At 67.8% G+C, this 57,671-nt stretch carries 50 protein-coding genes (2 of these 50 only partly in view); 24 read left to right on the forward strand and 26 right to left on the reverse strand.

Going from position 1 to position 57,671, the window contains the following annotated elements; genetic code table 11:
- A protein-coding gene (locus ASE79_RS10070; RefSeq protein WP_235516843.1) for an MFS transporter crosses the window boundary here: on the reverse strand, positions 1 to 359 show its beginning. The gene continues 850 nt to the left of window position 1, outside the view; 359 of the gene's 1,209 nt are visible here — the first part of the coding sequence; it begins with the start codon at positions 357 to 359; its stop codon lies beyond the left edge, outside the window.
- 155 nt (positions 360 to 514) lie between these two features.
- On the opposite strand from ASE79_RS10070, the gene ASE79_RS10075 reads away from it, so the two are divergent.
- The 6 genes from ASE79_RS10075 (at position 515) to ASE79_RS10100 (ending at position 9,254) form a co-directional block, all read left to right on the forward strand.
- Positions 515 to 1,516 carry a LacI family DNA-binding transcriptional regulator gene (locus tag ASE79_RS10075; RefSeq protein WP_056415447.1) on the forward strand — a complete coding sequence of 334 codons (1,002 nt, stop codon included), beginning with the start codon at positions 515 to 517 and terminating at the stop codon, positions 1,514 to 1,516.
- Positions 1,517 to 1,736: 220 nt separating this feature from the next.
- Complete coding sequence (locus tag ASE79_RS10080; protein ID WP_200910350.1) at positions 1,737 to 2,747, forward strand: galactosyltransferase-related protein; 1,011 nt, start codon at positions 1,737 to 1,739, stop codon at positions 2,745 to 2,747.
- Complete coding sequence (locus tag ASE79_RS10085) at positions 2,744 to 3,811, forward strand: glycosyltransferase (RefSeq protein ID WP_056415449.1); 1,068 nt, start codon at positions 2,744 to 2,746, stop codon at positions 3,809 to 3,811. Before ASE79_RS10080 ends, ASE79_RS10085 begins: the two co-directional genes overlap by 4 nt.
- Positions 3,808 to 4,281 carry a DUF1348 family protein gene (locus ASE79_RS10090; RefSeq protein ID WP_056415452.1) on the forward strand — a complete coding sequence of 158 codons (474 nt, stop codon included), beginning with the start codon at positions 3,808 to 3,810 and terminating at the stop codon, positions 4,279 to 4,281. Before ASE79_RS10085 ends, ASE79_RS10090 begins: the two co-directional genes overlap by 4 nt.
- Positions 4,282 to 4,409: 128 nt before the next feature.
- Entirely contained in the window at positions 4,410 to 5,846 is a 1,437-nt protein-coding gene (locus ASE79_RS10095; RefSeq protein WP_056415456.1) for an NAD-dependent succinate-semialdehyde dehydrogenase, read from the forward strand.
- 705 nt (positions 5,847 to 6,551) lie between these two features.
- The gene (locus tag ASE79_RS10100; RefSeq protein WP_056415459.1) at positions 6,552 to 9,254 is read left to right on the forward strand and encodes a TonB-dependent receptor plug domain-containing protein; all 2,703 of its coding nucleotides are present in this window, start codon (positions 6,552 to 6,554) and stop codon (positions 9,252 to 9,254) included.
- A 150-nt stretch (positions 9,255 to 9,404) separates the two neighbouring features.
- On the opposite strand, the gene ASE79_RS10105 is transcribed toward ASE79_RS10100, so the two are convergent.
- From ASE79_RS10105 to ASE79_RS10150, 10 genes are all read right to left on the reverse strand, one after another.
- Positions 9,405 to 9,962 carry an ankyrin repeat domain-containing protein gene (locus ASE79_RS10105; RefSeq protein ID WP_056415462.1) on the reverse strand — a complete coding sequence of 186 codons (558 nt, stop codon included), beginning with the start codon at positions 9,960 to 9,962 and terminating at the stop codon, positions 9,405 to 9,407.
- A gap of 65 nt (positions 9,963 to 10,027) precedes the next feature.
- Positions 10,028 to 11,731, reverse strand: a complete 1,704-nt coding sequence (locus tag ASE79_RS10110) for a catalase (RefSeq protein ID WP_321163329.1) — start codon at positions 11,729 to 11,731, stop codon at positions 10,028 to 10,030.
- A 176-nt stretch (positions 11,732 to 11,907) separates the two neighbouring features.
- A complete protein-coding gene (locus ASE79_RS10115) occupies positions 11,908 to 12,228 on the reverse strand; it encodes a hypothetical protein (RefSeq protein ID WP_056415468.1) in 321 nt (106 codons plus the stop codon).
- A 60-nt stretch (positions 12,229 to 12,288) separates the two neighbouring features.
- The gene (locus tag ASE79_RS10120) at positions 12,289 to 13,554 is read right to left on the reverse strand and encodes a histidine-type phosphatase (RefSeq protein WP_056415471.1); all 1,266 of its coding nucleotides are present in this window, start codon (positions 13,552 to 13,554) and stop codon (positions 12,289 to 12,291) included.
- Positions 13,554 to 16,466 carry a TonB-dependent receptor gene (locus ASE79_RS10125; protein ID WP_235516844.1) on the reverse strand — a complete coding sequence of 971 codons (2,913 nt, stop codon included), beginning with the start codon at positions 16,464 to 16,466 and terminating at the stop codon, positions 13,554 to 13,556. Before ASE79_RS10125 ends, ASE79_RS10120 begins: the two co-directional genes overlap by 1 nt.
- An 87-nt stretch (positions 16,467 to 16,553) precedes the next feature.
- Positions 16,554 to 17,471, reverse strand: coding sequence for a FecR family protein (locus ASE79_RS10130; protein WP_235516845.1), 918 nt, complete (start codon positions 17,469 to 17,471; stop codon positions 16,554 to 16,556).
- Positions 17,468 to 17,974 carry an RNA polymerase sigma factor gene (locus ASE79_RS10135; RefSeq protein WP_056415478.1) on the reverse strand — a complete coding sequence of 169 codons (507 nt, stop codon included), beginning with the start codon at positions 17,972 to 17,974 and terminating at the stop codon, positions 17,468 to 17,470. Before ASE79_RS10135 ends, ASE79_RS10130 begins: the two co-directional genes overlap by 4 nt.
- Before the next feature lie 92 nt (positions 17,975 to 18,066).
- Positions 18,067 to 18,984, reverse strand: coding sequence for a hypothetical protein (locus ASE79_RS10140; RefSeq protein ID WP_056415481.1), 918 nt, complete (start codon positions 18,982 to 18,984; stop codon positions 18,067 to 18,069).
- A gap of 27 nt (positions 18,985 to 19,011) precedes the next feature.
- The gene (locus ASE79_RS10145; protein ID WP_056415483.1) at positions 19,012 to 19,992 is read right to left on the reverse strand and encodes a TIGR03571 family LLM class oxidoreductase; all 981 of its coding nucleotides are present in this window, start codon (positions 19,990 to 19,992) and stop codon (positions 19,012 to 19,014) included.
- The gene (locus tag ASE79_RS10150; RefSeq protein WP_056415486.1) at positions 19,992 to 21,197 is read right to left on the reverse strand and encodes an MFS transporter; all 1,206 of its coding nucleotides are present in this window, start codon (positions 21,195 to 21,197) and stop codon (positions 19,992 to 19,994) included. Before ASE79_RS10150 ends, ASE79_RS10145 begins: the two co-directional genes overlap by 1 nt.
- Before the next feature lie 106 nt (positions 21,198 to 21,303).
- On the opposite strand from ASE79_RS10150, the gene ASE79_RS10155 reads away from it, so the two are divergent.
- The 8 genes from ASE79_RS10155 to ASE79_RS10190 all read left to right on the forward strand — a co-directional run bounded on the left by ASE79_RS10155 (position 21,304) and on the right by ASE79_RS10190 (position 32,426).
- Complete coding sequence (locus ASE79_RS10155; RefSeq protein ID WP_056415491.1) at positions 21,304 to 22,212, forward strand: LysR family transcriptional regulator; 909 nt, start codon at positions 21,304 to 21,306, stop codon at positions 22,210 to 22,212.
- Positions 22,213 to 22,365: 153 nt separating this feature from the next.
- Positions 22,366 to 22,734, forward strand: coding sequence for a phosphonate transporter (locus tag ASE79_RS10160; protein ID WP_234422671.1), 369 nt, complete (start codon positions 22,366 to 22,368; stop codon positions 22,732 to 22,734).
- A 10-nt stretch (positions 22,735 to 22,744) separates the two neighbouring features.
- A complete protein-coding gene (locus tag ASE79_RS10165) occupies positions 22,745 to 24,037 on the forward strand; it encodes a sensor domain-containing diguanylate cyclase (protein ID WP_056415497.1) in 1,293 nt (430 codons plus the stop codon).
- Positions 24,034 to 25,206, forward strand: a complete 1,173-nt coding sequence (locus ASE79_RS10170; protein ID WP_056415499.1) for an AMP-binding protein — start codon at positions 24,034 to 24,036, stop codon at positions 25,204 to 25,206. The genes ASE79_RS10165 and ASE79_RS10170 overlap by 4 nt, the downstream gene beginning before the upstream one ends.
- Before the next feature lie 61 nt (positions 25,207 to 25,267).
- Complete coding sequence (locus ASE79_RS10175) at positions 25,268 to 26,833, forward strand: tetratricopeptide repeat-containing sulfotransferase family protein (protein ID WP_235516846.1); 1,566 nt, start codon at positions 25,268 to 25,270, stop codon at positions 26,831 to 26,833.
- A gap of 117 nt (positions 26,834 to 26,950) precedes the next feature.
- Positions 26,951 to 29,509 carry a TonB-dependent receptor gene (locus ASE79_RS10180; protein ID WP_056415505.1) on the forward strand — a complete coding sequence of 853 codons (2,559 nt, stop codon included), beginning with the start codon at positions 26,951 to 26,953 and terminating at the stop codon, positions 29,507 to 29,509.
- Positions 29,510 to 29,574: 65 nt separating this feature from the next.
- Positions 29,575 to 30,954: a M20/M25/M40 family metallo-hydrolase gene (locus tag ASE79_RS10185; protein ID WP_235516847.1), complete on the forward strand. Its 1,380-nt coding sequence runs from the start codon at positions 29,575 to 29,577 to the stop codon at positions 30,952 to 30,954.
- A gap of 188 nt (positions 30,955 to 31,142) precedes the next feature.
- Complete coding sequence (locus ASE79_RS10190) at positions 31,143 to 32,426, forward strand: DEAD/DEAH box helicase (protein ID WP_056415895.1); 1,284 nt, start codon at positions 31,143 to 31,145, stop codon at positions 32,424 to 32,426.
- A 20-nt stretch (positions 32,427 to 32,446) separates the two neighbouring features.
- Here ASE79_RS10190 and ASE79_RS10195 read toward each other — a convergent pair whose 3' ends face one another.
- From ASE79_RS10195 to mdcA, 7 genes are read right to left on the reverse strand one after another with little or no spacing between them, the layout of a single operon-like run.
- On the reverse strand, positions 32,447 to 33,358 hold the full coding sequence (locus ASE79_RS10195) for an acyltransferase domain-containing protein (RefSeq protein ID WP_056415511.1): 912 nt from the start codon (positions 33,356 to 33,358) through the stop codon (positions 32,447 to 32,449).
- Entirely contained in the window at positions 33,355 to 34,194 is an 840-nt protein-coding gene (gene mdcB, locus ASE79_RS10200) for a triphosphoribosyl-dephospho-CoA synthase MdcB (RefSeq protein ID WP_235516848.1), read from the reverse strand. Before mdcB ends, ASE79_RS10195 begins: the two co-directional genes overlap by 4 nt.
- Positions 34,191 to 34,820: a malonate decarboxylase holo-[acyl-carrier-protein] synthase gene (gene mdcG, locus ASE79_RS10205; protein ID WP_056415514.1), complete on the reverse strand. Its 630-nt coding sequence runs from the start codon at positions 34,818 to 34,820 to the stop codon at positions 34,191 to 34,193. The genes mdcB and mdcG overlap by 4 nt, the downstream gene beginning before the upstream one ends.
- Complete coding sequence (gene mdcE / locus ASE79_RS10210; protein ID WP_056415516.1) at positions 34,820 to 35,533, reverse strand: biotin-independent malonate decarboxylase subunit gamma; 714 nt, start codon at positions 35,531 to 35,533, stop codon at positions 34,820 to 34,822. The genes mdcG and mdcE overlap by 1 nt, the downstream gene beginning before the upstream one ends.
- Complete coding sequence (locus ASE79_RS10215) at positions 35,520 to 36,422, reverse strand: biotin-independent malonate decarboxylase subunit beta (RefSeq protein ID WP_056415519.1); 903 nt, start codon at positions 36,420 to 36,422, stop codon at positions 35,520 to 35,522. The genes mdcE and ASE79_RS10215 overlap by 14 nt, the downstream gene beginning before the upstream one ends.
- Positions 36,419 to 36,736 carry a malonate decarboxylase acyl carrier protein gene (mdcC, locus tag ASE79_RS10220; protein ID WP_056415522.1) on the reverse strand — a complete coding sequence of 106 codons (318 nt, stop codon included), beginning with the start codon at positions 36,734 to 36,736 and terminating at the stop codon, positions 36,419 to 36,421. Before mdcC ends, ASE79_RS10215 begins: the two co-directional genes overlap by 4 nt.
- Before the next feature lie 10 nt (positions 36,737 to 36,746).
- Positions 36,747 to 38,393 carry a malonate decarboxylase subunit alpha gene (gene mdcA, locus ASE79_RS10225; protein WP_082445220.1) on the reverse strand — a complete coding sequence of 549 codons (1,647 nt, stop codon included), beginning with the start codon at positions 38,391 to 38,393 and terminating at the stop codon, positions 36,747 to 36,749.
- 165 nt (positions 38,394 to 38,558) lie between these two features.
- On the opposite strand from mdcA, the gene madL reads away from it, so the two are divergent.
- Genes madL through ASE79_RS10240 form a run of 3 tightly spaced genes read left to right on the forward strand, consistent with a single transcriptional unit; the run spans position 38,559 to position 40,476 of the window.
- The gene (gene madL / locus ASE79_RS10230; RefSeq protein ID WP_056415525.1) at positions 38,559 to 38,996 is read left to right on the forward strand and encodes a malonate transporter subunit MadL; all 438 of its coding nucleotides are present in this window, start codon (positions 38,559 to 38,561) and stop codon (positions 38,994 to 38,996) included.
- Positions 38,997 to 39,012: 16 nt separating this feature from the next.
- The gene (gene madM / locus ASE79_RS10235; RefSeq protein WP_235516849.1) at positions 39,013 to 39,771 is read left to right on the forward strand and encodes a malonate transporter subunit MadM; all 759 of its coding nucleotides are present in this window, start codon (positions 39,013 to 39,015) and stop codon (positions 39,769 to 39,771) included.
- Positions 39,772 to 39,777: 6 nt separating this feature from the next.
- Positions 39,778 to 40,476: a GntR family transcriptional regulator gene (locus ASE79_RS10240; RefSeq protein WP_056415528.1), complete on the forward strand. Its 699-nt coding sequence runs from the start codon at positions 39,778 to 39,780 to the stop codon at positions 40,474 to 40,476.
- A 7-nt stretch (positions 40,477 to 40,483) separates the two neighbouring features.
- Here the strand turns inward: ASE79_RS10240 and ASE79_RS10245 are convergent, their stop codons facing one another.
- The 3 genes from ASE79_RS10245 to ASE79_RS10255 form a co-directional block, all read right to left on the reverse strand.
- On the reverse strand, positions 40,484 to 41,044 hold the full coding sequence (locus tag ASE79_RS10245) for a YkgJ family cysteine cluster protein (RefSeq protein ID WP_056415530.1): 561 nt from the start codon (positions 41,042 to 41,044) through the stop codon (positions 40,484 to 40,486).
- A 72-nt stretch (positions 41,045 to 41,116) separates the two neighbouring features.
- A complete protein-coding gene (locus ASE79_RS10250; RefSeq protein ID WP_056415534.1) occupies positions 41,117 to 42,187 on the reverse strand; it encodes an LLM class flavin-dependent oxidoreductase in 1,071 nt (356 codons plus the stop codon).
- Positions 42,188 to 42,215: 28 nt separating this feature from the next.
- Positions 42,216 to 43,124, reverse strand: a complete 909-nt coding sequence (locus ASE79_RS10255; RefSeq protein WP_082445221.1) for an aldo/keto reductase — start codon at positions 43,122 to 43,124, stop codon at positions 42,216 to 42,218.
- On the opposite strand from ASE79_RS10255, the gene ASE79_RS10260 reads away from it, so the two are divergent.
- The 3 genes from ASE79_RS10260 to ASE79_RS10270 all read left to right on the forward strand — a co-directional run bounded on the left by ASE79_RS10260 (position 43,116) and on the right by ASE79_RS10270 (position 47,887).
- Positions 43,116 to 44,240, forward strand: coding sequence for a Gfo/Idh/MocA family protein (locus tag ASE79_RS10260; RefSeq protein ID WP_056415539.1), 1,125 nt, complete (start codon positions 43,116 to 43,118; stop codon positions 44,238 to 44,240). The genes ASE79_RS10255 and ASE79_RS10260 overlap by 9 nt on opposite strands.
- 99 nt (positions 44,241 to 44,339) lie before the next feature.
- On the forward strand, positions 44,340 to 46,664 hold the full coding sequence (locus ASE79_RS10265; protein WP_056415542.1) for a TonB-dependent receptor: 2,325 nt from the start codon (positions 44,340 to 44,342) through the stop codon (positions 46,662 to 46,664).
- Positions 46,665 to 46,741: 77 nt separating this feature from the next.
- Complete coding sequence (locus ASE79_RS10270) at positions 46,742 to 47,887, forward strand: MFS transporter (RefSeq protein ID WP_056415545.1); 1,146 nt, start codon at positions 46,742 to 46,744, stop codon at positions 47,885 to 47,887.
- Here ASE79_RS10270 and ASE79_RS10275 read toward each other — a convergent pair.
- The 5 genes from ASE79_RS10275 to ASE79_RS20965 all read right to left on the reverse strand — a co-directional run bounded on the left by ASE79_RS10275 (position 47,859) and on the right by ASE79_RS20965 (position 53,163).
- On the reverse strand, positions 47,859 to 48,866 hold the full coding sequence (locus ASE79_RS10275) for a LacI family DNA-binding transcriptional regulator (RefSeq protein ID WP_056415548.1): 1,008 nt from the start codon (positions 48,864 to 48,866) through the stop codon (positions 47,859 to 47,861). The two genes, ASE79_RS10270 and ASE79_RS10275, sit on opposite strands and share 29 nt — an antisense overlap.
- 86 nt (positions 48,867 to 48,952) lie before the next feature.
- Positions 48,953 to 49,627 (reverse strand): hypothetical protein, encoded by a 675-nt coding sequence (locus ASE79_RS10280; RefSeq protein ID WP_162237034.1) that lies wholly within the window; start codon positions 49,625 to 49,627, stop codon positions 48,953 to 48,955.
- Positions 49,628 to 49,843: 216 nt separating this feature from the next.
- Positions 49,844 to 51,160, reverse strand: coding sequence for an AAA-associated domain-containing protein (locus ASE79_RS10285; RefSeq protein WP_056415554.1), 1,317 nt, complete (start codon positions 51,158 to 51,160; stop codon positions 49,844 to 49,846).
- Positions 51,161 to 51,177: 17 nt separating this feature from the next.
- Positions 51,178 to 52,947: an ABC transporter permease gene (locus ASE79_RS10290; RefSeq protein WP_056415556.1), complete on the reverse strand. Its 1,770-nt coding sequence runs from the start codon at positions 52,945 to 52,947 to the stop codon at positions 51,178 to 51,180.
- 75 nt (positions 52,948 to 53,022) lie between these two features.
- Entirely contained in the window at positions 53,023 to 53,163 is a 141-nt protein-coding gene (locus ASE79_RS20965; protein ID WP_156359644.1) for a hypothetical protein, read from the reverse strand.
- 290 nt (positions 53,164 to 53,453) lie between these two features.
- Here ASE79_RS20965 and ASE79_RS10295 point away from each other — a divergent pair, with 290 nt between their 5' ends.
- From ASE79_RS10295 to ASE79_RS10310, 4 genes are all read left to right on the forward strand, one after another.
- On the forward strand, positions 53,454 to 53,732 hold the full coding sequence (locus ASE79_RS10295) for a metal/formaldehyde-sensitive transcriptional repressor (protein WP_056415559.1): 279 nt from the start codon (positions 53,454 to 53,456) through the stop codon (positions 53,730 to 53,732).
- 99 nt (positions 53,733 to 53,831) lie between these two features.
- Positions 53,832 to 54,815 carry a LacI family DNA-binding transcriptional regulator gene (locus ASE79_RS10300; RefSeq protein ID WP_056415563.1) on the forward strand — a complete coding sequence of 328 codons (984 nt, stop codon included), beginning with the start codon at positions 53,832 to 53,834 and terminating at the stop codon, positions 54,813 to 54,815.
- 98 nt (positions 54,816 to 54,913) lie between these two features.
- On the forward strand, positions 54,914 to 57,427 hold the full coding sequence (locus ASE79_RS10305) for a TonB-dependent receptor domain-containing protein (RefSeq protein WP_056415566.1): 2,514 nt from the start codon (positions 54,914 to 54,916) through the stop codon (positions 57,425 to 57,427).
- Between the two features lie 14 nt (positions 57,428 to 57,441).
- Positions 57,442 to 57,671, forward strand: partial view of an alpha-amylase family glycosyl hydrolase gene (locus ASE79_RS10310; RefSeq protein ID WP_056415569.1) — the beginning only. Its footprint extends 1,573 nt past the window's final position; 230 of the gene's 1,803 nt are visible here — the first part of the coding sequence; it begins with the start codon at positions 57,442 to 57,444; its stop codon lies beyond the right edge, outside the window.

The following is a 57,671-nucleotide window of genomic DNA, read 5'->3' on the forward strand; positions in this document are numbered from 1 at the left end:
ATCGTGTTGGCGAGGCCGACCGTCGGCATGTAGAGGATCATGTAGCACAGCAGCAGCCAGACAAACCCGCTGCCCGCCTCCGGTGTAATTAACGAGGGCAGCGCGAACAGGATCACGCCACCGACGAGGTGCAGGATCACCATCAGCATCCGCGGGCTGACATAGCGCGCCGCCGCCATGCCGAGCAGGAAAGAGCCCACGATCGACGCGATCGGCCCGACCGAAAAGGCGTTGCCGATCAGATTGCCGATCCCGACCGTCTGCATGACGAGGCCCAAAGTTACGGTCCAGGCGCCCCAGGTGAAGAACTGCATGAACATCATCGCGCTCAGGCGGCCAGTCAGCAGGGGCCCGGTCATGGCCTTTGATCCATCATCTGCAACGGCCATCCGATTCCTCTCCGATCGCAGTTTTACTGCTTGTCGGCCCCGAAACTACGGAGCCGCGAAACGAATGTAAAGGATTACATCGGATATAGATCGACAGGGTCGACGCGCCGATCCATGACGGCTCGATGCCGACGATCATCGAAGTGGCCGCACTAGCGGGCGTCTCAACCGCCACCGTGTCGCGTGTGCTCAGCCGCCCCGAACAGGTGTCGGAGGAGACCCGGTTGCGCGTGCTCGCGATAGTGCAATCGTCGGGATACACCCCCAACGTCGCCGCGCGCAGCCTGCGGACGTTGCGCGCCGCCAAGATCCTGCTGACCGTCCCCGACATATCCAACGCGTTCTTCGCCAGCGTCATCCGCGGCGCCGAAGAGGCCGCGCGCGATGCGGGCTATTCGGTCGTCGTCGGCGACACGCGGCACGATCCCGAGGTCGAGGATCAATATGCCGACATGCTCTCGCGCCGCGAGGTCGACGGGCTGATCTTCCTCGGCCACCGACTGCCTGCCCGGCTCGCGCCGCTGCTGGCGCGCAAAGGGACTGCCGCGCCGATCGTCAACGGCTGCGAATACAGCGCCGATCTCGGCGTCCCGAGCGTCCATATCGACAATGCCGCCGCGAGCGCGGACGCGATCGACCACCTGATCGGGCTGGGTCACCGGACGATCGGCGTTGTCACCGGCCCCGAGATCAGCCCGATCAGCCGCGACCGCCTCGCCGGCGCGATCACCGCCGCGGAACGCGCGGGCCTGCGCGACCGGCTGCACATCGCCGTCGGCGACTATTCCGCGGGGTCCGCCATCGACCACACGCGCGACCTGATCGCGCAGGGCGTCACCGCGATCTTCTGCTTCAGCGACGAGATGGCGATGGGGGCACTCAGCGCGATCGGCGATGCGGGGCTGTCCTGCCCGGGCGACATCTCGGTGATCGGGTTCGACGACCTGCCGCTCGCACGCTATTTCCAGCCGCCGCTGACGACGATCGCGCAGCCCAAGGGGATGATCGGCCGCCGCACCGTCGAGCTGCTCGTCGACATCCTGCGCGGCGGCGACACCACGGCCCGACAGGTCACGCTGGACCACACGCTGATCGTCCGCGCCAGCACCGCCGCACCCCGCCGCTGATCGCGCTCGACCGAAAGCGCTATAGCCGCTTGCCGGCGGGCAAACGGCGTATCGCACGCGTTGCAGCGTCCCGCCGCAACCATCTCGGCCATCGCGTCGTTTTCGATGCCGAACAGATCAACTGCGAAACCCGACGGGCCACCGCCCGTGCCGCTGTCGTGCTGGTCACCGACCTACCGTGGCGCAGGCCACCCTATCCTACTCAAGCAGAGCTACCGCCATGACCGAAGTTTCCGTCGTCACCCTCGGCAAGGGACGCCCCGACCATCTCGTCAACGTCGTGCTCGGCCTGACGCGCCAGACGCTGATGCCGACCGAGCTGATCGTCGGCAAGGGACGCCCCGACCATCTCGTCAACGTCGTGCTCGGCCTGACGCGCCAGACGCTGATGCCGACCGAGCTGATCGTCGCGGTGATGCAGGACGAGCTCTACGTGCTTCCCGACGCGCCTTTCCCGATCCGCCAGATCCAGATCGTCGCCGACTTGCTCCCGCTTGCGGCGGCGCGCAACGCCGCCACCCGCGTCGCGACCGGCGAGGTGATCGTGTTCCTCGACATGGATTGCATTCCGACGCCGACTCTGGTCGCGGACTATGCCGGGTTCCTCGCCGGGTTCGACGGGTTGCTGATGGGCGAGGTGCTGTATCTGCCGGGCGGTGCGACCGCCGGCGACTGGTCGTATGACCGGTTCGCCGAGGTCTCGGTCAAGCATTCCGACCGTCGCGGCCCCCCGCCCGAGGGCATCGAGATCTGCAACGACTATCGCTGCTTCTGGTCGCTGAGCTTCGCGATGCGGCGCGCGACGTTCCTCGGGCTGGGCGGCTTCGACGAACGCTATGTCGGCTATGGCGGCGAGGATACCGATTTCGGCAAGGCGATCGACCAGGCGGGCATCCCGATCGCCTGGGTCAAGGGTGCGCTGGCCTATCATCAATACCACCCTCACCACATGCCGCCGGTCCACCATCTCGACAGCGTCGTGCGCAACGCCGAGCTGTTCGAGAGCAAATGGGGCTATCGGACGATGGGCCACTGGCTCCATGCCTTTCGCCTTATGGACCTGATCGACATGACGCCGGGGCGGCCGATCCGCATCCTGCGGCGCCCGGATGCCGCCGATCTCGCGCTGACCGGGCAGCAGAGCCACCAGCCCTATGCCAATACCGCGACCGTCATCCGCTTGCTCGAAGACCGGCTCGCAGCCACCGAGAAAGCCGCAGCCGCCGAATGAGGATCGCGATCCTTTGCCATGTCCGCCAGCCGATCGCGCAGCCCTTTGCCGGGGGTATGGAGTCGCAGTGCTGGCATCTGGCCGCGGGGCTCCAGGCGCGCGGGCACGACATCGTGTTGTTCGCCTCGGGCGACAGCGATCCGCGGTTTGCGACCGCTCCGGTCATTGCCGAGCATTACGAGAGAACCTTCCCCGACGCCGAGCATCGTGGTTTCGCGCCACTCATCGCGCATCTCGATGCCGGTTATGCAGCGGCGTGCGACCGCATCGCTACGGGCGGCTTCGACGTGGTGCACAATAACAGCCTGCATCGCTTTCCGCTCGAGCCGGCGCGGACCGCACGGGTGCCGACCGTAACGTCGCTGCACGTCCCGCCCTACGATGCGCTGCGCTGGTTCGTGCAAGCGAGTGTGACGCCGAACCACCGCCTGACCACCACCTCGGCACGCCAGCGCGACGCCTGGTGGCCGGACGGTGCGCCGCCCGAGGTCTCCGTGCTGCACAACGGCATCGCGCCGGACGCCTGGCCGTTCGTCGCGCAGGGCGACGGCAGCGCGGTGTGGTGCGGGCGAATGACCCCCGACAAGGCGCCGCATCTCGCGATCGAGGCGGCAAGGATCGCGCAGGTTCCGCTGACGCTGTTCGGACCGGTCGAGGATCGCGCCTATTGGGACGGCGTCGTCGTGCCGCTGCTCGACGGAAGCATCCGCTATGGCGGGCATCTGGAGGCGGCTGCGCTGGCCGCGGCGATCGGGCGGGCTTCGGTATTCGTGTTCACGCCCTGCTGGGACGAGCCGTTCGGGCTGGTCGCGGTCGAGGCGATGGCGTGCGGGCTGCCGGTGGCGACGTTCGACACCGGTGCGGTGCGCGAGATCGTCGGCGATGCGGGATGGTTCGCGCCGACCGGTGACGTCGCGGCACTCGCCGAGGCGATCGCTGCTGCACGGCACGCACCCCGGGCGCCGCAGCGTGCGCGCGTGGAGGCGATGTTCACGCGCGACCGGTGGCTCGATCGATGCGAGGCGTTATACAGCGACGCCTGTAGAGAAAGGGAACCGTCATGACCGATCCTCGGCCGCCATTACCCCCGTTCACCGCCGCAACCGCGATGCAGAAGGTACGCGCGGCGGAGGATGGGTGGAACGGTCGCGATCCGGCGCGGGTGGCGACTGCGTATACCGCCGACAGCGTGTGGCGGAACCGCGACGTCTTCCTCACCGGCCGCGCGGCGATCGAGGCGTTCCTGGCCGACAAATGGACGCGCGAGCACGACTATCGGCTGATCAAGGAGCTCTGGGCGTTCACCGACGACCGGATCGCGGTACGCTTCGCCTATGAGTGGCAGGACGGCGCGGGTCGCTGGTTCCGATCCTATGGCAACGAGAACTGGGCGTTCGATGCCGATGGATTGATGCGCGAACGGCATGCGAGCATCAACGATGTCGCGATCACGCCGGACGAGCGGCTGTTCCACTGGGATCGCGCCGGGGTTCGCCCCGCGGACCATCCCGGGCTTACCGACCTCGGGCTGTAGCCTGCGGATGGCATCGCGCTCGACCGGTCCGGCGATTGCCACGCACGATCCCGAGCCTGCGCGCCGGGGCTTATCGCAGCGACCCCGGCCAACGACATCCGATCCAACGTCAACCACGGAGACGACCCATGACGACGGCCTATGATACCAAGCTCGGCCTCTATATCGCCGGCGAGTGGCTGAGCGGCGACGGCCGCGACACGCGCGACGTGCTCAACCCCGCGACCGGTGCGGGCCAAGCGGCACTGCCGCTCGCGAGTGCTGCAGACCTCGACCGCGCGCTCGACGCGTCGCAGCGCGGGTTCGTCGCGTGGCGCGCGGTACCGCCCGAAAAGCGCGCGGCGATCCTGGTCCGGACCGCGCAGTTGCTGCGCGAGCGCGGTGATCACATCGCGCGGATCGCGACGCTCGAACAGGGCAAGATCCAGGCCGAGGCGAAGGGCGAGGTCGCGTTCGCCGCCGCGCTGCTCGATTTCCACGCGGCCGAGGCGCAGCGCATCTATGGCCGCGTACTCTCGCGCCCGACAGGGTCGCGCAGCCTGGTGCTGCACCAGCCGGTCGGGCCGGTCGCCGCGTTTTGCGCGTGGAACTTCCCGATCATGAACGTCGTGCGCAAGATCGCGCCCGCGGTCGCGGCGGGATGCTCGATCATCATCAAGCCGTCCGAGGAAACCGCGGGCAGCGCGGTCGAGGTGATGCGCTGCTTCCAGGACGCGGGGCTGCCCGGTGACGTCGCGCAGTGCGTGTTCGGCGTGCCCGACATGGTGTCGCGCCAGCTGCTCGCCTCGCCGATCACGCGCAAGCTGAGCTTCACCGGATCGGTGCCGGTCGGCAAGGCGCTGATGAAGCTGGCGGCGGATACGATGATGCGCACGACGATGGAGCTGGGCGGGCACGGCCCGGTGCTGGTGTTCGACGACTGCGATCTGGACAAGACGCTCGACACGCTGGTCGCGCACAAGTTTCGCAACGCCGGTCAGGTCTGCGTCGCGCCGACCCGCTTCCATGTCCAGGACGGCATCTACGACCGGTTCGCGGCAGGCTTTGCCGAGCGGACGCGCGGGCTGAAGATTGGCGACGGCATGGATTCGGCGAGCCAGATGGGCCCGATGGCCAATGCCCGCCGCCCCGATGCGATCGCCGAGCTGGTCGGCGACGCGACAAGCCACGGCGCCAAGCTGCTCGCGGGTGGCGAATATGGCGGCCAGGGTGGGTTCTTCTTCCAGCCGACGGTGCTGGCCGACGTGCCGCTGTCGGCACGCGCGATGAACGAGGAGCCGTTCGGGCCGCTCGCGCTGCTCAGCCGCTTCGGGACCGACGATGAGGCGATCGCCGAGGCCAACCGTCTGCCGTTCGGGCTGGCGGCCTATTGCTTCACCGAGAATGGCCGTCGCCAGAACATACTGGGCGATGCGATCGAGGCCGGCATGATCGCGATCAACAACGTCCGGCTGAGCTATCCGGACAGCCCGTTCGGTGGGGTGAAGGAAAGCGGCCACGGATCCGAGGATGGCCCCGAAGGCATCGCCGCGCATCTGATCACCAAGGCCGTGCACATTAGCTGACACGGGCCACGACCGTCGGGGGCGACCAAGTTCGGCGCCCCCGAGCGACCAAGATAGGCGCTCACGCAGGGGTTTCCGTCCCAGGACGGAAGCCCCTTTTCGTTGCGCATCTAGGCGATCGCACCGCATGGCGCGCCAAGCTGCGCAGCCTGCCGGGCACCACGGCTTGAGACAAAATTGCAACAAAACATCAGAACCGTTCAGTCCGGACGCATTTTAGATTGTAATAATACCCCCACTATGGCGAATTGTTGCAATATTGTTTCCCGCCGGGTGATCCCTCGGTGGGGATCGCAGCGCATCGTCGCTATGCCGGAAAGGGGGTTCAAATTGCGCTTTAGCGTCCGTCCTCCCGTCGCCGTCCCGGCACTACGATGCGTCGCGGCGGGTTGATGCGCGGGTCAGCGACCCTCACGGCAATTCCCGCCGGCAATCCCCATTTCACCCATCGGTATCTCATCCATCGGCGTCTGGACCGCGTGCGCTCCGCCGCGCGCCCCGCCGGTTCGACAAATCTCTCCGTGCAGCGCCCGCTGCCACGCGCCTTGCCGCGGACAGCTGGGCTCATTGGGCTGCAGCCCGAGCCGCGCCGCACGCGCGCCACCGATTACAAAGACACTCGCAGCCACGCCGAACGCAATCGGCGGTCCAAAGCGAGGTCGCATTAGGGGCGGATCCTGACGGCTACTTTTAAAGGGGCTTAGGATGATGAAATACACGACCTCAACCGTCGCAATGGCGGTCGCCTTGCTGTCCGGATCCCCGGCCTATGCCGCCGTCGCAGGTGCGGGCCAGGACGCCGTCCCGGCGCCGGCACAGGACACGACGCCGCAAGCCGTCGCACCCGTCGAGGACGAACCGGCCGGCGACATCCTTGTCCTCGGCACGCGACGCACCGACCGGACGCTCGCCAACTCGCCCTCGCCGGTCGACATCATCAGTTCGGCCGACCTGACGACGCAGCCTGCCGCGAACATGATCGATGCGCTCAAGAACATCGTCCCCTCCTTCTATGCCGGGCAAAACTCGATCTCGGACGCGTCGACCTTCGTGCGCTCGCCCTCGCTGCGTGGGCTGTCGGGCGACCAGGTGCTCGTGATGCTCAACGGCAAGCGCTACAATCGGTCGGCGCTGGTGCAGGTCTATGGCGGCAGCGACACCGGGCTCGGCCGCGGCGCGCAGGGGCCCGACATTTCGGCGATCCCGTCGCTCGCGATCGGCAATCTGCAGGTGCTGCGCGAAGGCGCGACCGCGCAATATGGCTCCGATGCGATCGCGGGCGTGCTGAACTACGGCCTGCGAGAGGATCAGGGGATCGAACTGGTCGGGCGCCTCGGCCAATATTATGCGGGCGACGGCGAAAGCTACCAGATTGCGGGCAATGCCGGCATCAAGGGCGACTGGGGCTTCATCAACGCGACCGGCGAATATGTCGACGAGGGACAGACCAGCCGTGGCCGGACTCGCCCGTCGGCCGCGAACTTCGCGCAGAACTTCCCCGCGCTGGCATCGCAACTGCCCAATTATCCGCTGCCGGTGCAGATCTGGGGCAATTCGCCCTCGCATGGCTTCAAGTCGGTGCTGAACGCGGCGATCAACGTCACGCCCGACAGCAAGCTGTATTTCTTCGGCAACTTTGCGGAGAGCAAGGGCAACCAGAGCTTCAACTATCGCGCCCCGGTGAGCAGCACCGCGGTCGACACGAACGGCGTCGTGCGCAATCAGAACGCGAACGGCGCGTTCAACAACACGTTCTTCCTCACCCCCTGCCCCGCCGGCAACGCGACCTGCCCGAGCGGCGGCTTCGTGCGCGACGGCAACACGTTCAAGTTCGGGCAGCTGTATCCGGCGGGCTTCACGCCGCGCTTCGTCGGCAAGACTCAGCAACTCTATGGCGTGCTGGGCTATAAGGGCACGAGCGGCGACTTCACCTACGACCTCTCGGGCACGCTGGCGCGCAACAAGCTGTCTCTGTCGATGTATAATTCGGCCAACTTCTCCTACGGGCCGGCGACGCAGACGAGCTTCGACTTTGGCGACCTGATCCAGAAGGAGGTGAACTTTAACGCCGACTTCACCTATGCGGCGGAGGTCGGACTGGCGGCGCCGCTGACGATCTCGGCAGGTGGCGAATTCCGCAAGGAAACCTACGAACAGACCGCGGGCGACCTGCAATCCTATAGCGCGGGGCCCTATGCCGTCGCGCAGCAACTCTACACGCTGACCGCGCCGGGGGTGTACACCTTCTCCGGCACGACCGCGGCGCAAGGCGTCGGCGCCAGCGGCTATGCCGGCACCAGCCCGGCCACCGCGGGCAGTTTCGACCAGAAGGCCTATGCCGCCTATGTCGGTCTCGAAACCGATCTCACCGACGCGCTCACGGTCGGCGCGGCGGGGCGGTACGAGCATTACAACACGTTCGGCAGCGCCTGGGTCGGCAAGGTCAACGCGCTCTACAAGTTCGTCGAAGGCTTCTCGGTTCGCGGCAGCGTCGGCACCGGCTTCCACGCACCGTCGCCAGGCCAGTCGAACGTCTCGATCGTGACGACGTCGTTCAACGGCGGCAACGCGTTCCAGGCCGGCACCTATCCGGTCGGCAGCGCGCCCGCGCAATATTACGGGGCCGAGCCGCTGACCCCGGAAAAATCGACCAACTACGGCCTCGGCGTCATCCTGGAGCCGGTCCGCGGTCTCACGGTCACGGTCGATGGGTATCAGATCGACCTTCGCAACCGGATCGGCCTGACCTCGCCGTTCATCGTCACCGCCGCGGATCTCGCAGCGCAACCTTCGCTGCAGGCCGTCGGCATCGACGGGCAGGTGCAGTATTTCACCAACGGCTTCAAGACGCGGACCCGCGGCGTCGACGTCGTCGGCACCTACCGCACCAAGCTGAGCGAGGCGCAGCTCAATTTCACGCTCGCCTATAACTACAACAAGACCAAGGTCACCGACTATGACGCCCGCGTCATCAACTTCCCGATCCTGATCGATGCGGAAAACCTCGCGCCGAAGCATCGCATCGTCTTCAACGCCAATTGGGCGCTGGGCAATTTCAGCTTCAACGTCCGCGAGAATTACTACAGTTCGTTCACCGCGGCGCAGGATTACGGCGTGACCAACATCGTCACCAACGGCGTCGTGACCGGGGCGACGCCCAACCAGGTCTTCGGCGGCAAGTTCGTCACCGATCTGGAGATGAGCTACACCTTCGCCGAGCATTTCACGCTGTCGATCGGCGCGCAGAACTTCACCGACGAGCATCCCGACCGGCTCGCCGCGAACAGCACGGTACAGCTCTACCCGCTCACCGGCGGCACGTCCGACGGTCAGGTCTATCCCCGTGGAGGTGGCCCGTTCGGGTTCAACGGCGGCTTCTACTACACGCGCCTGCGCGTGAAATACTGATCCGGACAGGGGCGCTTTACGCGTCCCTGTTGACGCGTGTGGTTATCGGAGATCGCAACGGCGGCATGCCCGAAGTCGATACCCGTCAGCTACCGCGGCCCCATCGCAAGACCGCACGTGCCGGTAGCACGTGCGGCAGGGTTTGGCGGCTCAGCGCTTGACGCGTGTCGCCATCGGCGCGTTGCCCTGGTCCGCCGCGACCGAGCTGGCGGACCGGCCAGCGGCGTCCTGGATGGTGCGATCGGCACCCGCCGCCAGCAGCATGTCGACCTGATGCGTGCGGTTGAAGAGCGACGCCATCATCAGCGCGGTCTGGCCGGCGTTGTTGCGTGCATTGACGTCGCAGCCGGCCTTCAGCAGGCGCGCGGCGATTGCGTCCTCGCCTTTGAAGGCGACGCCCATCTGCGCGGTGTTGCCCTGATCGCGGTCCGGGCGGCAAGCGTTCGCGCCCTTGGCAATCAGCGCGTCGACGGTTGCGGCCTGTCCGTTATAGGCGGCCAGGATCACCGGTGTGAAACCGCGATCGTCATAGGCGTTGATGTCCGCACCCGCCTTGACGAGCGGATCGATCATGTCGGTGCGGCCGAGCCGCGCGGCGTCGAACAGCAATTGCTGGCGGCGCTCGGGCGATGGCAGCGCAACCGGCGTGGTGGCAGGAGCGGCCTGCGGTGCCGCGAGGCTAGCGAACGCGGCGAAGAATATCAGCATCGTAAGTCTCGTTTCCTGATCGACGAGGTCGGGGGCGCGGAGCTAACCGCGCCCCCTGCCCCGCTTTAGCGACGCGTGGTCTGCGCCGGGTTGGCGGCGCGATAGTCCGCGACGGCGCGCGAAACGTCCGCCATCGGCACGTTGACCGCGGTCGCGAGGCGCGTGCCGAAATCCTGGTCCGCCTGGTAGAAATAGCTGACCATGATCGTCTTCGTCCGAGCCGACGTCACGACGTTCAGATCGCCCGCCAGGTTGGTGACGAGATCGGCGCGATCCTGGGCCGTCAGCGCACGATAGAACGTACCTGCCTGTGCGAAGTTGTTGGTCTTGGCGATCGGCTTGGCGTCGACCGTCGCATCGACCGCATAGGTCGAGGCGCGGTAGCGGGCATCGGTCGATTTCGCGGCGGTTGCGGCCGGGAAATAATTGACGTCCGAGGTCTTCGTGGCGTGATCGAGCTGGCCATCCTGGTTGTTGTTGACGACGCTGGCGAGCGGCCGGTTGACCGGCAGCTGCATCACGTTCGCGCCGATCCGGTGCCGCTGCGTGTCCGAATAGGAGAACAGCCGCCCCTGGAGCATACGATCGGGCGACGCCTCGATCCCCGGCACCATGTTGGCGGGCGCGAACGCCGACTGCTCGGTGAATTCGAAGAAGTTGGTCGGCACCTTGTTGAGCGTCATCTCGCCGATCTTGCGGAACGGCACGCCCAGCCACTCCTTGGTATCGTCGAACGGATTATAGTCGAGCTTGGCGAACTCGGACGGCTTCATCGTCTGGACCATCAGATCCCAGACGGGGAAATCGCCCTTCGCGATCTCGCCATAGAGATCGTCGGTCAGATAGTTCCACGACGCGGTCGCGACCTGCGCGCCGTTGAGGTTCTTCACGCCCTGGCGGCTGATCCAGCGGAACTTGGCGAACACCGTCTCGCCCTTGGCATTGACCAGCTTGAACGCATGGACGCCGTTGCCATCCATCGTGCGGTACGACGCGGGCGTGCCGAGGTTCGAATAGACGTGCGCGAGCATGTTGGTCGCCTCGGGCGTGGCCGAGAAGAAATCGAAGAAGCGGTTGGGATCCTGCTTGTTGGTGACGGGCGAGGGTTTCAGCGAATGGATCATGTCCGGGAACTGGATCGCGTCGCGGATGAAGAAGATCGGCAGGTTGTTGCCGACGAGATCCCAATTGCCCTGATCGGTGTAGAACTTCGTCGCGAAGCCGCGCGGATCGCGCATCCCTTCGGGGCTGCCCGACGGATGGATCACGGTCGAGAAGCGGACGAACACAGGCGTCTGCTTGCCCGACGCGAACAGCGATGCGCTGGTGATGTTGGAGATGTCAGCGGTGGCAGTGAAGACGCCGTGCGCGCCGGTGCCGCGCGCGTGGACGACGCGCTCGGGCTCACGCTCGCGGTCGAAGCGGGCGAGCTTCTCGATCAGCGTGGTGTCCTCGAGAAGGACCGGGCCGAAGTCGCCCGCCGCCTTCGAGTGGCGGTTCTCGCCGATCGGCGCGCCATTGTCGCGCGTCATCTGCGGGGCCGCGGCGCTACCTGCGTCGCCCTTCGCATCGACGGTCCCGGCAACGCCGGCCTGTGCGAGCGCGGGCTTGCCGGCGCTGACCGGGGCGGCCGCGGTGGTCATCCGCGTCTCGGCCTGCGTGTCGGCGACCGGCATCGTCTGCGCGGCGGCCGGAGCCATGAGGGCGCTGGTGGAGGCGGCAGCGAGCAGCATCGCCGCCATCGCCTGACGGCTGTTCAAGTTCTTCATCGGGACCCTCTGTCTGTGCACGCGTACGGCGACGCGTGCCCGCACAGGACGTGCGGCAAGGAGGACCCTTTGATCGAGCGTTCGCGGCATCCGAAACGGGGAATCTGGATGACAGCAATCGATCGGTTCAATCGATCGGTGCCAGACTCGTCAGCGCGCGCGGCCCCGGCGGCGCGTCAATTGCCGTCGGCGTCGACCGTGAAGACCATCGGCTTGCCGCGCGATTCGGGTTCCCAGCCGGCCCCCAGCGCCGCGCGCACGCCGCGCGCGACGAGCGCGTCGCTGACCTGGAGGCGCCCGCGCTGCAGGCCCTTGAGCAGCCGCATCGGCGGGGGAAACTCCAGGATCGCGGCGCGCTGCGTGTCCTTCTGCACCAGCGACACCATCATGCCCTTCCACCCGTCGGCGTCCGACCATTGCGGCTCACGCTGGAGCTGCCATTCATATTTGACCCCGTCGACCTCGACGATACTGGTTCCGCTGCGGATGTTGAGCATGTCGCCCCGCCTAGCAGGCTGACGCGTCCAGGCTAGTGCAAGACGACGTGCGGGCGGCAGTCAGTGCGGCGCGACCGGCGACACGCTGGCGAGCAGGTGCGTCGTGAAGTCCGACAGCGGGCAAGGATCACCGCAACCGGCGATGCGGATCGCGGCGATCTCGGGCGGTGCGTCGATCGACAGCGGCGTGCGGCGACGCATCTGATCGAGCCCTTGCGCGACGTAGCGGATGCGGACGACCTGCTGCCCGGTCGCGGCGACACGCCAGACTTCGAAGACGAGCCCGCCACCGGGGGCCGCTTCGCCCACGGCATAATCGCGCAGTGTCCAGTCGAGACCGAGCAGGCCGGCGAGCATCGTCACCGTCCCGTCATGGCCGCTGAGGACGACGATCTTCTCGCCGTCGCCGATCGGATCGGCCAGCGCGGTGACGCCGGCGCCGCGCTGGAGCGTCGCGAGCAGCCGCACCGCGAGATAGCTGCTGGTCTGGCGGCCGACCTCCGGGGTGCGGGTGCGCAGGTCGATGCCCGCACCGTGCACGACGAGCGCGCGGCCGATCGTCGCCGCATCGATCCCGCGCCAGCCGTCGAACGCGAGCCCGTCGGCATAGGCCATGACGAGGCTCTCGGCGATCCCGGCGACCTGCAGGCTGGGCGAGGTGAGATCGGGTTTGCCGCCGTCGATCCGCATCGCGATGGGCGTGTCGCCGAGCCGGCGCTGGACCTTCGCACGCTCGGCCGACGAGCAGGGGATGCGGCGGCATTGCAGCATCAGCGCCTCGAACCGGTCGCGGTCGGGGGTCTGCCGCGCGTCCCACGCCGCGAGATCGCCGTCGACACGCGCGGAGATCGCCGCGAGCATCCGCGGGGCATCGAGCGGCGCGAGCGGGGTCTGTGGCGCCTCGAACAGCGGATCGGGCGCGGCCGCCGACTGGTGGATCGGTGTCGCGCACCCCGGCGTCAGGCCGGCGGCGAGCGCGGTCGCGGTCGCCTCGGTGCGCTGCGTATGGTTCGCCCAGTAATAGACCGCGCAGTCGCTCGCGCCGAGCAGCCCTAGCTGCCGGTAATGCGCGCGGTACCAGCCGCCGAGCATCGTCACGAGCGTCGCGCCATTGGCGGTCAGATGCCCCGCCGGCACCGCGAAACGCGGCCAGGCGCGGCGGCTGTAGCGGCCGAGCTCCTCCGGGCTCGACATCGCGCTGCGCACGCCGTGGCGCATGACGATGACGACGCGTTCGAGCTTGTCCTTTGGCGGGGATGGCGTTTGTGCCACCCCCATCGTCGAGGCCACCAGCGCGAGGCCGGCCGCGAGCGAGGCGATCCGCATCAGAACTTCGCCCTGACGCCGGCGGTGAGCGTGCGGCCGTAATCGGTATAGCCCGCGAACTGGTTGTCGCGTACATACTGCCATTGCACGCCGCCGGCCATGTTGATGCCCTGCACGACGAAGGTCACGTTCGGCGTCACCTTGTACGACATGTCGAAATCGAGGCTGCCGAACGCGCTGTCGTTGTTCGCGGCAAGTCCCGCGCCGCCGACGTCGCGCAGCACGTTGCCGCGCCAGCTGTAGCTGACGCGCGCGCCAATGCGCTCCTTCTCGTAAAAGGCGGTCAGGTTGAAGCTGTCCTTGGCGACGTCGACCAGCGCATCGCGGAACGTGCCGCCGGTCACCAGCGCATAGGTGCCGCCGGTCCTGGTGTGCGTGTAGTTGGCCTGCGCGCCGAGGCCGTCGAACGGCGCGGGGAGCATCTTGAAGAGCTGCTGATAGGCGATCTCGATCCCCGCGACATAGGCGTCGCCGCCGTTCTTGGGCGCGGTCAGGCGATAGGTCTGGCCGTCGAGGACGAAATCGCGCGTCTGCTGGAACACGAAGGTCGTGATGTCCTTGTAGAACACGCCGCCGACCAGTGCGCTGCCCGGCGCGAAATACCATTCGGCCGTGGCGTCATATTGCCACGCCTCGAACGGTTTCAGCTCGGGGTTGCCGCCGACCGCGGTGAGGACGGTCGGGCTCGAATTGATCGTCAGGCGCGGCGCCAGATCGGCGAGCGATGGCCGGGTGATGACCTTCGACGCGGCAAAGCGCATTTGCAGATCGGGCGAGACCTCGGCGACCAGATTGAACGAGGGCAGAATATTGTCATAGGTCTTGTCGTAGGTGACGGGCAGCGCGACCTTGCCGTCATCGGCATAGCCCGACGAGGTCTGGCGAGTCCGGGCATAGCGGACGCCGATATCCCCGCGCACCGCGACGCCGCCCAGCGGGAAGGCGAAATCGGCCATGCCGTAGCCCGCGACGATCTCCTCGCCGATCGCATAGCTGTTGCGCAGATCGCCGCGCGCGAGCGGGGCGGCGAGCAGCGCCTCCTTGCCGGTGGCGGCGGCGAGGAACTTGGCCGGATCGGGTATCGCCCAGCTGGTTGGCAGGGTGCCCTTCGCGCCATCCAGGAAATCGTCGACGGGGAACGGCACGAAATAGCTCGCATCGAAATATTTGCCCGTGATGCCGCTGGTGAAGTTGATGTCGCGGCGATCATAGGCGCGTGTGCGCTTCTGATATTTCACGCCCGCATGCAGCGCGCTGACGACGCCGGTCAGGTCGCGCGTCACGTCGAGCTTGGCAGCGCGCTCCCGGTCCTTGGAGTCGTTGACGCGGTATTCGATCCGTCGTCCGGGCAGCAGCGACGGGTTCGAGAGGTCGGCGTTCAGCAGCGTGACGTTGGGCAGCCGGTCGCCCGCCTTGCCGAAATCGAACGTCGTCGCGCCGACCGTGCCGAGCAGGCGGGTGCGGTAGATCGGCTCTGGCGTGTTCGAATAGGCCCGGCCGATGCTGCCATCCGCGGCGATCGTCCAGCCGCCGGCCTGCCACTTGGCGTTCGTGCCGACCAGCCAGTTCTTGTACTGGAGCACCGACGTCTCGCGACCGATCTGCGTGGTCGAGGCGGTCGTCGTCGCGCCGGTCAGCACGCCGTTCTCGATCACCGCGCTACCCGGCACGATCCCGCGCGGCAGGTTGGAGCCATCCGCCGCCGAATAGGTCAGCTCGTCATAGGCGACGTTCAGCCGGCTCCAGAGCCCGTCGACGTTCAGCTCGAACCGGTCGTCGGGCTTCCACTGGACCGCGCCGTTGATGCCGATCCGGTCGCGATTCTCGCGTTCGAGCGTCGGGCGGATCGCGGTGGGGATCAGGATCGTCGCGCTGTCGAGCGAGCCGTTGCCGTCGGTGTCGATCTTGCCGTCCGCCCAGCCGACGCCGGTGATGCGGTCCTGCCGCGTGGTGCGCTCGTCATAGACGCCCGCGATCAGCGCGCCGAACTTGCCGTCCGGGCTCGCCCAGCTCGCCATGCCCGACAGCCGCGGATCGACCGCACCGGCGAGGCGCGGCGAACTGGCGGTCGCCGACAGCGCGAGCACGGGCTTCTTCAGGTCGAGCGGGCGGAAGGTGCGCAGGTTGACGATGCCGCCGATGCCGCCTTCGTCCAGGCTCGCGCGCGGGCTCTTGATCACCTCGACCGCGGACATGAGCTCGGAGGGGAGCGTGTCGAAACGGAACTGGCGCCCGCTCTGGCCGCTGTCGCGGACATTCTCGTTCACCGCGACCGAGCGGTCGTTGAGCGTCACCACCTGGAAATTGGCGCCGAGCCCGCGGATCCGAACGAACACGCCCTCGCCGCGATCGCGGACGATCGAGACGCCGGGGACGCGCTGCAAAGCCTCGGCGATGTTCTGCGCGGGGAACTTGCCGATATCCTCGGCCTTGACGACGTCGATGACGTTGGTCGCCTTGCGCTTTTGCGCGAGTGCGGTGGTGAGGCTGCTCGCATAGCCAGTGACGACGACGTCGGCGGTTTCGGCTGGGCCGGTGTCATCGGGGCGCGACGCGGTCGCGACCGTCTGCGGCGGAGCAACGGTCGCGGCCACGAGCAACGCGCCATTGGGGTCACGACGCACGGTGAGTCGCGTGCCGGCGATCAGCCGCTCGACCGCGGCGTGCGGCAGCATCGTGCCGTTGAGCGCAGGCGCGGTCATCCCGGCGACCGCGGCGGGGGTGAACAGGATGTCGGTGCCGCTCTGGCGGGCCAGCGCCTCGAGCGCCCTGCCGAGCGGCTGCCTGGTGAGATGGACGGTCACGGGACGCGCCTGCGCGCTGGCGGCGGTGGCGAGAAAACTGGTCGACAGCGCAGCGAAGGCGGCGCCCAGCACGAACGATCGGCACAGGCGCCGGCGATTGGTCGTCACGGTGTTCATCCCCCCAAGGAAGGCGGCGATGGTGCCGCACCTCCTCGACGGGCGAGGATCGATCTACCCCACCCCCCGCGTCGAAATTTATCCGCCGAGCAGGACCGCGCCGTCGATCGTGCGCACCCGCACGGCGAGCAACGACGCGAGCGAGCGGCCGAGCGCAACATTGTCGCCCATCCGGTACATGCCGCTGACTCGCAGGCGGGCGACTGCGGGATCGGCGATCACCAGCCGGGTCGCGCTGTAGCGGTTCGCCTCCTCGGCGACGGTCGCGAGACTATCGTCATGGAACGCCGCGCGGCCGCTGGTCCAGGCCTGCGTCGCGGCAAGGTCGGGCCGGTCGATCCGGCCTTGGGCCAGTCGCTCGCCCCCCGTGATCCGCCGCGTTGCGCCCAGCGCTGCGCTCCCCTCGATCGCGGTGACGGCGACGCGGTCGTCGCGGTCGCGGCGCAGGTCGAACCGCCCCGCCTGCGCGGTCAGGTCCCCCTGCCCCGCGTCGATCGTGAACGGCACCGTCAGCGCCGCCACGGTCAGGTCGATGCGGCCGTGCGCCAGCCAGAGCCGCCGCCGCGCGGCCGTCGCGATGACGCGCACGCGGGTCGTCGCATCGAGCAGCAGCGACGATCCGTCCTGCAACGCGATCCGCCGCTGTTCGCCGATCCCCGTCTCGTACGGCGTCGCGGCATGCGCAGCCTGGAACGCGATCGTCCCGCCGGCGGTCGTCGCGGTCAGCGCGACGAGTCCCGCGATCGCGCGACGCCGCGTGACGGGCGCGCGCGACGGCGCCGTCCCCGGCACCATGTCCCACAGGTCGGTGGCGCGTTCGAACCGCGCGGCGTGATCGGGGTTCGCGGCGAGCCAGGCGCGGAAGTCGGCGGCGTCGCTAGCGGTGGAGTCATCGGCGTTGAGCCGTGCGATCCACTCGGCCGCGCTGCGGTTCACATCACTATGGGACGTATTGCCGGGGTTCGGGGAGCGGCGGCCGGGCATCGCGAAACTCACCAACCCTCCGTCCAATCGGCCAGGAAGCTCATCGCCTTGGCCATGTGCTTCTCGACCGCGCTTTGGCTGATGTCCAGTCGCTCGGCAATCTCGCGATATTTATGGCCATCGAGGCGTTGCATGAGGAATATCTCGCGGGTGCGCGGACTGAGGCGGTCGATGCCGTCGCGGACGCGCGCGAGCCGCGCCTGCGCAATCATCACCTCGTCCTGGATCGGCGAGGGATCGCGCAGCCAGGCGATCGAGTCCGCCGCGTCGCCATGCCCGCGAACCGCCTCGCGCCGAAACGCATCGCGCCCCCGGTTGACCGCGGCATGCACCAGGAACGCCTCGTCGTTGCGCGGCGCGGCGGCGAGCGTCGCCATGCTGACATAGGCATCGTGCAGCAGATCCTCGCCATCGGCCCGCCGCGTCAGCCGCTCGACCTGCGCACGCAACCGCGACCAGCCCTGCCAGAGGCGGCCGGGCGCGGGATCGGTCGTGGTGAGGTTGGCCGCGGTCATCCCCCCAGCCGGTATGCGGCCGGGGGTACAGTTTGATGACGTCGCGGGGACGGATCAGTGACACGGGCACGGCCGGTCGCGATCCGCGGGTTTTAGTCGACGGTACCGGTGTGCATCAGGCCGCGCACGTCGTCGGCGAGCTGGTTATTGGCGCCGAGCCGCTCGATCAGCTGTGCCTGACGGCTGCCGCGAAGCCCGGCGGTGGTCAGCTGCTTGTCGCGGACATAGGTATAGACGCCGCTGACCGCGAATGCCGAGACATAAGCGATATGCGCCTGCTGTGCGGCGTGCGTCGCGGTGAACGTGTCGGATTCGAAGAACGCGCGGCGTGTCAGCGGGCTTTCGAAGGCGAGCTCGAGCACCGCGATCAAGGCGCGCTCGGCGGGCACTTCGTGATCGACGTTGGGCGCCGGCGGAGCGGGTTCGGCATTGTCGTAGCGATCCGGCAAATGCAGCCGCAACTTCAGCACCGCGGCGTCGGCGGCAAGCGTCTGGGCAAAGTCGGTCATGAACGTCGCGAACGTTTCGGCCTCGCTGCCCGCCGCGCCGATATGGACGTGGATGCGGTCGAACCCGTCGTCGCCATTGGGGATGGGATCGGCGATGCGATCGACCAACGTGCGCGACCCGTTGGGCAGGGCATAAGCGACGGTGGCCGCGAACATGTTCTGCTCGTCCGCGAACAGGATGTGGCTGGCCGCGTTGAAGACGTCCTGGTCGGCCTTCGACGCGAAGCCGATCTCCACCCCGCCGTCGAGTTCATAGTCCGCGAACGGCGCGATACCGTTGATCGCCGGCCAGAGATGCGCGTCCTGTTCGCGGTCGAGATGGTTCTGGACGTACCAGGCGAGGCCCGGGATGCGCGAGCAGAGCGGGCCGTGGACGTCGCGCCAATAGGTCGCGAACACGTCGTGCGGCACGCGCGGGCGGCGCAGCACGGTGGTGTAGCTGTTGATCGCGATGCTCGCGTCGCGCGCGGCATAATCGGTGGTGGTGGAAACCTTGGGCATGGGGGACATCCTGATGATGAAGGGGGCTTAACGCGCGTCGGTCGGAAAATGTGGCAGGACGTAGGTCGCGAGTTCGTCGGCGACGTCCGCGAACGGACGGCGCGACGGCTTGGGGTTGAGCGCAACATGCGCGACGCCCTCGTCACGCTGGCGCTGCCACAGCGCGATCAGCGCGTTGCGGCCGCTCCGGATGCCGCCGGCGGCATAGGTCAGCGGCGCATCCGGGTCGGCGAGCAGATCGAACATCGCGCCATAGCCGTAAGGCTTGTACGCGCCGCCCGCGGTCGCGCTGCGCCACCGCGCCAGCACGTCGGGCAGACGCCGGGCGTCGCTGAGATGCCAGATCCACCCGTCGGTATTGGCGCCCAGCCACTCCAGCGTCTGCCCGGCGCGTCCGATCGCGAGGATCGGCAGGCGCGGCCCGACCGGCTTGGGCACCATGTCGATCGTGCCGTCGAGCGTTCCGTAATGCGCCGACGCATGCCGGGCGAAGGATTGCTCGGTCGCCGCGCGGATGACGCCGATCGCATCGCGGTAGCGTTCGGGACGGTCGCCGAGATCGCTGTCGAACGCGGTGAACTCGGACGGACGATCGCCCGTCGACAGCCCGAGCAGGAACCGTCCGCCGAGCAGCTGATCGACGCTCGCCGCCTGCTTGGCGACGATCAGCGGGTCGCGTAATGGCAGGACGATCCCCGCGGTACCGATCGCGATCCGCGTCGTCTGCGCGGCCAGCCAGCCGGCATAGACCATCGGATCGAGGACCTGCCCGACATCGCCGAAGCTCGGGTCGTAGAACGGCACGTCGCGCAGCCAGATCGCCGCGAAATCGAGCGCATCGACCTTGCGCGCCAGCGCCGCGTGATCCGCGAGCGTCGGCCAAGGCGCATTCGGATACGCCTCGAGCGGGGCGATGAAGCCCAGAGTCAGCCGGCCCGGCTGGAACACGCGCGCATAAGCGGCGTGCCCGGCCAGATCCGCGGCTACCGTATCCGGACGCGGGTCCATCAGCTCGCGCCCTGGCTCTTGAGGCGGTTCACGACCGGCGTGACCAGCACCGCGAGGATCGCGATCGCGGCGGCGACATAGCCGACCGCGCCCAGCCCCAGATGCTGGATCACCGAGCCGCCGATGATCGCGCCGAGGCCGATGCCGGCATTGGCCATCGAGACGTTGAGCGTGCCCGCCAGCGCCTGCGCATGGCTCGCCGACTGCATCACGCGCACCTGGCAGATCGGATAGAGCGCGGTGTTGGCGATGCCCCAGACGGCGAGCGCGATCGCCAGCCAGACATGCGACCCGGCGACCAGGGTCGTCGCGGCCATACCGACCGCCAGCACCAGCGACGTGATCGCGGTTACCATCAGCGGTCCGCGGCCGACGAACTGCCCGCCAAGCCAGTTGCCCGCGAGCCCGACGATCCCGAAGCCCATCAGCCACCAGCCGACCTGCCCTGCCGGGATATGCGCGATCTGCTCGAGCGTGTCGGCGAGATAGGTGTAGGCGGTGAACATCGCGGTGAACACGATCACCGACAGCACGACGTTGCCGAGGAAATACGGATCCTTGAGGATGCGCGCCTGTTCGGCGAGCTTGACGCGCGCGGGCCGTGCGAGCGTCGGCATGACGACGAGCAGCAGCACCGCCATCAGCAGCGACAGGCCCGACAGCCCCCAGAACGTCCCGCGCCAGCCGAACGCGGTCGAGGCGAGCGTGCCGAGCGGAATCCCCAGCACCATCGCGCCCGAGATACCGAGATAGACGTTGGCGACGGCCTTGCCGGCCTTTTCAGGCCCGGCGAGTTCGCCCGCGGTCTCGCTGGCGGTTCCCCAGAACACCGGCAGCGCAAGCGCCGGCAGGAAACGCGCGAGCCCAAGGACCCAGATATCGGGCGCCGCGGCGGCCAACGCGTTTGCGCCGGCGAAGATCACGAGGATGACGACGAACAGCCGCTTGCGCTCGAAATGCGAAAGCATCGCGGTCAGGAACGGCCCCGCCAGCATCACGGTGAACGCGAACAGCGTGACGAGTTGCCCCGCGACGGTGATCGAGATGCCGAGATCGCGCGCGAGGCTGGGTAGCAGCCCGACGATGATGAACTCGGTCGTGACGATCACGAAGGCGGACACCGCCAGCAGCAGCACGGCAAGGCCATGCCCCGCGGACTTCTTGCCCGGCGGCGCGGCATGGGTGGATTGGCTGGGGGACGACATTGACAAGACTCCTGTATGGCGCCCTCTCTACGCGCGACGAAAACGAGCGTCGTGCGGCATTAATTCGCGTATAACGCGACAAAGTTTCCACAATGAAAGCGCCACCGTGATTCCCTCCGAACGCCTGAAGGGCATCGAAGCCTTTGTCTGCAGCGCCGATGCGGGCAGCTTCACCGCCGCCGGCGCGCGGCTGAACCTGACCAATTCGGCGGTCAGCAAGAGCGTGGCGCGGCTCGAGGCGCGGCTGGGCAGCCGGCTGTTCGAGCGGACGACGCGCAAGCTGACTCTGACCGATGTCGGCGCGGCGTTCTACGAGACATGCGTCCGCGTGCTCGGCGACCTTGCCGATGCCGAAGCCGTGCTCGCCTCGCATCGGTCGGAGATCGTCGGGCGACTGAAGGTCGACGTGCCGATCGCGTTCGGGCGGATGCAGGCGATGCCGCTGCTGCTCGCCTTTGCGGAGCGGCATCCCAACGTGCGGCCGAACATCACCTTCACCGACCGCAAGATCGATATCGTCGAGGAGGGCGTCGACGTCGCGATCCGGATCGGTGCTTCGGAGCCCTGGCCGGACAATCTGGGTCATCGCTATCTCGGCAGCGAACGCGTCATCCGGTGCGCCGCGCCCGCCTATCTCGCACGACGGGGCACGCCGGCCAGCGTCGACGACCTCGAGGCGTTCGACTGCATTCTCTATGGGCGCGGCGACGGCAGCACGATCAACTGGCGGTTCGCGCGCGACGGCGGGCGCGTCGAGGACCGTCCGATGACCGGGCGGATCGTGCTGGGTAGCGCCGAGGCACAGGTGGAGACGGTCAAGGCGGGGTTCGGCATCGCGCAGCTCGCGACCTGGTTGATCAAGGCCGAACTTGCCAGCGGCGAGCTTGTCGAGATCCTCCCCGATCTGGCGACGGTCGGGCTGCCGCTGCACCTGGTGTGGCCGAGACGCAAGCAGCTCACCCCCAAGGTCGACGCGCTGCTCGAACTCCTGACGCAGGGGTTACGGATCGAGTGATCGGCCGTGCCGTACGATAGGCGATCCGACGATGGGCCCATGATCGGCGGGCCGACGTTTACGGGCAGTCGAGCGCGACGGCCCTAGCCAAGCGTTTTAGCCTAAGTTTAACGGTCACAAGGCATGACCCGACCGCTGAGGGAGCCAAGGTTAGTGTTGAATACGCAAGCGAATTTCGATGCAATCTCGGTTGACGATCTCGAATCGATGGGCGGTGACGCGCGCGATGCGTTGCCGTTCGGGGTGGTCGGCTTCGGGGCGGACACCGTCGTGCAGACGTATAACGCGACCGAGGCGCGGATGTCGGGGCTCGACCCCGCCACCGTCATCGGGGTGCCGTTCTTCGATGCCGTCGCGCAGTGCATGAACAACTTCATGGTGGCGCAGCGGTTCGACGACGAACCCGTGCTCGACGCGATCGTACCCTATGTCCTCACCTTGCGGATGCGGCCGACCAAGGTCCGCTTGCGCCTGCTGGCGCGGCCTGACGCGCCACGACGCTACATCCTGATCGAACGGTGAGCCGACCGGCATGAACGGGACGTCGAGCGAGGAGCAGCTTCTCGAATTTCTCTATGCCTGCCCGGTCGGGCTGATCGAGTGCGACCGCGCCGGCGAGATCGCGATGATGAACCCGCACGCGATGCAGCATCTGCTTCCGCTCGCGGGCCCACGCGATTCGAGCAACCTGTTCAAGGCGCTGGAGGAGCATGCGCCCGAATTGCGCAGCATCGTCGCGGACTATGGCCCGGCAACGGGCAAGATCTGCGACGGGCATCGGATCTTCGTCGATCTCGGTCCCGGCCGCCGTGCGCAGGCGCCCAAGGTGCTCGGCTGCACGGTGATGAAACTGGGCGTCGACCGCCTGATGGTGACGCTGGCCGACATCAGCGAGCAGGTGGTGCAGGAGGAGCGGCTGCGCCAGGCGGATAGCTGGTTCGCCACGTTGGTCGACGGGACCAACGAATATGCCGCGCTCACGATCACGGCGGATGGCCTGATCACGTCGGCCAATGCCTGCTTCACGCGGCAGACCGGCTATGATTGCGCCGCGGTGACCGGCCGCAATCTGGCGGACGTGCTCGACACCGATCCGGCCGGGGCCGCGCTTCGGCTCAGCGAGCAGGTGAAGATCGCCGGGCGCGACGGCTGGCATCTCCAGGAAGGCTGGCAGCGGCGGGCCGATGGCGGGCGCTATTGGTGCCAGCGGCTCGTGGTCGCGCGCTCCGATCACGCGGACGATCCCCGTCCGTCGGGCTTTTCCGTGATCCTGCGCGACGTGCCGGGCCGCGAGGGCGCGGCGGAGGACATGCGCCGGCTGCTGACATGCGATCACCTGACCGGCGCGTCGAACCGGCGCCATTTCAGCCAGATCATGGAGCGCGAGCAGACCCACTGGCGCGAGGTGGGCCAGCCCTTGTCGCTGGTCCTGCTCGATCTCGATCACTTCAAGACGGTCAACGACACGCATGGGCATCCGGTCGGCGACATCCTGCTGCGTCGCGTCGCGGAGGTCTGCACCATGCTGCTTCCCCCGCGCGGCGTCTTCGCGCGACTGGGCGGCGAGGAGTTCGGTGCGCTGCTGCCGCGCCGTGATAACGACCAGGCGATCGGGCTGGCCGAAGCGATGCGCACCGCGATCGGCGCGATCGAAGTCGACACGCCGCGCGGCCCGCTGACGGTATCGGCGAGCCTGGGCTGCGCGACGCTGGACGAGGCGGGCGGATCGATCGATACGTTGATCGCGCTGGCGGACGAGCGTCTCTATGCCGCCAAGCGCGCGGGTCGCAACCGGGTCTATCGGTCCGACGCACACGCGGCGTGACCACGGCGTTGCCCGCCCTTTCGCGCGCCGCCGTCCACCGGATCGCGTGTGCGGTGGTCGCATCGGAGCTGCGGCGCTGGCGCACGGCCGGCGCGGCGCCAACCGATCGCGACACCTGGCCCGAAGTATTGCCGATCGGCGAGGACGGGCTCGGGCTCGACTCGATCGAACAGCTCATCGCGCTCGGCGCGCTGGCCGAGGCGTTCGGGCTAGAGGACAGCGACCTGGGTCGCGAACCGCCGGCGCGGGTCGGCGACTGGATCGACTGGATCCTGCGCGGGCATGCCGCGGCGGAAGGCCGGATGACGGTGCGGACATCGGGCTCGACCGGGCGGCCCAAGCCGTGCGACCACGCCATCGCCGACCTGCTCGACGAGGCCGCCTTTCTGGCGACGCAGATCCCCGGCCGCCGCCGCGTGGTGGCTTTGGTCCCGGCGCATCACCTCTACGGGATCATCTGGACCGCATTGCTGCCCACGGCGCTGGGCGTGGAGGTCGTCGCGCGGACGATCGGCACCCCGCTCGATCTCGCGCCCGGGGACCTCGTCGTCGCGGTGCCCGACCAGTGGCGCGCGCTGCTTCGGCTGACGCGCGGTTTCCCGGCCGACATCGTCGGGGTGAGTTCGGGCGGCGCGCTCGACGACCGGCTAGCCGCGGACCTGCTGGCGGACGGACTCGCGCGGCTACTCGACATCTATGGATCGTCGGAAACGGGCGGCATCGCGCTGCGCGATCTGCCGGCGACCGCCTATACGCTGCTGCCCCGCTGGTACTTGCTGCCAAAGGACAAGGACTGGCAACTCGGCGACGACCGGGGCGGGCGCCATGCGCTGCCCGATCATATCGAGCGGATCGGCGATCGCGGCCTGCGCCCGACCGGCCGGCGCGACGGCGCGGTGCAGGTCGGCGGGCATAATGTGTGGCCCGGCCGCGTCGCCATTATGCTCCGGACGCTCGACGGCGTGGTCGATGCCGCGGTTCGGCTGGGCTACGACGGACGGCTGAAAGCGTTCATCGTCCGCGACGACGCGGCCGATCCCGACCTGCTCTCCGCGCGGATCGACCAGGCGATCGCCGATCAGCTGGCCGGCCCCGAACGACCGAAGAGCATGCAGTTCGGGGCCGCGCTCCCGCGCGATGCGCTGGGCAAGCTCGCCGACTGGGACTGACGCCGCGCCACCACTATGGACGGCTTGACGCCCGGCTTGTGCGTCGCGACTGTCGGCAGCGATGGCGCCTCCCCCAAATCCCCGCTGGCCGAGCGACCTGATGCAGGCCGCGCTCGCGCTGCACGACAACCAGCTCCATATCGCCGAGCCGCTGCTGAAGGCGTATCTGAAGCAGGACCCGTTCGACGCGCGCGCGATCCGGATGCTGGCGGAGCTGGCCGGGCGGATCGGGCGCTACGGCGATGCGGAGGCGTTGCTGCGCCGCGCGGTCGAACTGGCGCCCGGCTTTACCGCGGCGCGCGCGAACCTCGCGCTCGTGCTGTATCGCCAGAACCGCGCGCCCGAGGCGCTGACGCTGCTCGACGCGGTGATCGCCGACGAGCCCGACAATCCGGGTCACGCGAACCTGAAGGCCGCCGCGCTCGGCCGGCTCGGCGGGTTCGAGGACGCGATCGCGCTCTACGAAAAGGTCCTGCACGATGCGCCGGGCCAGCCGCGCGTGTGGCTGAGCTATGGCCATATGCTCAAGACCGTCGGCCGACGCGACGACGGGATCGCCGCGTATCGCCGCGCGCTGGCGCTGCTGCCGACGCTCGGCGATGCGTGGTGGAGCCTCGCCAACCTCAAGACCGTGCGGTTCGACGAGGCCGATATCGCGGCGATGGAGGCAGCCCTCGCGCGCGACGACATTGATGACGAGGACCGCTTCCACCTCGACTTCGCGCTCGGCAAGGCGTTCGAGGACCGGCGCGATCCGGTGCGATCCTTCGCGCATTATGCGGCGGGTAACGCGCTGCGCCGGACGCGGATCGTGTACGACGCCGACGAGACGCAGGCGTTCGTCGACCGCAGCATCGCGCTGCTCACCCCCGATTTTCTCGCAGCCCGCCGCGACTATGGATCGAGCGCCCCCGACCCGATCTTCGTGCTCGGCATGCCGCGCGCCGGCTCGACGCTGATCGAACAGATCCTCGCGAGCCACAGCCTGGTCGAGGGGACGACCGAACTGCCCGACATGCCCGCGCTGGCACGGCGGATCGCGTCCTATCCCGAGGGTCTGGCGGCGCTGTCCGGCGATGCAGCGCGCGACATCGGCGACGAGTATCTGCGCCGCGCCGCGATCCAGCGGCGTACCGATCGCCCGTTCTTCATCGACAAGCTGCCCAACAACTGGGCGCATATCGCGCTGATCAACCTCGCGCTGCCCAATGCGCGGATCATCGACGCACGCCGCGACCCGCTCGATTGCTGCTTCTCGAACTTCAAGCAGCATTATGCGCGCGGCCAGGCGTTCAGCTATGCGCTCGACGATATCGGCCGCTACTACACCGACTATGTGCGGCTGATGACGCATGTCGATACGGTGTTGCCCGGCCGGGTCCACCGCGTCGACCACGAAGCGCTGATCGCGAATACCGAGGTCGAGGTCCGCGCGCTGCTGGCGGCTTGCGGACTGGCGTTCGAGCCCGCCTGTCTCGCGTTCCACCAGACCGAGCGCGCGGTGCGCACCGCCAGTTCCGAACAGGTCCGCAGGCCGATCAACCGCGACGGCGTCGATGCCTGGCGCCCCTATGACGCGTGGCTCGGACCGCTGCGCACGGCACTGGGCCTCGCCGCCACGACCTGACCCGTGGCGAAAACGTCACGGACGCGTCACATTAATTCATCATCGACCAAGCTTTGTTTGACCTTTGTTGCGCCGCAACACACTCTGCCGACATAAATCGTCGTGGGGGCAACGGGCATGCATATTTTCGATCGTCGCGTTTGGATCGCGTCGCTCCTGGCGTCGGCCGCTTTTGCGGCGCCCGCGTTCGGCCAGACGGCGCCGACCGACACCGCCGCGCCCGAAACGGCCGCGCAGACCGATACGGGGCCGACCGCCGGGGAATATGAGGGCGACATCGTCGTCACCGCGCAGAAGCGCGACCAGAATATCCAGGCAGTCCCGATCAGCATCCAGGCGATCGGCACCAAGCGGCTCGACGACCTCAACATCTCCAACTTCAACCAATATACCCAGCTGCTGCCGTCCGTGTCGTTCCAGACCACGCAGCCCGGATCGACCGTCGTCTATATGCGCGGCGTCGCGTCGGGCGGTGACGGCAACCATTCGGGGCCGCTGCCCTCGGTCGGCACGTATCTCGACGAGCAGCCGGTGACGACGATCGGCGGCACGCTCGACGTCCACATCTACGACATCGCCCGGATCGAAAGCCTCGCAGGGCCGCAGGGCACGCTGTACGGCGCGTCGTCCGAAGCCGGCACGATCCGGATCATCACCAACAAGCCCGACACCAGCGACTTTTACGGGCGCGTCGATGGCGAGGTGAACAGCGTCAAGTCGGGCGGCATTGGCAGCAAGATCGAGGGCATGCTCAACATGCCGCTATCGCAGTCCGCCGCACTCCGCGTCGTCGGCTTCTATCAGCGCGACGCCGGCTATATCGACAATGTCGCGGGCTGCCGCAGCTACCTGCCCGAGCCGACCGCGACCTCGTGCACCTCGGCAAATGGCGGCGTGGTCGTCGACAATGCCGCGTTCGTGAAGAAGAACTATAACGACACCGAGACCTATGGCGGTCGCGCCGCGCTGAAGGTCGATCTCGACAGCAACTGGACCGTGACGCCGACCGTGCTGTACCAGGAACAGCGCAACCACGGCACCTATGGCTATGACCCCAAGGTCGGCGACCTCCAGCTCCAGCATTTCTTCCCCGAATATCGCCGCGATCGGTTCATCCAGGGCGCACTGACGATCGAGGGCAAGCTGGGCAACTGGGACGTCACCTATGCCGGCGCGTATCTCGACCGGAAAACCTACACGTCGAGCGACTATACCGATTACGCCGAGGCCTATGACTCCGCCTATTCGTCGGTCGGCGGGCTGGCCGGCTATTTCTATTACCAGGACAATGCCGGGCGGACGATCGATCCGCGCCAGAAGATCATCGGCACCGATCATTTCAAGAAGACCAGCCAGGAGCTGCGCGTCGCATCACCCGTCGAGGCCCGGTTCCGGATCGTCGCCGGTGCCTTCTACCAGCGCCAGACGAACGCCATTTTCCAGGATTACCAGATCGCCAATCTCGGCACCGCGGTATCGGTCAACGGCTCCCCTGGCACCTTGTGGCTGACCAAGCAGAAGCGCGTCGACAAAGATTACGCGATGTTCGGCGAGGCGAGCTTCGACATCCTGCCCAACCTGACCGCGACCGCGGGCGGCCGCGCCTATATCTACGACAATTCGCTGATCGGCTTCTACGGGTTCGGGCGCAATCCCGCGGTCGATCCCGACGACGGCCGGCCCTATAGCGCGACACCGTTCAACGCCGCGGGCAGCAGCCAGACCGGCGTCGCGGGCTGCTATCTCGCGAATGGCCAGACCTTGCGCGAGGCGTATCTGAGCGGCGGCGATACCTCCACGCTGCTGCCCGCGGCGGTATCTGGATCGCCCTGCACCAACCTGGCGACGTACACGACCACCGGGCTGCGCCCGAAGAAGACGGAGGGACAAGGCGCCACCTACCGCTTCAACCTGACGTACAAGCCGACCGAGAAGGTGATGGCCTACGCGACCTTCTCGCGCGGGTTCCGGCCGGGCGGGATCAACCGTCGCGGCGACGTCGCGCCGTACGACGCGGACTTCCTGACCAATTACGAGCTGGGGTTGAAGACGACACTGTTCGACCGGCTGCGGCTCAACGCGTCGATCTATCAGCAGGCGTGGGACAAGTTCCAGTTCTCGTTCCTCGGGCTGAACAGCTTCACGATCATCCAGAACGGGCCGAACGCGCGGATCAGGGGGATCGAGGCGGATGCCAACTACGCGACGGGCGGCCTCTCGCTCACCGCGGCGGGTGCCTATACCGATGCCAAGACCCGCAACGACCTGTGCGCGACGCAGGTCTGTAGCGGCGACGGCACCGATGTGCTCGCCCCCAAGGGCACGCGCCTGCCGATCACCCCGCGCTTCAAGGCAAGCGGCACCGCGCGCTACAGCATGCCGATCGGGGCGGCCAAAGCCTATATCCAGGGCCTGGTCGCGCATCAGAGTTCGGCGGCGGCAGATATCCGACTGGAACAGGCCGCGAGTTTCGGCCGGCTCAAGGCGTATACGACCGCCAACGCCTCGGTCGGTGCCGAGCTGTCGAACTTCACGTTCGAACTGTTCGTCCAGAATCTCTGGGACGAACGCGCGCAATTGTCGCGCTTCCAGCAATGCGGCACCTGTTCGCAACGCACCTATATCGTCACCAGCACGCCGCGCACGATCGGCCTGCGCGCAGGCGCGAAATTCTAGACCGGAATGACCCGCTGATCCTCCCCCGCCAGGGGAGGATCGGCTTACTCCAAAGAAAGATGAAGATGACGTCCAAGCTCAAGCTGTTTCTCGCCTGCACTGCCGCGATGACCGCCCTTCCCGCGCAAGCGCAGACCGCCGCCGACAACGGCCTCGCCATCGCCAAGAAGATGATCGCCTTCCGCAGCGTCCGCGGCCCCGGCAACCAGACTCCGCAGCTGGCCGCCTATCTGAAGTCGGTGCTGGTCGGCGGCGGCTTTGCGGCAAGCGACGTGACGGTCACCCCGGTCGACGACACCGCCTATCTGATCGCGACGTGGAAGGGCAGCGACGCCGCGCTCAAACCGATCGTCTTCTCCGGCCATATCGACGTGGTCGAGGCGAAACCCGCCGACTGGCAGCGCGATCCGTTCACCCCCGTGGTCGAAAACGGCTATCTCTACGGCCGCGGCGCGACCGACATGAAGCTCGACGCCGCGCTCGCGATCGCGACGCTGCTCGACATGAAGAAGGCGGGCTACACGCCGAAGCGCGGGATCGTTTTGGCGCTGTCGGGTGACGAGGAAACGGTGATGAAGACCTCGTCGCTGATCGCCGAGAAGCTCAAGAACGCCGAGATGGCGCTCAACATCGACGGCGGCGGCGGGCTGTACGCCGAAGACGGCAAGGCCGAATATTTCACGATCGGTGCAGCCGAGAAGACCTATGCCGATTTCCAGCTGGCGGTGACGAACCCCGGTGGCCATTCGTCCGCGCCGCGCAAGGTGAACGCGATCAACGAATTGTCCGCGGCGCTGGTCCGGATCGGCAATTACCGGTTCACGCCGCAGCTGTCGCCAATCACCAAGGGCTATTTCGAGGGCGTCGCCCCCCGCCAGACGCCCGCGATCGGCGCAGCGATGCGCGCTTTTGCGGCGAACCCGAAGGACCAGGCGGCGATCGAGACGCTTGCCGCCAATCCCGGCTATGTCGGCCAGATCGGCACCACCTGCGTCACGACGAGGATCAGCGGCGGGCATGCGCTGAACGCACTGCCGCAGCGCGCGACCGCCAACATCAACTGCCGGATCTTTCCCGGCGTCAAACCGGCGACCGTGATGGCCGAACTGGCCAAGGTCGCCGCGGACCCCGGCGTGACGTTCAGCGACGTCACCGAGGGCTCGAACCCGACCGACGCCTCGCCACTGCGTGCCGACCTGACCGGGGCGGTCAAGACCGCGATGGGCGCGATCCGGCCCGGCGTGCCGGTGTTCCCGAGCATGTCCGCGGGCGCCAGCGATTCGATGTGGTACCGCTCGGTCGGCGTGCCGAGCTACGGCGTCAGCCCGACATTCATCAAGCAATCCGACGATTTCAGCCACGGGCTAAACGAACGCACGCCGATCGACAACATCCCGTTGGCGATCACCTATTATCGCTCGCTGATGACCAGCCTGACGAAGTAGCGCACACGCGCCTCCGGCCGCGCACGTATCTCGCGATACGGCGCGGTCGGAGGAAAAGCCGGGCATAATGGACACCGTCCCGGCTTTTAGATTGACGCAGTGCAGCATCGCACCTAGCAGCCCGCGCTCTCCCTACGCTAAGCCCGATCAGGCGCAGCTTTGCTCAGCGCTGGAGGCGCCGCGTGACCATGACCATGACCTTTGCCGATCTCTCCCTCGCGCCGACTTTGCTGCAGGCGCTCGCAGAGGAGGGCTATGCCCGCCCGACCCCGATCCAGGCGCAGTCGATCCCGATGCTGCTGGAGGGCCGCGACGTGCTCGGCATGGCGCAGACCGGCACCGGCAAGACTGCCGCGTTCGCGCTGCCGCTGCTGCACCGGCTCGCCGCCAACCCGCGCCCGGCGCCCAGGAACGGCGCCCGCATCCTGGTCCTCGCGCCGACGCGCGAACTGGTGTCGCAGATCGCGGCCGGGTTCGAGAGCTTCGGCCGTCATATCAAGCCGCGCGTGATGACGATCTTTGGCGGCGTCAGCCAGTTCCACCAGGTCAAGGCGCTCGAGACCGGCGTCGACATCATCGTCGCCGCACCTGGCCGCTTGCTCGATCTGGTCGACCAGGGGCTTTGCGACCTGTCCGCGCTCGAGGCGCTGGTGCTCGACGAGGCCGACCAGATGCTCGACATGGGCTTTGCCAAGCCGATCGAGCGGCTCGTCGCGACGCTGCCCGTCGATCGGCACACGGTGCTGTTCTCCGCGACGATGCCGAAATCGATCGCCGCGCTCGCCGACAGCCTGTTGCGCGATCCGGTCAAGGTCGAGATCGCGCCGCCGTCGACCACGGTCGACCGTATCGATCAGTCGGTGATGTTCCTCGACGCAGCCGACAAGAAGGCGGCGCTGCTGGCGTTGCTGAAAACGCCCGACATGGGCCAGGCCGTCGTCTTCACGCTGCAGAAGAACATAGCGAACGACGTATGCGCCTTCATCGGCGAAGCCGGCATCACCGCCGAGGCGCTGCACGGCAACAAGTCGCAAGGCCAGCGCGAGCGCGCGCTCGACGCGTTCCGTGCCGGAACCGTGCAGGTGCTGGTCGCGACCGATATCGCCGCGCGCGGGATCGACGTCGATACCGTCACGCACGTGTTCAACCACGATCTGCCGAGCCTGCCGGAAAGCTATGTCCACCGGATCGGCCGCACCGGCCGGGCGGGCCGCAGCGGCTTTGCGATCACGCTGTGCGATGCCGAGCAGCGCGCCTGGCTGCATGACGTCGAGCGCGAGATCGGCCGGACGCTGACCGTGCAGGACGATCATGAATGGCATTGCGAAGTGGCGCGGCACTCGACCAAGCGCGCGCCCGTGCTGGGTGGCGGACCGGTCAAGCAGGTGAAGCCGGCCAAGCCGCCGCGTGAGCGCAAGGTCTGGACCGAGGAAGAGAAGTTGGCCGCGCGGATGGCTGCGAAGGCCGCCTGATCCGACGGCGGCGGTGTGGCCTAGCGCGCCATCCAGTCGCTGATCCCCGCCACACTGCGAAAATCGTCGACCGCGCGGACGTCGAGCGCGGGGTCGACCGCGCGCACCATGTCGGCCAGCGCGGTGCCGGGACCGAGTTCAAGAATACGATCGACACCGCGTTCGAACAGCGCCTCGAGTGTGGCGGCCCAGTCGATCGTCGTGTCGAGCTGAGCCGCCAGCCCGGGCACGTCGCGCGCGCCGCTGACGATCGAGGCGGTCGCTGCGCCGATCAGCGTGCGGCCACGCCCGGGCCTGCCGGGCGCCGATCCCTCCAACGCGGCGCGAAACGGCGCGACCGCGTTCGACAGGCGCGGCGTATGCGACGCGATATGGACCGCGATCGGCCGCGCCGATGCAGCGCCCTCCCCCAGCGCCGAGGCGCAGCAGCGCTCGACATCGTCGCGCTTGCCGCCGACCACGAAGAGCAGCGCCGGATTGACGATCGCGATGTGGCAATCGAACCGGGCGACCAGCGCGTCGACGCGGTCTTCCGGCAGTCCGCGGACGAAGCCCAGGCCGTCGTCGGGGCCGCTTGCCGAGTCCATCGCCTCGGCGCGGCGCGCGCTCAGGTCGAGCGTGCGCTCGGGCGACCAGATCCCGGCGACACCCCATGCCGCCATCTCGCCGACGCTGTAGCCGGCGGCCGTGAAGGGCGACGCCGGCTCAAGGCAGGCGGCGGCGGCGAGACCACGCGCGACGCAAAGGATCTGGCTCGTGCGGTTGGCGAACAGCGTCGCATCATCGGCGGTTTGCAGGAGCGTGCGGATGTCCTGCCCCAGCAGCGCGCCGGCATGTGTCAGGATCGACTGCGCGCGCGGATCGTCGGCGAACATTTCGAGCATCGCGCGATCCTGCCGCCCCTGCCCCGAGCACAGCAACGCGAGCGTCATGGCGTGGCGCTCTCAACGAATAGCGCCATGGCGAGCAGGTCGGCGCAGCCGCCGGGGCTCAGGCGTCGGTGGGTGAAAGCGCGGTGCATCGCGACGGCGCGCGCGTGCCAGTCGCCGGCGCCCACGCTTCCGGCGTCGAGGAACGCGCGCGCCTCGGACTGCGCGAACGCCAGCCCGTGCGCGCCGCCGCGATAGAGGAGATTTGTATCCTCCACCTCGGCGATCAGCGTCATCAGCGCGTGGACGTGGTGCGCCTCTCGGGCGGCGGTCAGGTCGCGTGCGGCGGCGAGCGCGGGCAAGGCGATGGCGTAGAGCGCGGGAAAGCCAGCCGCGGCCTCGGCACGCGCGCCGCCCGCGGCATGCTGGCGTGCGACCATCGTCCCGTGGCTGTGCAGCGGGATCGGCCCGCGGACGATCTCCGCGCCCCAGCGTTGCGCGACTATCGCGCCGAGCGTTCCCGGTGCGCCATAGGCCAGGCGAAACCCGGCGGCGGCGCAGAGCAGCCCCATCCCGAAGATCGCCCCGCGATGCGTGTTAACGCCACCGCTCGCCGCCATCATCGCGTGCTCGGCCTCGATCCCGATCGCGCGGAGGACGTCCATTCCAGCCCCGGCCGCCCCCGCCTCGGCGAGCCGCGCGAAGAAGGGGGCGAGCGCGTCGGCGCTGCGATCCATCATCGCGGCGTCCATGTCGTCGTGCGCGCCGGTATCGACCGGACTGACGAGGCCGGGCTTGGGATAGGTCGCGATCTCCTGTCTGAGGCAGTCGGCCGCGCGGCGGCCGATGGCGGCGCCGTCGATTGCCACCGCCGTTGCGGCGCGTGCGAGCGCGATCACGCGAACATCTCGCCGCGGCCGATCATGCGGTTGCCATCTGCCGCCTTCGCCAGCAGTTCGGTCGCGTCCGACGCATATTCGCGCCACTGGACCGCGAAACCCGTCGGCGGGACGATCTCCCCATCAAGCCGCATCGGCGCATCCGCCTCGATTCGCACCAGCGCCGCCACCAGCCGCACGGTGTCATCGGCGCGCGCAACCTGCCAGACGAGATCGAGATCCGACGTCTCCGACAGATACGGCACGCCCGTCAGGTGCGCCCATGCCAGGCTGCCGAAACATCTCGTGTCGGGATCGCGCGCGACCAGCGCGGCGATCGTCAGCTGCCACACCGGCGGTGCCGTCCGCCCCGCCTCGGCGAGCAAGGGCGGCGGTGCATCGGACAGGATCGCATCGGGCGAGACGGCCAGCGCGAGCCGAAGCTTGCCGAGCGATGGCGGCAGCGGCAGGCCGAGCGGCACCAGCCCCGCGCCGTCGTCGCACAGCGGACGGCGCGCGATCAGCGGATACCCCGCGGCGACCCAGTCGACCACCGCGGGGATCTCCCGGAACGCCGGATAGCTGCCCAGTATCTTGGTCCAACGCGCCGGATCGAGATAGACCAGCCGGTGCCGATCGAACCGCATCACCCCTGCGCCGCAGTCGCAACCGCGCCGGCGATCCGCGCCGATGCCGGCCGCCCGCCACGTTCCGCCCCTAGAGCCGAGCGATCATCCCCCGCGCGTGGGTGTGCCAATAGCGCCTGCAACTGCTCCGCGAGGCTCTTGCCCGCATCCCAGACCGTCGCGATCCCGCCGACGCTGACCAGATTGTCGAGGCCGGGCGCGAAGACGGGCGTGGTCTTCGCCTTGGCCTCGAGCACGTCGATCGGCAGCTTGGTGACGCGCGCCATCGAGGCGAGGTCCATCACCTCGGGATGTGCGCCGGGCAGCGCGACCAGCGTCCCGCAGGCGAGTGCGGTCGCGATGAACGCACCCGCCGCGCTGCCGCCATAGAGCAGCCCGATCGTGCGATGGCCTTGCGCCTCCGCCAGCAGCAGCGACTTGGCGAGGTGCGCGAGATATTCGCTGATCCCGAGCAGTTCGTCGCGCCGGCTCATCCGCTGGCTGGCGCTGTCGACGAGGAACAGGATCGGCGCGGCGTCGTCGCTCGAGGCGATCTTCAGCACCGCGGCGGATAGCCGGATCGCCTGGTCGATCCCGATCGGCGCGCGGCCGGTCGCGCCCACGACATGGACTATGCCGTCGCCGAACGTCGCGCGGCCGAGCAGTAGATCGCCTTCGGTCGTGACGTCATGCCCTGCGGGGAAGAGCGAATCGAGGATCTCAGCGGGCGTCATTGGTGCTCTCCCGGTACTGGGCGGCTAGGGTCGCGAAGGCATCGGCGGGCATGTCGGGGATCGCCTTCGGATCGTCGATGCCGAGCGCGTGCCAGATGTCGGTCGCATCGCTCATGTCGCCGAACCGCGCGATCCGGCGTTCGAGCCGCGCCTGTTCCGCCGCCAGCGTGGCGGCGTCGAACTTGGCCGGCCGCGCGAGCGCCGCTGTCGCCGCGGCGCGGAACGCCGCTGCGTCGTCGTCGACGAACACGTCCGCGCCGCCGATCAGCGTGCGGTGCTTGCCGCCCATCGTTCGCCACACCAGAGCGCGGTCGCGCGAGTCGAATTCCTCGACGCCCTTGTTGGTCTCGATCACCTCGGGCCCGGTCACGCTGATGCGGCCCTGTTCGGACACGATCAGCGTCGAGCAGCACCCCGCGATCAGCCCGCCGCCGCCGTAGCAGCCCGCGCGCCCGCCGATCAGCCCAACGACACGCACGCCGTCCAGCCGCGCCTCGACGATCGCGCGCATGATCTCGGCGATCGCGATCTCGCCCGCATTGGCCTCCTGCAAACGCACGCCGCCAGTGTCGAACGCGATGACGACGTCGCGTGCCAGCGCCTTGGCGGCGCGGAGCAGCCCGGTGAGCTTGGCACCGTGCACCTCGCCGAACGCGCCGCCCATGAAGCGGCCCTCCTGCGCTGCGACGAGCACGCGCGTGCCGTTGATCGACCCGCTGCCGACGACGATGCCGTCATCGAACTGCGCGGGCAGATCGAATATGCCCAGATGCGGGCTCGTCTCGCGACACTCGGGGCCGACGAATTCGGCGAAGCTGCGCGGATCGACCAAAGCGGCGATCCGCTCGCGCGCGCCGGCTTCGTACCAGCTGTGACGCAGGTTGCTCATGCCTCGGGCTCCTCGATCAGGCGGACGGCCTGCGCGAGGCGCAGCGATACCGTATCCGGCCGCGCGCCGCCGTCGTTGATCGCGATCCGCAAGCCCCCTGCCGCGCGCCGGCCGACGAAATCGGCGACCACCGCGTCCCACAGATCGCGAAAGCCGTGCGCCGCCGTGCTGATCTCGATCGCGCACCGATCGGCCGCGTCCCCGCGTTCGACCAGCACCTCGAGATTGCCCGACGCAACGACACCGACCAGCGCCATCTTGCGCGTGCCGCCCGCCGGCCTCGGCGCGGCGATATCGAAATGGAGAATTTCCATGCGTCGTCTCCTACCAGTTCCGGAACCGGCTCGGCGGCCGGTAGAGCCCGCCAGACGCGAGCATGAGATCCTTGATCGAACGCGCGGCCAGCATGTTCCGGTTCGCGTCGAGCGGGTCGATCCCGAGATCCTCGGGCCGCTGGATGATCTTCCGCTCGCGCAACCGTTCGACCATCGCCTTGTCGCGGCCGCGGCCGATTTCGGTAAAGCCAGCCACCCCGCGGATCGCCTGTTCGCGCTCGTCCGCGTTGCGGCATAGCAGCAGGTTGGCGATGCCCTCCTCGGTCACGATGTGCGTCGTATCGTCGGCGTAGACCATGATCGGCGCGAGATCGAGATCGAGCTTTTCCGCGAGTTCGAGCGCCCCCAGCTTCTCGACGAACAGCGGCGCGTTGCCCTCGCCGAACGTCTCGCCGATCTGCACCACGAGCTTCCGGCCGCGCCGCAGCGGCGCCGCGGTGTCGGGATCCGCCTCCGCGCCGGCCTGCAACCACGGTGCGCTCGGATGACGCCGACCGCGCGCGTCCGACCCCATGTTGGGCGCACCGCCAAAGCCCGCGATCCGGTTCGCGGTGATCGTCGAGCTATGCCCGGCAAGGTCGATCTGCAGCGTCGAGCCGATGAACATGTCGCACGCATACAGCCCGGCGGTCTGGCTGAACGCGCGGTTCGAGCGCAGCGAGCCGTCGGGGCCGGTGAAGAAAATGTCGGGCCGCGCGGCGAGATAATCCTCCATGCCGACTTCGGAGCCGAAGCAATGGACCTGCTCGACCCACCCCGCCTCGATCGCGGGGATCAACGTCGGGTGCGGGTTGAGCGCCCAGTGCGTGCAGATCTTGCCCTTCAGCCCGAGCTTCTCGCCATAGGTCGGCAGCAGCAGTTCGATCGCCGCGGTGTTGAAGCCGATGCCGTGGTTCAGCCGGCGCACGCCGTAGGGCTGATACAGTCCCTTGATCGCCATCATCGCGGTCAGGATCTGCGTTTCGGTCATCGCCGCGGGATCACGCGTGAACAGCGGCTCCACATAGAAGGGTCGCCCTACGTCGAGCACGAAATGGACCTGGTCGCCGGGGATATCGACGCGCGGCAGCGTATCGACGATCTCGCCGACCTGCGCGATCACGAGGCCGCTGCCGAAGCTCGTCGCCTCGACGACGGTCGGCGTGTCCTCGGTATTGGGGCCGGTATACAGGTTGCCGTGGCGATCCGCGCTGACCGCGGCGATCAGCGCGACCTGCGGCGTCAGATCGACGAAATAGCGCGCGAACAGCTCGAGATAGGTGTGGATCGCGCCAAGCTCGATCTTGCCGCCGAACAGCATCTTCGCGATCCGCGCCGATTGCGGCCCCGAATAGGAAAAATCGAGCCGCTTCGCGATCCCGCTGTCGAAGACGTCGAGATGCTCGGGCAGCACGACGCCCGATTGCACCATGTGCAGATCGTGGATCCGCGCAGGGTCCATCGCGGCGAGCCCCTTGGCCAGCACGTCCGCCTGTTTCTGGTTGTCGCCCTCGAGGCAGACCCGGTCACCGGGCCTGAGCACCGCTTCGAGAAAGTCGACGAGCGTTTCGGGATCGACCAGCTTGCCGGTGGCAAAGCCCCGACCGGCCGCGATCCGCTCCTCGCGCATCTGCTTGCGCGTATTCCATTGCCGCACCGCATCGCCTCCTGACGCTTATTCTACGCTTCTTGTATTCCCTATTGCCCCAAACGCAACCCTGTGCATACTTAAAGACGTATAAGACGATAGATCGAATACAGTGAGAGGATATGCCATGAGCGAGTCCCTACCCGTTGCCGCCACAGACGCGGGACGCGGCGCATGATCGCCGGAGTCGCGCTGCTCGCCATCTGTACGTTGATAGGGCAATTGCTTGGCGAAGGCCTTGGCGTGCTGCTTGGCGTGAAGGCCAATGTCGGCGGGGTCGGCATCGCGATGATCCTGCTGATCGCCGCGCGGATGTGGCTCAAGACCCGCGGTCGCTACAATGAAGGCGTGTCGCGCGGGATCGGCTTTTGGGGCGCGCTCTATATCCCGATCGTCGTCGCGATGGCGGCGCAGCAGGATGTCGTTGCCGCGGTCGAGGGCGGCCCGATCGTGCTGATCGCGGGCGTCGGCGCGCTGCTGCTGTGCTTCAGCGCGGTGGCGCTGATCAGCCGGCTGTCGGGCACGCCCGAGACGATGGACGAGATCGAGGCGCGCGAAGCCCGCGAGGCGCTCGACGCAGCCCACGCCCCCTCCCCCGTAACGACGCACTGAGGCGATTGTCATGGAAATGATCACCAAGGTCCTGACCGCCAATGCGCTGCTCACCGCGTTCGCGGTCGTCGGCATCGTCATGTGGCTGTCGAACATCCTGTCTGCCAAGCTGACGATGGGCCGGGTCCATGGCTCGGCGATCGCGATCCTGATCGGCCTCGCGCTCGCCTTCTGGGGGGGTATCGCGACCGGCGGGCACAAGGGGCTCGCCGACCTGCCGATGCTCGCGGGGATCGGCCTGATGGGCGGCGCGATGCTGCGCGACTTCGCGATCGTCGCGACCGCGTGCGAGGTCGATGTCGAACAGGCCAAGAAGGCGGGGCTGATCGGCGTCGTCGCGCTGCTGCTAGGCACGATCCTGCCGTTCATCGTCGGCGCGCTGGTCGCGGCGTCGTTCGGCTATACCGATGCGGTGTCGATGACGACGATTGGCGCGGGCGCGGTAACCTATATCGTCGGGCCCGTCACGGGCGCGGCGATCGGTGCGAGCTCGCCGGTCATCGCGCTGTCGATCGCGACCGGCGTGTTCAAGGCGGTGATGGTGATGGTCGGCACGCCGTTGGTCGCCGGACTCATCGGCCTCAACAACCCGCGCAGCGCGATGGTGTTCGGCGGGCTGATGGGCACGGTCAGCGGCGTGTCGGGCGGGCTCGCCGCGACCGATCGCCGCCTCGTCCCCTATGGCGCCTTGACCGCGACCTTCCATACCGGGCTAGGCTGCCTGGTGGCGCCGTCGATCCTGTACCTGATCGTCCGCGCGATCGTGGGGGGCTGAGGGCACGTGGCGGATATAGACACCGAAGACACGGGGCTGCTGTCCGACCGGATCCGCAACGCGCTGACCGATGCGATCTCGTCGGGCGAACTGGCGCCCGGCACCACGCTCGACGAACAGCAGCTCGCCGACCGCTACGGCGCCTCGCGCACCCCGGTCCGCGAGGCGCTGCGCCAACTGGCGACCAGCGGCATGGTCGAGGTCCGCCCGCGCCGCGGCGTCATCGTCCGCCACGTCACCGCCGAGGAGGTGATGGACATGTTCGAGACGATGGCGGAGATCGAGGCGGTCTGCGTCCGGCTCGCGACCTACCGCATCACCCCGCTCGAGCGAAGCCGCCTGCTCCGCATCCATGAGGCAAGCGAGGCTGCGGTCGAGGCGGGCGACGTCGATGCGTATGATGCGCTCAACCGCGAGTTCCACGAGGCGATCTACCGCGCCGCGCATAACGACTTCCTCGCCGACCAGGCGATCGCGGTCCGCACCCGCCTCAATGCGTTCCGCCGCATGCAGCTCCGCCAGGACCGCCGTCTCGTCACATCCCGCGCGGAACACGACGCGGTCATGCGTGCGATCGCAGAGGGCGACGGCGACGAAGCCGCCCGCCGGATGCGCGCGCACATGCTCAACGCTGCAAGCGCGCTCGACAGCTATATCGCGCATCAGGACGCACTGCATATCCAGCCGGCCAAGACGCCGGGCTGAGCGCCCCTCAGGGGTTTGCGCCGAAGATACCGTATCGTTCGCGCCAGGCGCTGACTTCCGCGTGCAGGTGCGCGGGCGCGCGATCCCCCGAGATCACGTGACGCGCGACCTCGTTGTCGGGGTGCATCAGCATCTTCTTCGATCCGTCGCTGAACCACACGGGCACCAGGCCGTCGCACACGCTGTCGAGGATCGTGGCTGCCATGCCATTCTCGATCGCGGTGCTGCCCGGAAGGACGCGGACGTTGATCGAGACACCCTCGAATATGTTCTGCGGCGCCTTCACGAAGTTGACCGAGACGATCAGACCCGAGCGGTCGGGCCGCGCCGCATCGGGCATGCTCGCGACCCTGCGCCAGACGCAGAACCATGTCCGGCAGATGCGCGGGCGGACCGCGTGGATACCACAGCCGCGCGCGGAAAGGTGGACGCACGGCGTGCCTGCGGGCTTTTTGAACTCGGGGGTGTCTACCGTAAGGACGGTGCAGCAGGCCGTACAGTCGCCGCAGTCGCGGTCCGGCAGGACTGGTCCCAGCAGAACGGTTTCGAGGTCGGTCTCGGTATCCATCGCGGTCGGCGTTGCCTCGACACGCGCCGGAAGACAATAGCCCGGGCGTTCTCGGCACTTACACCGGGGTTGTCAGACGCGGTCGAACAGCGGCGCGTGCTTCATGTTCGGCAGGACGTGGCGCGCGAACAGGTCGGCTTCCGCGGCGTGCGGGTAGCCCGACAGGATGAACGCCTCGATACCCATCTCCTGGTACATGGCGAGTTTGGCGAGCACCTGGTCGGGATCGCCGACGATCGCCGCACCGCAGCCCGAGCGCGCGCGCCCGATACCGGTCCACAGATTGTCCTCGGCATAGCCATCCGCCGACGCACCCGCGCGCAGCGCCGCCTGCGCCGCGACGCCCGCCGAGCGCGAATCCAGCGACTGGGCGCGGATCGCCGCCCCCTGCGCGGCATCGAGCTTCGACAGGAGGCGGTCGGCATAAAGCCGCGCCTCGTCCTCGGTCTCGCGGACGATGACGTGCGCGCGGTAGCCGAACCGCAGCGTGCGGCCGTGGCGGGCAGCGCGCGCGGTCATGTCGGCGATGATCTCGGCGACCTTCTCGCGCGTGTCCGGCCACATCAGATAGACGTCGCATTCCTGCGCTGCCGCCTCGCGCGCGTCGGGCGAGAGCCCGCCGAAATAGAGCAACGGCGCCTTGCCCGAGAGCGTGCCGATCCGCGGCGGATCGAGCTTCAGTTTCCAGAATTCGCCGACATGATCGAGCGGCTGGCCGTTCAGCAGCGTCTTGAGGATCCGCATCAACTCGACCGTGCGCGCATAGCGCGGCCCCGAGGCGAGCGTCTCGCCGGGCAGGTCCGACGAGATGATGTTGATGTTGAGCCGCCCGCCGAGCATCCGGTCGATCGTCGCGATCTGGCGCGCGAGCTGCGGCGGCCAGCTCTCGCCGACGCGTACCGCCATCAGCAACGCCATCCGGCGGAGCATCGACGCGATCGCGGCGGCGAAGGCGGTGGTGTCCAGCCCCAGCGCATAGCCCGAGGGAAGCAGGATATTGTCATATCCCCCGGTTTCCGCCTGCAGGACGATGTCGCGGCAATGCTCCCAGGTCGAGTGCAGCCGGGGATCGGGGACGCCGAGAAACTCGTAGTCATCGTCGCACAGCGCCGAGAACCAACTGACTTCACAGGCTTGCGTCACTTGCCGGTGTCCTTCGCGGCGGAGTTACTCACGGCAGTCGCTCGCCGCGGCCAGCAACGAGGATGTCGTACCAGTCCTGCCGCGTCCACGGAATCGTGAAGGCCTGCGCGAGTTCGGCGATGCGCGCGGGGTTCTGCGTGCCGACGATCGGGATCGCGCGCACCGGATGCGCCATGATCCAGCTATAGGCGACCGCGGCGCGGCTCGCGCCGGTCTGCGCGGCCTTGGCATCGAGCGCGTCGGCGACTGCGCGGCTGCGGTCGTCGGCGGGCACCGCGATCCGGCCGCCGCCCAGCGGCGACCAGGCGAGCACCGCCATCTCGCGCTCCATCGCCTGGTCGAACAGACCGTTCTCGATCGGCTCGAGATGCAGCGGCGAGAATTCGGGCTGGTGACTGACGAGCGGGATGGTCAGGAACGACGCGAGTGCCTGCGCCTGTGCGGGCGTGTAGTTCGACACGCCGACCGCGCGGACCTTGCCGGCGGCCACCGCATCCTCGAGCGCGCGCGCCGCCTCCTGCGGATGCGTCAGGATGTCGGGGCGGTGGATCTGGTAGAGATCGACCTGGTCGACCCCGAGCCAAGTCAGCGACGCATCGAGCGCCTGCGCCAGATAGGCGGGGCTCGAATCGTACGGCAACGGTGGCAGGATGCCGCCCTTGGTCGACAGGACCATCCGCGCGCGCAGCTCCGGTGACTCCGCGAAGATGCGACCGAGCAGCACTTCGGCATCGCCGAATCCGCCGGTTCCGTCGAACCCGTAGATATCGGCGGTGTCGAACAGCGTGACGCCCGCCTCGAACGCCGCTTCGATGAGGCGTCGGCCATCGGCGACGCCGACTCCGGCGAACCGCCACATGCCCCAGGCTATCGGGCTGACAAGGATTCCGCTCTTGCCGAGGGGAATGGCTTTGGGTGTAGGATCAAGATGCGACATCGCTGTCATTCAATAGGGGCAATAGGCTTGGTCGAGCAAGTACGTTATGGGCTGGTCGGTACCGGCATGATGGGGGTCGAGCACCTCCAGAACCTCGCGGTCACCCCCGGCGCGGTGGTCACCGCGATCGCCGATCCGGTGGCCACGTCGCTGGGCTGGGCGCGCGATGCACTGGGTAAGCGGGGCGACGGCGTGCAGGAATTCGCCGATGCGGCGGCGCTCGCGCGCAGCGGGCTGGTCGATGCCGTGATCGTCGCGAGCCCCAATTACACGCACCGCAACGTGCTCGAGCCACTGTTCGATGCGGACATCGCGATCCTGTGCGAAAAGCCGCTGGCGACGACGCTGGAGGATGCCCGCTGGGTCGTCGACCGCGCCGCGCAGATGATCCGCCCGTTCTGGACCGCGATGGAATATCGCTACATGCCGCCCGCCGCGGCGTTCATCGAGCAGGTGCATGGCGGCCGGATCGGGGCGCTGCGGATGCTGTCGATCCGCGAGCACCGCTTCCCGTTCCTGCCCAAGGTCGGCGACTGGAACCGCTTCAGCCGCAACACCGGCGGGACGATGGTCGAGAAATGCTGCCATTTCTTCGATCTGATGCGTCTGATCGTCCGGTCGGAGCCGGTCCGCGTCTATTGCTCGGGCGCGATGGACGTGAACCATGTCGACGAACGCTATGACGGCGAGCGTCCCGACATCATCGACAACAGCTATACCACCGTGGAGTTCGCCAACGGCGTCCGCGCGATGCTCGACCTGTCGATGTTCGCGGACGGCGCCGAGAACCAGGAGGAGATCACCGCGGTCGGCGACGCCGCCCGGCTCGACGTGCTGATCCCCGAGGGCGCGCTGGTGTTCAGCCCGCGCACCGGGTTCCTCAACCCGAAACAGGTCGAGCGATCCGTCATCGAGGTCGACCAGACCGCGCTTGACGCGGGCAGCCATCACGGCTCGACCTTCTACCAGCATCAGCGGTTCATCGCGGCGGTGCGCGGCGAGGGACCGGTCGAGGTCACTGCGCGCGACGGGTTGATGGCGGTCGCGATCGGCACCGCCGCCGAGATCAGCGCGCGCACGAACCGCGTCGTGGAGATGGCCGAATTGGGGTTTTGAATGAAGCCGCGCTTGGCGGTACCCAAGACAAACTCATGCATGACAGCGCGAGACATTCGATAGCCTACCGGACGAGTAGGAATTTTAGGAGGGGGCGACATGAAGAACCGTTGGTTGCTGGCAGGTGCGGCACTCGCCGCTGGGCTGAACACACCGAGCTGGGCGCAGGTCGTTCCGTCCGGGACCGACCCGGCCGCGAGCGACGCGGCCCGGAACGATCAAGCCGCCCCCGCCGCCGCCGACGGGTCGGTGCCCGGCGAGATCGTCGTCACCGCGCAGAAACGCACCGAACGTCTCCAGGACGTGCCGGTCGCGGTGTCGGTAATCTCGGGCGACCAGATCGCCGCGCAGGGCGGCGTGAACCTGGAGAGCGCGCAATATCTCGTCCCCACGCTCAATTTCCGCAAATCGGGCACGACGATCAACCAGTCGCTGTTCCTGCGCGGCGTCGGCACCTCGACCTTCTCGGTGGCGGGCGAGCCGTCGATCTCGACCGTCGTCGACGGCGTCGTCTATAGCCGCGCGGGCGAGGCGTTCAGCGACCTGATCGACATCGACCGGATCGAAGTGCTGCGCGGTCCACAGGGCACGCTGTTCGGCAAGAACACCAGCGCGGGCGTGATCAACATCGTCACCAAGCGCCCCGGCGACGTCCTTGGCGGGTTCGTCGAGGGCGCGTTCTACACCGGCAACGGCAACGAATATCGCACCCGCGCCGCGCTCGACATTCCGCTGAGCGATACGATCAAGAGTCGCTTCACCGGCTTCTACGGCAATTATGCGGGCAACATCCGCAACATCGCGCACGATAACCGGCGCGTGAACGGCTACGAACATTACGGATTCCGCGGCATGGTCGTCGCCGATGCCACCCCCGATCTCACCTTCACGCTGATCGGCGACTATCGCCGGAGCAATGACGATTGCTGCGCCGAGGTCATCGGCACCACGCCGACCGCAGGGCTTACCGCCAGCGTCCTGCCCGATCGCAACGGCAACAAGTCGCGCACCGTCAACCAGGACCTGATCACGCATACCGACGAGAAGAGCTGGGGCGTCTCGCTGCAGGCCGATGCGACGCTCGGTACGCAGACCGTGACGTATATCGGCTCCTACCGCGAATACGACAACACGGAGATCCGCGACGGCGACTGGCTGCCGCGGGCCTATGTCGGCGCCAACCAGCTGCACGATTTCGGGCCGCAGGTCAGCAACACGTTCACGCAGGAAATCCGCGTCGCCTCGCCGTCGAACCAGTTCTTCAGCTATGTCGTCGGCGCCTATTATTCGCGCGCCTTTACCGAGCGGACGTTCCGCCGCGACGACGTCGTCTGCACCGCGACGCCGACGCCGACGGTGCTCACTCCCTGCTCGACCGCGGGCACGACGGTGACCCGGCCGACGGGGACCGCGGTGTTCGGATCGACCTTCAAGAACCTCGCCTTTTTCGGGCAGGGCGTGTTCAACCTGACAGATCGCTTCCGCGCGATCGGCGGCGTGCGCTACACCGCCGACCAGCTCGACGTCTTCCACAGCCGCGTCACCACGCTCGCGGGGCCCGGAATCAATCCGAGCTTCGGTCCGTTCGCGGGCAAGACCACCAACACCAATTGGTCGGGCAAGGCCGGGCTGCAGTTCGACGTGGTCCGGGAATCGACCGCCTACGCGACCTATTCGCGCGGGTATAAGGGGCCTGCGTTCAACGTCTTCTACAATCTGGGCGCGACTGGCACGAACGTGATCGATCCGGAGACCGCGGACAGCTACGAGGTCGGGCTGAAGAACACGCTGTTCGGCGGCAAGCTGGTCGTAAACCTGGCGGCCTATTACGCCAAATACCATAATTTCCAGGCGAACAACCCGGACGTGGTCGCCGGCGTGCTCGTCACGCGCTTCACCAATGCGGGCGACATCTCGACGCGCGGCGGCGAACTCGACCTGATCGTGCGGCCGGTCCGCGACCTGAATATTTCGGGCGGGCTCGCCTATACCGATGCGCATGTCGACCAGTTCCGGGTCCCGACCAACGGCGTCACCACCGGCGTCGTGCCCGCGGGCACGCAGCTCGGCTATGCGCCGCGGTGGAAGGGATCGCTCGGCGCCGACTACCGGATCCGCACCGGCGGCAGTGTCGATTTCACGCTGGGCGCGCAGAGCTCCTACCAGTCCAGCCAGATCTCGCAGTTCGACGCGAGCGCTGCGATCCGCGCCGCGACGACGATCAAGGCGTATGGCCTGCTCGATCTCTCCGCGGGCATCGTCGATGCCAAGGATGCGTTCAGGATCGTCCTCCAGGTGAAGAACGTGCTCGACACCAGCTTTGCCTCGTCGATCGTCAGCGGCGGACCCGGTGGCGCCTATCGCTACATCATCCCGCGCGAAGCCGATCGCTACGCCGGCATCACCGCAAGGCTGAACTTTTGACGGAAAACCTACAGGCCCCCTCCCCGGCGCACTCGCGGGCGCGCTGGGGAGTCGTCGCACTCGTCTTCTTCGCGATCATGCTGAACTATGTCGACCGGCAGATCCTGGCGCTGCTCAAGCCGACGCTGGAAACCGAGTTCGCCTGGTCCGATCAGGATTATGGCAACATGGCCTCGGCGTTCCAGTTCGCCGCCGCGATCGCGTTTCTGGGGACGGGCTGGTTCATCGACCGGGTGGGACTGCGGATCGGCTTTGCCGCGGGCGTGCTGGTGTGGAGCCTTGCCGGCATGGCGCACGCCTTTGTCAGCGGCGTGACCGGGTTCATCGGCGCGCGCGTCGTCCTGGGCGCGGCGGAATCGATCGGCACGCCCGCCGCGGTCAAATCCGCGGCGACCTATTTCGGGCCGAAGGACCGGTCGATCGCACTGGGGATCGGCAACACCGCGCCCAATGTCGGTGCGGTCATCACCCCGCTCGTCATCCCGGCGCTGGCACTCGCGTTCGGCTGGCGCGCGGCGTTCCTGGTCGCAGGCGGCCTCGGGATCGTCTGGGTCGTCGCATGGTTCGCGTTCAAGATGCCCGCCGCGATCGCCGAGACGGGTGGGCCTGCACCGATCCGCTGGATCGACCTGTTCCGCGATCGCCGGACGCTCGCGATCGCGGTTGCCAAGGTGCTGTCGGACCAGGTGTGGTTCTTCATGCTGTCGTGGCTGCCCGACCTGTTCCACCGGCTGTTCGGTCTGCAACAGGGCGCGGTGGGGCTGCCCGTCGCGCTCGTCTATGCGCTGGCGGCCTGTGGCGCGTTGACGGGTGGCTGGCTGCCGACGCGGTTGATGGCACGCGGCTGGAGCCTCAATCGCGCGCGCAAGTCGACGCTGCTGCTCTATGCGCTGCTCATCCTGCCGGTCCCGGTCGTCCTGTCGCTGCACAGCCCGTGGACCGCGGCTTTGGTCCTGGGTCTCGGGCTATTCGCGCATCAGGGGTTCTCGACCAACGTGTTCGCATTGACCACCGACGTGATGCCGGCGCGATCGGTCGGGTCGACGATCGGGATCGCGGCGTTCTGCGGCAATATGGGGTCGATCGGGATGATCCAGCTGTCCGCCTGGTCGCTCGGCAACGGGTTCGGCTATGCGCCGATGCTGGCTATCTGCGCGGTCAGCTATCTGCTGGCGCTGGGGGTCGTCCAGCTGCTCATCCCGCGGATCGAACCGGCCCGGTAGACTCGCGGCGGATCAGCTCGAACGGCACGTCGATCCGCTTCACCACGAACTCGGGCGCGAGCAGGAGATCGGCCGCGGTGTAGCCGAGCAGTCGCGTCGGCTGGCGGATCGTGGTGAGCGCGGGCCAGACGTAGCGCGCGATCGCGTCGTCGCCGAAACCCGCGATCGACAGCGCGGCGGGCACCGACAGCCCGCGCCGGTGCGCGACGCTGAGCGCGCCCGCCGCCATGTCGTCGTTCGACGCGAAGATCGCGGTGGGCGGCAGGCGCAGCGCCAGCAACGCCTCCGTCGCGGCCGCACCCGACGCGAAATCATAGTCACCGGGCCGCACCAGGAGGGGATCGAACGCGATGCCCGCCTCGTCCAGCGCGGCCCGGTATCCGGCCAGCCGCTGCGCGCTGGTGGCATAGCTCGCATGCCCGGTGATGAACCCGATGCGCCGATGCCCGAGCGCCAGCAGATGCCGCACCATCGCAGCCGCGGCACCGACATTGTCGATGAACACCGACGCGGTCAGATCGAGATCGGTGCCCGGCGAGACTCGTACGAACCGCACCTTGCGCCGCGCCATCAGCGCGAGCACCTCGGGATAGTCGGTCGCGGGCGGCGTGAGGATCAGCCCGTCGACGCCCGATCCGTCGATCAGGCTCTCGATATCGTCGATCAGCCGGTCGGAATCATGGTGATAGGGCTGTGCCACCATCCGCACGCCGTCGAGCAGACAGCGATCGCGAATGCCCGACTGCATCTCGTAGACATAATAGGGGCTGGGGTTGTCGCACGCGAGCGCGATCTGGAAGCTGCGATGCCCGGCGAGCGTCCGTGCGGCCATGTTCGGCCGATATTTCAGCGTGGCGAACGCCGCGGTCACCCGCGCGCGCGTCGCATCCGAAACGCGGTCCTCATTGTTGAGGACGCGGGACACCGTCTTGATGGACACGCCGGCAAGCCGAGACACGTCGTTGATCGTTGGCCGCACGCAGTCCCTCCCCCACCATCACGATGGGGACATTGCGCGACCGCGTCAAAGAAAAGCGGACACCGCTATCGGCAACCGCCGATGCGCTAGCGGCTCGCGGTGAAATCGCGCCGGACCGCCTCCCGCGACAGCGGCGATGCAGGAAGGGCGAACCGCGACGCGGGCAGGTGCGCCGGGTCGATCCTGCCCAGTTCCATGCCGAGAAACAGCAGCGGCGCTCCCCGAGCGAACAGCGCGACCATGTCGTCCCATCCGCCGGCGTCACCGTACAGGATGCGGATCGGCCCGAGCGACGCGCTGAACTGCGTCCGCACCGCCACCGCCAGCGGCGTCAGCGCCGGATCGTCGCTCACGACGAGAAAGGGCGGATCGTCGGGGCCCCGCGCATGTTTGTCGTTCACCATATAGGCCACGCCTTTCCGCCCCCTGATGCTGACCGCGCCGCGCGCCACGAGCCGGACGTCCTTGGCGTGCGGATCCGGCGACGGCAGATTAGGCTCGGCGGCGAGCTGCTCGAGCATGACCGCGGCAATGTCTTCCTGGCGCATCACCAACGGCCCGTCAGGGCCTGCCTTGACGTAATAGCTTTGCCCGGCGCGTGTCAGGAAGTAACTCGCGTCCCTGCCGAACCGGGCGCGCACATCACCGTTGGCGGCGATCTCCATCGTCATGATGCTTTGGTCGCCGTCGATGACGTAATGCGCCGTCATGTCCGCAAAAGCGGGATGCGCCCAAGACAAGGCGACGGCAGCCAGGATCATACTCTTGAACATCATAGGGCTCCGTTCGGCGCGATCAGCAGCGCAACGCCCTAGAAAGCGTCCGCTTTCGCCCGCGCCGACCCCGCGCTCGGCCAAATCGACACGCACGCATTCCTGCAAGGCGCGCCGCCACCGCTACAGACCGGCGCGGTCAGCGTCCATGGACGACGTCTCCCCTGCGCCTCTACGTAGCGATAGGCGACGACGACCACTGCATCACACCGCATCGTCCAGGCTGAACCGGTCCGCGTCTTCGTCATAGGCGAACACCTCGGCGTAGCGGCCCCAATGCGTCACCGTGCGCAGCGTCTCGTCGGCATAGTCCTCCGACATGTGATCCTCCAGTTCGTCGCGGAACCGGCGTGCGGGGGCGACATGCCCGGCGCGCTCGTCGAGGATGCGGCGGATGTGCTGCGCGAGGGGCACGTGCGCCAGCAACGCCTGCGCGAACATCGCCTTGCGCGCGTCGACATCGGCCTGCGCATAGCGCCGCGCGGTCGGGGTCAGCAGGATATCAGCCCCGCGCAATTCGGCGAACCGCAACAACTGGAGTGTCTCGGCCATCGGGAACAGCTCATCGATCTCCAGCTGGAGCTGGTCGGCGAGGTCCGCCATCGCCGCGCGGCCATCGAACGGACTGGCGTCGACCTCCTCGATCAACCCCGCCAGCGCATTGGTCGAGACGCGGGGCAGCACCATCTGGATGCCGGTGCCGGGGAACAGCCCGTCACGGACGGGTTCGGCGGGCGCGCGCGCGGTCATCCGCGCATAGATGTCGTCGACCAGCGCGCGGAACGCGGGATCGAGCCGGTCGCGTGGCTGCGGCAGGTCGACGACGATCTCCGCGGCGACGCGGCCCGGGTTGGACGAGAAGACGAGGATGCGGTCGCACATCAGTACCGCCTCCTCGATATTGTGCGTGACGATCAGGATCGACTTGATCGGCATCCGCCCTTCCGCCCATAGATCGAGCAGGTCGGTCCGCAGCGTCTCGGCAGTCAGCACGTCGAGCGCGGAGAAGGGTTCGTCCATCAACAGCAGCGACGGGTTGACGACGATCGCGCGCGCCAGCCCGACGCGCTGCCGCATCCCGCCCGACAATTCCTTCGGATAGGCATTCTCGAACCCGTCGAGCCCGATCAGGTCGATCGCGGCCAGCGCGCGCGTCCGCCGCTCGTCGGCGGGCACGCGCTGCGCCTCCAGCCCCAGCTCGACATTCTGGAGCACGGTCAGCCAGGGGAACAGCGCGAAGGTCTGGAAGACCATGCTGATCGTGTGCGCGGGCCCGTCCGGGACCTCGGCGAAGCGGACGCTGCCCTCGTCGGGGCGGATCAACCCAGCGATCGACCGCAGCAGCGTCGACTTGCCCGAGCCCGAACGGCCCAGAAGGCCCACGACCTCGTCCTCGTGCAGCGTCAGGCTGACATCGTCGAGCACCGGCGCGCCGCCGTCGCCGCGGCCATAGCGGTGGCTGACATGCGCGACCTCGACGAGCGGGCGGCTGGCCGGGGCGCGGAGAGATGCTGTTGCCATGTCTTGTCCTTTCGACATCAGGCGAGCCGGAGGCGGCGCTCGGCAAAGGCGTACATCGGACGCCAGACGAGCCGGTTGAACGCGATCACGAACATCGACATCACCGCGATGCCGAGCGCGACGCGTGGATAGTCGCCGGCTTCGGTCGCCTTGGCGATGAACGTGCCGAGACCGTGCGCCTCGACCCGTTGCGTTCCCCAGGACACCGCTTCGGCGACGATGCTGGCGTTCCACGATCCGCCCGACGCGGTCAGCGCGCCGGTGACGTAATAGGGAAAAACGCCCGGCAGCGCGACCTGCCGCCACCATTGCCAGCCGCGCACGCCGAACATGCCAGCCGCCTCGCGCAGATCGGTCGGGATCGCGCTCGCGCCGGCGATGACGTTGAACAGGATGTACCACTGCGTCCCCAGGATCATCAGCGGCGACAGCCAGATGTCGGGCGAGAGCCGCCAGTGCACGATCGCGATCACTGCGAACGGGAACAGGACGTTGGCGGGAAAGGCCGCAAGGAACTGCGCGACGGGTTGCAGCCGCTCCGCCCATTTCGGGTTCAGGCCGATCCAGACGCCGATCGGCACCCAGACGAGGCTGGCGAGCGCGATCAGCACGACGACGCGCAGCATCGTGATGCAGGCAAGCCCGAACACCGCAACCGCATCGCTCACCCGCAGCGTCGAGAAGACATAGCGCCCCGCCAGCCAGAGCGCGGCCAGCACCGCGACCAGGATCGTCGCCTGCCACAGCCGCTCCAGCACGATGCCGGGCTCGCGAACGCGGCGCTCGCGCGGGCGGGCGCCGCCGCGATCGAGTGTGAGCAGCAGCCGGCCGAGCGCGGTAACGGGCGCGAACAGCACCGGTAACAGGCGGGTCCGGCGGAACAGGTCATAGGCCCAGGATCGCGGCCGTTCGGTGCTGGCGGTCTGCTCGAACCGGAACCGGTCCGCCCATGCGACGACCGGCCGGAAGACCAGCTGGTCGTACAGCAGGATCACGATCCCCATCGCCACCACCGCCAGCCCGATCGCGCCGAAATCCTTGCGCGCGATGGCGAGCGCCAGCCAGGATCCGACGCCGGGTAGCGTCACCGTGGTGTTGCCGACCGTGATCGCCTCCGATGCGACGACGAAGAACCAGCCCCCCGACATCGACATCATCGCGTTCCACACCAGCGACGGAGTCGCGAACGGCAGGTCCAGCCGCAGGAAGCGGCGCACCGGCGACAGCGCGAAGCCGCGAGTCACCTCGTCCAGATCGGAGGGCACCGAGCGCAGCGACTGGTAGAAGCTGAACGCCATGTTCCACGCCTGGCTGGTGAAGATCGCGAAGACCGCCGCCAGTTCGACGCCCAGGATCTGGCCAGGGAACAGCCCCATGAAGAAGGTGACGGTAAAGGTCAGGAAGCCGAGGATCGGCACCGATTGCAGGATGTCGAGCATCGGAACGATGATCTGGCCCGCACGCCGGCTGCGCGCCGCGAGGGTGGCGACGACCAGCGTGAAGACCAGGCTCGCCGCGAGCGCGGCGAACATGCGGATCACCGTGCGCAGCGCGTAATAGGGCAGGTAGCGCGGATCGAGCGTAACGGGCTCGACGCGCAGCCGCGACAAGGGCTCGGCGACGCCCTCCGCGCCGCGCACCAGCAGCGCAGCGATCCCGATCAGCAGCACGAGCGCGATGACATCGGCCCGGTTGGGCTGCGTCACGCGCAGGATGCGCGAGAACGACCGCACCCGGCCCCCCGCCTGCGCACCGGCCGCCTGCGAACCGGACGCCTGCGACCCCATCGCAACCCTGTCAGTCACCACGCCGTCCTTCTCCGAAGCTGCGGTGCGGTAACGTCGCCGCGTGACACGCGTGCGTCATGCCGTGGGCTCGGTCACCGAGCGGCAGCCGCTCACCGCCAGCCCTCGCAGGATACGGCCTCGATATAGCGGTGCGGCGGCGATTGCGGCGTGGATGGCGCGATCATGCTGGATCGCGCGGAAACTCGTGGTGGTCATCAGGCGTCTCTTCCGGGCTCGTGTGACGAGTCCGGGACAGACGCTCAGCCGGACCGCGCCTGCGATCCCTGAACGGCGTACCCGGACCCGGGACGTCCAGCGGCGATCGTCAGCAGGGCAAAGCCGCTACTGTCGCCATCGCCGGACAAGGGGGTAGATCGGGGTTTCATGCGCGTCCTGTTCAATGCCGGTGCCGGGAATCGCGACACCCGCCGACCGCCCTTGGCGGCTCGACGAGGGCCCGCTATACCCTAGGGGGCTATAGATCAAGGGGGTGCAGTGCGTCGGCCATGAGCCATGTCGAAAAAGAGAAAAAGAAGCTGCTCAACAGGCTCAAGCGGCTGAAAGGACAGATAGAAGCGCTCGAGCGCGCGATCGAGGAGGATCGCGAATGCGCGCGCGTCCTGCAGCAGGCGACCTCGTGCCGCGGCGCGCTCGACGGCTTCATCGCCGAGGTGATCGAGGATCACATCCGCGAGCACATGATCGATCCCGACACCTCCCGCGACGATCCGCGCACCGTCGCGGCCGAAGAGCTGGTCGAGATCGTCCACGCCTATCTGACCTGATCGCAGCGCCGCACTCCCGCTGCTGCCGCATATTTGCAGCCCGGGGGCGCAAATTGTAGGGCAGACATCCCACCGGCATCGTCGAGGATTTCGAGAGCCATGAAACTCGCCGATCTGGCCGCACTTGCCGGCGTTTCGACCGCGACGGTATCGCGCGCGCTCGCGGGGCATTCGTCCGTCAATGCGCAAACGCGCGAACGGATACGCTCGCTGGCGCGCGAGCATGACGTCCGGCCCAACCAGCTGGCGCGCAACCTGCGCCTGAAGAGCACGGGCGCGATCGGCCTGGTTTTGCCTTTGGGTCACGCCCGGACGCAGCATCTGACCGATCCGTTCTTCCTGACGCTGCTCGGCTTCCTCGCCGATCTGCTGGTCGAGCGCGGTTATGACATCTTGTTGTCGCGGGTCATTCCCGATGCCGACGACTGGCTCGAGCGCGTGGTCGACAGCGGCCGGATCGACGGGCTGCTGCTGGTCGGCCAGTCGGACCAGTTCGCGGTGATCGAGCGCGTGGCGCAACGCTATGCCCCGCTGGTCGTGTGGGGCGCGCATCGCCCCGACCAGCATCACCTGACGATCGGATCGGACAATGTCGCGGGCGGCCGGCTCGCAGCGGAGCATCTGATCGCGCAAGGCCGCCAGCGCCTGCTGTTCGTCGGCGACCCTGCCCCGCCCGAGTTCGCGGATCGGCTCGCAGGCTTCGCCGCGGCGGCGCGCGACGCGGGGCTGCCGCATGACGTGCTGACAACGCCTATGATGCCCGAAGCGGTTCATGCCGCGATGGCCGCGCATCTGGCCGGCGGCACCGTTCCGGACGCGATCTTCGCCGCGTCGGACGTGGCGGCGATGAGCGTCCTGCGCGCGCTGGCCGAGGCGGGGATCGACATTCCCGGCACCACCGCGGTCGTCGGCTATGACGATGTGACGCTCGCCGCGCATACCTCGCCCTCGCTCACGACGGTTCGCCAGGACCTTGCGATCGGTGCCGAACTGATGGTCGACCGGCTGCTGAAACGGATCGCCGGCGAGCCCGCCCAGTCCGCGATCGTCCCCCCTGTGCTCATTGCGCGACAATCCGGCTGAATTTCGCAATCGATTGTGAAAAATTGTTGCAATCGATTGCGAAAATAGTAGGACGCGATTCTGGGCTTCATAGAAAGCCGCCCCGCAGGGAGGATCGCATGAAAGTACGTCACGTTTTGCTGGCCGGCATCGCCGCCGCTTCGTTCGCCACGGCATTTGCCGGCGTCGCCTCCGCACAGGCGGCCGATCCGCAGGCAGACCCCGCCGCCGCACCCGCCGCCCCGGCCGCCGACGTCCCGCAGGACGACATCGTCGTCACCGCGGTCGCGCGCGGCACGAACCGGCTGAACACCTCGATCACGACCAGCTCGATCACGTCGGATGCGCTGATCCAGCTCGCACCACGCACCTCGGGCGAGCTGCTGCGCAACCTGCCGGGCATCCGCGTCGAGGCCTCGGGCGGCGACGGCAACGCGAACATCTCGGTGCGCGGCCTGCCGGTCGCGTCGGGCGGCTCGAAGTTCCTGCAGTTGCAGGAAGACGGCCTGCCGATCCTCGAATTCGGCGACATCACCTTCGGCAACGCCGACATCTTCCTGCGCGCCGACTTCAACGTGCGGACGGTCGAGTCGGTGCGCGGCGGGTCGGCCTCGACCTTCGCGTCGAACTCGCCGGGCGGCGTGATCAACTTCCTGTCGAAGACGGGCGAGCAGGAAGGCGGCGCGTTCCAGCTGTCGAGCGGGCTCGACTACCGCGAGTTCCGCGTCGATTTCGACCAGGGCGGCAAGCTGTCCGACTCGCTGACCTATCATTTCGGCGGCTTCTACCGGATCGGCGACGGTCAGCGTCAGGTCGGCTATGACGGCGTGAAGGGTGGCCAGTTCAAGGCGAACATCACCAAGTCGTTCGGCGACGGCGGCTATGTCCGGCTGTACGGCAAGTATCTCGACGACCGCGCGATCGGCTATCTGCCCAACCCGGTGCAGGTCACCGGCTCCGACAGCGACCCGACCTATCGCAACATCACCAATTTCTCGATCAACAACGGCACGCTGCACAGCGGCAACATCCGCACCGTGCAGACGCTCGACGGCGACAACAAGCTCGTCACGCGCTCGATCGCCGACGGCCAGCATCCGGTGGTCTATTCGGCCGGGCTGGAGACGCAGATCCCGGTCGCGGACGGCTGGAACGTGGTCGAGCGGTTCCGCTATTCGGACATTTCGGGCGGCTTCACCGCGCCCTTCCCCGCCGCCGTCGGGTCGGCGCAGTCGATCGCCAACGGCATCGGCGGCGCGGGCGCACAGCTGTTCTACGCCAGCGGATCGCAGGCGGGCCAGCGGATCGCCAACCCCGCATCGCTCAACGGCAACGGCCTGCTCGCCAACGTCGTATTGTTCGACGTCGACCTGAAGAGCCTGAACAACATCACCAACGACATCCGCCTCAACGGCTCGGTGCCGGTGGGTACCGGATCGCTGTCGATCACCGGCGGCTTCTACGCCTCGCGTCAGGACATCAAGAGCGACTGGCTGTGGACCTCGTTCGTGCAGACCGTCGCCGACAATGGCCGGTCCGAGCTGGTCAACGTCCGCACCGCTGCCGGCGTGCCGGTCACGCAGAACGGCGTCACGGGCTATTCGGCGAGCTTCTTCGGCAATTGCTGCCGCCGGTCGTACGATCTCGACTACACGACCTATGCGCCGTTCGCGCAGCTCGGGCTGGAGATCGGCCGGTTCAACATCGACGGTTCGCTGCGCTATGATTTCGGTCGCGCACGCGGCAGCGTCGCGGGTTCGGATCTGGGCGCGGGCTTCGGTAGCGCCATCACGACGTTCGACATCAACGGCGACGGCGTGATCTCGGCCCCCGAGCGCCAGGTCGCGGTGATCCCGAACGTCCGGTCGCCGCTGAACTATAATTACGACTATCTGTCCTATTCGGGCGGCGCGAACTACCGCCTGACCGACACCACCGCGGTGTTCGCGCGCTACAGCCGCGGCGGCCGCGCCAACGCCGATCGCCTGTTGTTCGGCCCGTCGATCAACACGCGGACCGGCGGCCTGACAGACCAGGGTGCAGCGGTCGATTTCGTCCGCCAGCTCGAAGGCGGGTTCAAATATCGCCAGAACGGCCTCTCGCTCTACGCCACCGGGTTCTGGGCGCGTACCGAGGAGCAGAATTTCGAGGCGACGACGCAGCGTTTCTTCAACCGCGAATATGAAGCCAAGGGCGTCGAGCTCGAGGGTCGGATCGCACGCGGGCCGTTCTCGCTGTCGGCCGGCGGCACCTATACCGATGCCGAGATCACCAAGGACGTGCTCAACCCCGCGGTCGAGGGCAACCGCCCGCGTCGCCAGGCCAAGTTCATCTTCCAGGCGACCCCACAGGTCGATGTCGGCCGGCTGACCGTCGGTGCGAACGTGATCGGTACGACCGACAGCTTCGCGCAGGACAATAACGGGCTCAAGATGCCCGGCTATACGCAGGTCAACGCGTTCGTGTCGGTGCGCCCGGCGGACAATGTCACGCTGTCGGTCAACGGCAACAACCTGTTCGACGTGAAGGGCATCACCGAGGCCGAAGAGGGCAACATCCCGAGCAACGGCATCGTCCGCGCACGCTCGATCACCGGCCGGACGATCTCTGCCGCAGTCCGCGTCGGCTTCTGATCGGACCGGTGACCATGACGCCATCCTCGACCGAGCGCCGCCTGGAGGCGCTGGCCCCCCGCCTGAAACGCCAGCTCGAACGGCTGTACGGGGCGGACCGGCTGGCGGCGCTCTGGCCGCGGATGGAACGGATCCTGCGCGACCGGGCGGCCGAACGCCCGGACGCGCTGGTCGCGCTCGATACCGCGCGGCTGGCCGACCCCGACTGGTTCGTCGCGCCCGACATGCTGGGCTATTCGACCTA

The sequence above is a fragment of the Sphingomonas sp. Leaf28 genome, assembly GCF_001421685.1.
Lineage (GTDB): Bacteria > Pseudomonadota > Alphaproteobacteria > Sphingomonadales > Sphingomonadaceae > Sphingomonas > Sphingomonas aurantiaca.

Bases quoted from the DNA above. Each gene is read 5' to 3' on its own strand.
- ASE79_RS10145 (WP_056415483.1), bottom strand. From the start codon at position 19,992: ATGGACCCGCGTCCGGATACGGTAGCCGCGGATCTGGCCGGGCACGCC.
- ASE79_RS10180 (WP_056415505.1), top strand. From the start codon at position 26,951: ATGCATATTTTCGATCGTCGCGTTTGGATCGCGTCGCTCCTGGCGTCG.
- ASE79_RS10090 (WP_056415452.1), top strand. From the start codon at position 3,808: ATGACCGATCCTCGGCCGCCATTACCCCCGTTCACCGCCGCAACCGCG.
- ASE79_RS10305 (WP_056415566.1), top strand. From the start codon at position 54,914: ATGAAAGTACGTCACGTTTTGCTGGCCGGCATCGCCGCCGCTTCGTTC.
- ASE79_RS10260 (WP_056415539.1), top strand. From the start codon at position 43,116: ATGCGACATCGCTGTCATTCAATAGGGGCAATAGGCTTGGTCGAGCAA.
- ASE79_RS10105 (WP_056415462.1), bottom strand. From the start codon at position 9,962: ATGCTGATATTCTTCGCCGCGTTCGCTAGCCTCGCGGCACCGCAGGCC.
- ASE79_RS10185 (WP_235516847.1), top strand. From the start codon at position 29,575: ATGACGTCCAAGCTCAAGCTGTTTCTCGCCTGCACTGCCGCGATGACC.
- ASE79_RS10080 (WP_200910350.1), top strand. From the start codon at position 1,737: ATGACCGAAGTTTCCGTCGTCACCCTCGGCAAGGGACGCCCCGACCAT.
- ASE79_RS10190 (WP_056415895.1), top strand. From the start codon at position 31,143: ATGACCATGACCTTTGCCGATCTCTCCCTCGCGCCGACTTTGCTGCAG.
- ASE79_RS10175 (WP_235516846.1), top strand. From the start codon at position 25,268: ATGGCGCCTCCCCCAAATCCCCGCTGGCCGAGCGACCTGATGCAGGCC.
- ASE79_RS20965 (WP_156359644.1), bottom strand. From the start codon at position 53,163: ATGACCACCACGAGTTTCCGCGCGATCCAGCATGATCGCGCCATCCAC.
- ASE79_RS10165 (WP_056415497.1), top strand. From the start codon at position 22,745: ATGAACGGGACGTCGAGCGAGGAGCAGCTTCTCGAATTTCTCTATGCC.
- madL (WP_056415525.1), top strand. From the start codon at position 38,559: ATGATCGCCGGAGTCGCGCTGCTCGCCATCTGTACGTTGATAGGGCAA.
- ASE79_RS10095 (WP_056415456.1), top strand. From the start codon at position 4,410: ATGACGACGGCCTATGATACCAAGCTCGGCCTCTATATCGCCGGCGAG.
- ASE79_RS10085 (WP_056415449.1), top strand. From the start codon at position 2,744: ATGAGGATCGCGATCCTTTGCCATGTCCGCCAGCCGATCGCGCAGCCC.
- madM (WP_235516849.1), top strand. From the start codon at position 39,013: ATGATCACCAAGGTCCTGACCGCCAATGCGCTGCTCACCGCGTTCGCG.
- ASE79_RS10300 (WP_056415563.1), top strand. From the start codon at position 53,832: ATGAAACTCGCCGATCTGGCCGCACTTGCCGGCGTTTCGACCGCGACG.
- ASE79_RS10120 (WP_056415471.1), bottom strand. From the start codon at position 13,554: ATGCGGATCGCCTCGCTCGCGGCCGGCCTCGCGCTGGTGGCCTCGACG.
- mdcG (WP_056415514.1), bottom strand. From the start codon at position 34,820: ATGCGGTTCGATCGGCACCGGCTGGTCTATCTCGATCCGGCGCGTTGG.
- ASE79_RS10100 (WP_056415459.1), top strand. From the start codon at position 6,552: ATGATGAAATACACGACCTCAACCGTCGCAATGGCGGTCGCCTTGCTG.
- ASE79_RS10115 (WP_056415468.1), bottom strand. From the start codon at position 12,228: ATGCTCAACATCCGCAGCGGAACCAGTATCGTCGAGGTCGACGGGGTC.
- ASE79_RS10270 (WP_056415545.1), top strand. From the start codon at position 46,742: ATGCTGAACTATGTCGACCGGCAGATCCTGGCGCTGCTCAAGCCGACG.
- mdcC (WP_056415522.1), bottom strand. From the start codon at position 36,736: ATGGAAATTCTCCATTTCGATATCGCCGCGCCGAGGCCGGCGGGCGGC.
- ASE79_RS10290 (WP_056415556.1), bottom strand. From the start codon at position 52,947: ATGGGGTCGCAGGCGTCCGGTTCGCAGGCGGCCGGTGCGCAGGCGGGG.
- ASE79_RS10150 (WP_056415486.1), bottom strand. From the start codon at position 21,197: ATGTCGTCCCCCAGCCAATCCACCCATGCCGCGCCGCCGGGCAAGAAG.
- ASE79_RS10135 (WP_056415478.1), bottom strand. From the start codon at position 17,974: ATGACCGCGGCCAACCTCACCACGACCGATCCCGCGCCCGGCCGCCTC.
- ASE79_RS10280 (WP_162237034.1), bottom strand. From the start codon at position 49,627: ATGATCCTGGCTGCCGTCGCCTTGTCTTGGGCGCATCCCGCTTTTGCG.
- ASE79_RS10195 (WP_056415511.1), bottom strand. From the start codon at position 33,358: ATGACGCTCGCGTTGCTGTGCTCGGGGCAGGGGCGGCAGGATCGCGCG.
- ASE79_RS10265 (WP_056415542.1), top strand. From the start codon at position 44,340: ATGAAGAACCGTTGGTTGCTGGCAGGTGCGGCACTCGCCGCTGGGCTG.
- ASE79_RS10245 (WP_056415530.1), bottom strand. From the start codon at position 41,044: ATGGATACCGAGACCGACCTCGAAACCGTTCTGCTGGGACCAGTCCTG.
- mdcE (WP_056415516.1), bottom strand. From the start codon at position 35,533: ATGACGCCCGCTGAGATCCTCGATTCGCTCTTCCCCGCAGGGCATGAC.
- ASE79_RS10255 (WP_082445221.1), bottom strand. From the start codon at position 43,124: ATGTCGCATCTTGATCCTACACCCAAAGCCATTCCCCTCGGCAAGAGC.
- ASE79_RS10075 (WP_056415447.1), top strand. From the start codon at position 515: ATGCCGACGATCATCGAAGTGGCCGCACTAGCGGGCGTCTCAACCGCC.
- ASE79_RS10295 (WP_056415559.1), top strand. From the start codon at position 53,454: ATGAGCCATGTCGAAAAAGAGAAAAAGAAGCTGCTCAACAGGCTCAAG.
- ASE79_RS10215 (WP_056415519.1), bottom strand. From the start codon at position 36,422: ATGAGCAACCTGCGTCACAGCTGGTACGAAGCCGGCGCGCGCGAGCGG.
- ASE79_RS10285 (WP_056415554.1), bottom strand. From the start codon at position 51,160: ATGGCAACAGCATCTCTCCGCGCCCCGGCCAGCCGCCCGCTCGTCGAG.
- ASE79_RS10140 (WP_056415481.1), bottom strand. From the start codon at position 18,984: ATGCCCAAGGTTTCCACCACCACCGATTATGCCGCGCGCGACGCGAGC.
- ASE79_RS10110 (WP_321163329.1), bottom strand. From the start codon at position 11,731: ATGAAGAACTTGAACAGCCGTCAGGCGATGGCGGCGATGCTGCTCGCT.